The organism is Arthrobacter sp. LFS091 (genome assembly GCF_047977885.1).
Lineage (GTDB): Bacteria > Actinomycetota > Actinomycetes > Actinomycetales > Micrococcaceae > Arthrobacter.
The window spans coordinates 1-57,671 of record NZ_JBFPFP010000012.1 but is presented as its reverse complement, the minus strand read 5'-3'; the positions used below and the strand labels follow the sequence as shown (position 1 = coordinate 57,671).

The 57,671-nt window shown below is 60.0% G+C and carries 50 protein-coding genes and 2 pseudogenes; 30 read left to right on the top strand and 22 right to left on the bottom strand.

What is annotated here, in order from left to right:
• Positions 1–711 precede the first annotated feature (711 nt).
• From ACNQOP_RS19510 to ACNQOP_RS19480, 7 genes are all read left to right on the top strand, one after another.
• Positions 712–2,073 carry a ParB/RepB/Spo0J family partition protein gene (locus ACNQOP_RS19510; protein WP_284987860.1) on the top strand — a complete coding sequence of 454 codons (1,362 nt, stop codon included), beginning with the start codon at positions 712–714 and terminating at the stop codon, positions 2,071–2,073.
• Between the two features lie 278 nt (positions 2,074–2,351).
• Entirely contained in the window at positions 2,352–2,699 is a 348-nt protein-coding gene (locus tag ACNQOP_RS19505; protein ID WP_284987861.1) for a hypothetical protein, read from the top strand.
• Positions 2,700–3,150: 451 nt separating this feature from the next.
• The gene (locus tag ACNQOP_RS19500) at positions 3,151–3,417 is read left to right on the top strand and encodes a glutaredoxin family protein (protein ID WP_284987862.1); all 267 of its coding nucleotides are present in this window, start codon (positions 3,151–3,153) and stop codon (positions 3,415–3,417) included.
• Positions 3,418–3,425: 8 nt separating this feature from the next.
• Positions 3,426–3,746 carry a hypothetical protein gene (locus ACNQOP_RS19495; protein ID WP_284987863.1) on the top strand — a complete coding sequence of 107 codons (321 nt, stop codon included), beginning with the start codon at positions 3,426–3,428 and terminating at the stop codon, positions 3,744–3,746.
• Complete coding sequence (locus ACNQOP_RS19490) at positions 3,743–4,600, top strand: single-stranded DNA-binding protein (protein ID WP_284987864.1); 858 nt, start codon at positions 3,743–3,745, stop codon at positions 4,598–4,600. Before ACNQOP_RS19495 ends, ACNQOP_RS19490 begins: the two co-directional genes overlap by 4 nt.
• 397 nt (positions 4,601–4,997) lie before the next feature.
• On the top strand, positions 4,998–5,252 hold the full coding sequence (locus ACNQOP_RS19485) for a ParB family protein (protein WP_284987865.1): 255 nt from the start codon (positions 4,998–5,000) through the stop codon (positions 5,250–5,252).
• A complete protein-coding gene (locus ACNQOP_RS19480; RefSeq protein WP_284987866.1) occupies positions 5,253–5,618 on the top strand; it encodes a transcriptional regulator in 366 nt (121 codons plus the stop codon).
• Between the two features lie 457 nt (positions 5,619–6,075).
• Here the strand turns inward: ACNQOP_RS19480 and ACNQOP_RS19475 are convergent, their stop codons facing one another.
• Positions 6,076–6,378 (bottom strand): hypothetical protein, encoded by a 303-nt coding sequence (locus ACNQOP_RS19475; RefSeq protein ID WP_284987867.1) that lies wholly within the window; start codon positions 6,376–6,378, stop codon positions 6,076–6,078.
• Between the two features lie 223 nt (positions 6,379–6,601).
• Between ACNQOP_RS19475 and ACNQOP_RS19470 the strand changes: the two genes are divergently transcribed.
• The 3 genes from ACNQOP_RS19470 to ACNQOP_RS19460 are packed head-to-tail and all read left to right on the top strand — an operon-like array spanning position 6,602 to position 9,889.
• Positions 6,602–6,994, top strand: a complete 393-nt coding sequence (locus ACNQOP_RS19470; protein ID WP_284987868.1) for a plasmid mobilization protein — start codon at positions 6,602–6,604, stop codon at positions 6,992–6,994.
• A 2-nt stretch (positions 6,995–6,996) separates the two neighbouring features.
• Positions 6,997–8,634, top strand: a complete 1,638-nt coding sequence (locus ACNQOP_RS19465; protein WP_284987869.1) for a relaxase/mobilization nuclease domain-containing protein — start codon at positions 6,997–6,999, stop codon at positions 8,632–8,634.
• A gap of 31 nt (positions 8,635–8,665) precedes the next feature.
• Positions 8,666–9,889: a hypothetical protein gene (locus ACNQOP_RS19460; RefSeq protein WP_284987870.1), complete on the top strand. Its 1,224-nt coding sequence runs from the start codon at positions 8,666–8,668 to the stop codon at positions 9,887–9,889.
• Positions 9,890–10,905: 1,016 nt separating this feature from the next.
• Here ACNQOP_RS19460 and ACNQOP_RS19455 read toward each other — a convergent pair.
• Positions 10,906–12,285 carry a GmrSD restriction endonuclease domain-containing protein gene (locus ACNQOP_RS19455; RefSeq protein ID WP_416405484.1) on the bottom strand — a complete coding sequence of 460 codons (1,380 nt, stop codon included), beginning with the start codon at positions 12,283–12,285 and terminating at the stop codon, positions 10,906–10,908.
• 449 nt (positions 12,286–12,734) lie between these two features.
• Between ACNQOP_RS19455 and ACNQOP_RS19450 the strand changes: the two genes are divergently transcribed.
• Positions 12,735–16,241 (top strand): hypothetical protein, encoded by a 3,507-nt coding sequence (locus ACNQOP_RS19450; protein WP_416405483.1) that lies wholly within the window; start codon positions 12,735–12,737, stop codon positions 16,239–16,241.
• Positions 16,242–16,678: 437 nt separating this feature from the next.
• On the opposite strand, the gene ACNQOP_RS19445 is transcribed toward ACNQOP_RS19450, so the two are convergent.
• From ACNQOP_RS19445 to ACNQOP_RS19420, 6 genes are all read right to left on the bottom strand, one after another.
• Complete coding sequence (locus tag ACNQOP_RS19445) at positions 16,679–17,815, bottom strand: tyrosine-type recombinase/integrase (protein ID WP_284987875.1); 1,137 nt, start codon at positions 17,813–17,815, stop codon at positions 16,679–16,681.
• 113 nt (positions 17,816–17,928) lie between these two features.
• Entirely contained in the window at positions 17,929–18,297 is a 369-nt protein-coding gene (locus tag ACNQOP_RS19440; protein ID WP_284987876.1) for a type II toxin-antitoxin system death-on-curing family toxin, read from the bottom strand.
• Positions 18,294–18,500, bottom strand: a complete 207-nt coding sequence (locus ACNQOP_RS19435) for a ribbon-helix-helix protein, CopG family (protein WP_284987877.1) — start codon at positions 18,498–18,500, stop codon at positions 18,294–18,296. Before ACNQOP_RS19435 ends, ACNQOP_RS19440 begins: the two co-directional genes overlap by 4 nt.
• A 358-nt stretch (positions 18,501–18,858) precedes the next feature.
• Positions 18,859–19,404: an HPP family protein gene (locus ACNQOP_RS19430; protein WP_284987878.1), complete on the bottom strand. Its 546-nt coding sequence runs from the start codon at positions 19,402–19,404 to the stop codon at positions 18,859–18,861.
• Positions 19,405–19,542: 138 nt separating this feature from the next.
• Positions 19,543–20,004 carry a hypothetical protein gene (locus ACNQOP_RS19425; RefSeq protein WP_284987879.1) on the bottom strand — a complete coding sequence of 154 codons (462 nt, stop codon included), beginning with the start codon at positions 20,002–20,004 and terminating at the stop codon, positions 19,543–19,545.
• Positions 20,001–22,490, bottom strand: a complete 2,490-nt coding sequence (locus ACNQOP_RS19420; protein ID WP_284987880.1) for a molybdopterin oxidoreductase family protein — start codon at positions 22,488–22,490, stop codon at positions 20,001–20,003. Before ACNQOP_RS19420 ends, ACNQOP_RS19425 begins: the two co-directional genes overlap by 4 nt.
• 531 nt (positions 22,491–23,021) lie before the next feature.
• Between ACNQOP_RS19420 and ACNQOP_RS19415 the strand changes: the two genes are divergently transcribed.
• From ACNQOP_RS19415 to ACNQOP_RS19405, 3 genes are all read left to right on the top strand, one after another.
• Positions 23,022–24,119, top strand: coding sequence for an ATP-binding protein (locus tag ACNQOP_RS19415; protein ID WP_284987915.1), 1,098 nt, complete (start codon positions 23,022–23,024; stop codon positions 24,117–24,119).
• 381 nt (positions 24,120–24,500) lie between these two features.
• A complete protein-coding gene (locus ACNQOP_RS19410; protein WP_416405482.1) occupies positions 24,501–24,797 on the top strand; it encodes a GAF domain-containing protein in 297 nt (98 codons plus the stop codon).
• Between the two features lie 70 nt (positions 24,798–24,867).
• On the top strand, positions 24,868–25,566 hold the full coding sequence (locus ACNQOP_RS19405) for a sensor histidine kinase (RefSeq protein ID WP_284987883.1): 699 nt from the start codon (positions 24,868–24,870) through the stop codon (positions 25,564–25,566).
• 247 nt (positions 25,567–25,813) lie between these two features.
• On the opposite strand, the gene ACNQOP_RS19400 is transcribed toward ACNQOP_RS19405, so the two are convergent.
• The 5 genes from ACNQOP_RS19400 to ACNQOP_RS19380 form a co-directional block, all read right to left on the bottom strand.
• Positions 25,814–26,923 (bottom strand): ATP-binding protein, encoded by a 1,110-nt coding sequence (locus tag ACNQOP_RS19400; protein WP_284987884.1) that lies wholly within the window; start codon positions 26,921–26,923, stop codon positions 25,814–25,816.
• 2,188 nt (positions 26,924–29,111) lie between these two features.
• Positions 29,112–29,891, bottom strand: a complete 780-nt coding sequence (locus ACNQOP_RS19395; RefSeq protein WP_284987885.1) for an MBL fold metallo-hydrolase — start codon at positions 29,889–29,891, stop codon at positions 29,112–29,114.
• Positions 29,888–31,351: a purine-cytosine permease family protein gene (locus ACNQOP_RS19390; RefSeq protein ID WP_284987886.1), complete on the bottom strand. Its 1,464-nt coding sequence runs from the start codon at positions 31,349–31,351 to the stop codon at positions 29,888–29,890. Before ACNQOP_RS19390 ends, ACNQOP_RS19395 begins: the two co-directional genes overlap by 4 nt.
• A gap of 196 nt (positions 31,352–31,547) precedes the next feature.
• Complete coding sequence (locus tag ACNQOP_RS19385) at positions 31,548–32,192, bottom strand: TetR/AcrR family transcriptional regulator (protein ID WP_284987887.1); 645 nt, start codon at positions 32,190–32,192, stop codon at positions 31,548–31,550.
• Positions 32,193–32,244: 52 nt separating this feature from the next.
• Positions 32,245–32,697 carry an Lrp/AsnC family transcriptional regulator gene (locus tag ACNQOP_RS19380; RefSeq protein WP_284987888.1) on the bottom strand — a complete coding sequence of 151 codons (453 nt, stop codon included), beginning with the start codon at positions 32,695–32,697 and terminating at the stop codon, positions 32,245–32,247.
• A 56-nt stretch (positions 32,698–32,753) separates the two neighbouring features.
• On the opposite strand from ACNQOP_RS19380, the pseudogene ACNQOP_RS19375 reads away from it, so the two are divergent.
• Together ACNQOP_RS19375 and ACNQOP_RS19370 are read left to right on the top strand one after the other, a co-directional pair.
• Positions 32,754–32,936 (top strand): annotated as a pseudogene (locus tag ACNQOP_RS19375) (MBL fold metallo-hydrolase); the annotation flags it as partial.
• Between the two features lie 71 nt (positions 32,937–33,007).
• Complete coding sequence (locus tag ACNQOP_RS19370) at positions 33,008–33,421, top strand: MBL fold metallo-hydrolase (protein WP_416405503.1); 414 nt, start codon at positions 33,008–33,010, stop codon at positions 33,419–33,421.
• A 73-nt stretch (positions 33,422–33,494) separates the two neighbouring features.
• Here ACNQOP_RS19370 and ACNQOP_RS19365 read toward each other — a convergent pair whose 3' ends face one another.
• Entirely contained in the window at positions 33,495–34,142 is a 648-nt protein-coding gene (locus tag ACNQOP_RS19365) for a TetR/AcrR family transcriptional regulator (protein ID WP_284987890.1), read from the bottom strand.
• A gap of 107 nt (positions 34,143–34,249) precedes the next feature.
• Here ACNQOP_RS19365 and ACNQOP_RS19360 point away from each other — a divergent pair, with 107 nt between their 5' ends.
• The 4 genes and pseudogenes from ACNQOP_RS19360 to ACNQOP_RS19345 form a co-directional block, all read left to right on the top strand.
• Positions 34,250–35,710: a purine-cytosine permease family protein gene (locus ACNQOP_RS19360; RefSeq protein ID WP_284987891.1), complete on the top strand. Its 1,461-nt coding sequence runs from the start codon at positions 34,250–34,252 to the stop codon at positions 35,708–35,710.
• On the top strand, positions 35,707–36,933 hold the full coding sequence (locus tag ACNQOP_RS19355) for a serine hydrolase domain-containing protein (RefSeq protein ID WP_284987892.1): 1,227 nt from the start codon (positions 35,707–35,709) through the stop codon (positions 36,931–36,933). Before ACNQOP_RS19360 ends, ACNQOP_RS19355 begins: the two co-directional genes overlap by 4 nt.
• Complete coding sequence (locus ACNQOP_RS19350) at positions 36,930–37,259, top strand: amidohydrolase family protein (RefSeq protein ID WP_416405481.1); 330 nt, start codon at positions 36,930–36,932, stop codon at positions 37,257–37,259. The genes ACNQOP_RS19355 and ACNQOP_RS19350 overlap by 4 nt, the downstream gene beginning before the upstream one ends.
• A pseudogene (locus ACNQOP_RS19345) lies at positions 37,252–37,478 on the top strand (helix-turn-helix domain-containing protein); the annotation flags it as partial. The gene ACNQOP_RS19350 and the pseudogene ACNQOP_RS19345, both read left to right, overlap by 8 nt.
• Positions 37,479–37,822: 344 nt before the next feature.
• On the opposite strand, the gene dmpG reads toward ACNQOP_RS19345, so the two are convergent.
• The 5 genes from dmpG to ACNQOP_RS19320 all read right to left on the bottom strand — a co-directional run bounded on the left by dmpG (position 37,823) and on the right by ACNQOP_RS19320 (position 42,160).
• Complete coding sequence (gene dmpG / locus ACNQOP_RS19340; RefSeq protein ID WP_284987893.1) at positions 37,823–38,854, bottom strand: 4-hydroxy-2-oxovalerate aldolase; 1,032 nt, start codon at positions 38,852–38,854, stop codon at positions 37,823–37,825.
• A gap of 2 nt (positions 38,855–38,856) precedes the next feature.
• Positions 38,857–39,795 (bottom strand): acetaldehyde dehydrogenase (acetylating), encoded by a 939-nt coding sequence (locus ACNQOP_RS19335; protein WP_284987895.1) that lies wholly within the window; start codon positions 39,793–39,795, stop codon positions 38,857–38,859.
• Between the two features lie 8 nt (positions 39,796–39,803).
• Positions 39,804–40,649 (bottom strand): 2-keto-4-pentenoate hydratase, encoded by an 846-nt coding sequence (locus tag ACNQOP_RS19330; protein ID WP_284987896.1) that lies wholly within the window; start codon positions 40,647–40,649, stop codon positions 39,804–39,806.
• A complete protein-coding gene (locus ACNQOP_RS19325; RefSeq protein WP_284987897.1) occupies positions 40,649–41,590 on the bottom strand; it encodes a 3-carboxyethylcatechol 2,3-dioxygenase in 942 nt (313 codons plus the stop codon). Before ACNQOP_RS19325 ends, ACNQOP_RS19330 begins: the two co-directional genes overlap by 1 nt.
• Positions 41,591–41,707: 117 nt before the next feature.
• Positions 41,708–42,160, bottom strand: a complete 453-nt coding sequence (locus tag ACNQOP_RS19320) for a PaaI family thioesterase (RefSeq protein ID WP_284987898.1) — start codon at positions 42,158–42,160, stop codon at positions 41,708–41,710.
• A gap of 584 nt (positions 42,161–42,744) precedes the next feature.
• On the opposite strand from ACNQOP_RS19320, the gene ACNQOP_RS19315 reads away from it, so the two are divergent.
• Genes ACNQOP_RS19315 through ACNQOP_RS19285 form a run of 7 tightly spaced genes read left to right on the top strand, consistent with a single transcriptional unit; the run spans position 42,745 to position 49,241 of the window.
• Positions 42,745–44,118, top strand: coding sequence for an aromatic ring-hydroxylating oxygenase subunit alpha (locus tag ACNQOP_RS19315; RefSeq protein ID WP_284987899.1), 1,374 nt, complete (start codon positions 42,745–42,747; stop codon positions 44,116–44,118).
• Entirely contained in the window at positions 44,115–44,456 is a 342-nt protein-coding gene (locus ACNQOP_RS19310) for a bifunctional 3-phenylpropionate/cinnamic acid dioxygenase ferredoxin subunit (RefSeq protein ID WP_284987900.1), read from the top strand. Before ACNQOP_RS19315 ends, ACNQOP_RS19310 begins: the two co-directional genes overlap by 4 nt.
• Entirely contained in the window at positions 44,456–45,688 is a 1,233-nt protein-coding gene (locus ACNQOP_RS19305) for an NAD(P)/FAD-dependent oxidoreductase (protein ID WP_284987901.1), read from the top strand. Before ACNQOP_RS19310 ends, ACNQOP_RS19305 begins: the two co-directional genes overlap by 1 nt.
• Positions 45,689–45,725: 37 nt before the next feature.
• Complete coding sequence (locus ACNQOP_RS19300) at positions 45,726–46,295, top strand: aromatic-ring-hydroxylating dioxygenase subunit beta (RefSeq protein ID WP_284987903.1); 570 nt, start codon at positions 45,726–45,728, stop codon at positions 46,293–46,295.
• Positions 46,296–46,350: 55 nt separating this feature from the next.
• Positions 46,351–47,202 (top strand): 3-(cis-5,6-dihydroxycyclohexa-1,3-dien-1-yl)propanoate dehydrogenase, encoded by an 852-nt coding sequence (hcaB, locus tag ACNQOP_RS19295; protein WP_284987904.1) that lies wholly within the window; start codon positions 46,351–46,353, stop codon positions 47,200–47,202.
• Positions 47,199–48,773 (top strand): acyl-CoA synthetase, encoded by a 1,575-nt coding sequence (locus ACNQOP_RS19290; RefSeq protein WP_284987905.1) that lies wholly within the window; start codon positions 47,199–47,201, stop codon positions 48,771–48,773. The genes hcaB and ACNQOP_RS19290 overlap by 4 nt, the downstream gene beginning before the upstream one ends.
• 6 nt (positions 48,774–48,779) lie before the next feature.
• Positions 48,780–49,241 (top strand): hypothetical protein, encoded by a 462-nt coding sequence (locus tag ACNQOP_RS19285; RefSeq protein WP_416405479.1) that lies wholly within the window; start codon positions 48,780–48,782, stop codon positions 49,239–49,241.
• 102 nt (positions 49,242–49,343) lie between these two features.
• Here the strand turns inward: ACNQOP_RS19285 and ACNQOP_RS19280 are convergent, their stop codons facing one another.
• Complete coding sequence (locus ACNQOP_RS19280) at positions 49,344–49,715, bottom strand: DDE-type integrase/transposase/recombinase (protein ID WP_284987907.1); 372 nt, start codon at positions 49,713–49,715, stop codon at positions 49,344–49,346.
• Positions 49,716–50,128: 413 nt separating this feature from the next.
• Positions 50,129–50,941 carry an IclR family transcriptional regulator gene (locus tag ACNQOP_RS19275; protein ID WP_284987908.1) on the bottom strand — a complete coding sequence of 271 codons (813 nt, stop codon included), beginning with the start codon at positions 50,939–50,941 and terminating at the stop codon, positions 50,129–50,131.
• A 147-nt stretch (positions 50,942–51,088) separates the two neighbouring features.
• Between ACNQOP_RS19275 and ACNQOP_RS19270 the strand changes: the two genes are divergently transcribed.
• On the top strand, positions 51,089–51,658 hold the full coding sequence (locus ACNQOP_RS19270) for a helix-turn-helix domain-containing protein (protein ID WP_284987909.1): 570 nt from the start codon (positions 51,089–51,091) through the stop codon (positions 51,656–51,658).
• Positions 51,659–51,768: 110 nt separating this feature from the next.
• Here ACNQOP_RS19270 and ACNQOP_RS19265 read toward each other — a convergent pair whose 3' ends face one another.
• Positions 51,769–52,635, bottom strand: coding sequence for an alpha/beta fold hydrolase (locus tag ACNQOP_RS19265; RefSeq protein ID WP_284987910.1), 867 nt, complete (start codon positions 52,633–52,635; stop codon positions 51,769–51,771).
• A gap of 876 nt (positions 52,636–53,511) precedes the next feature.
• Between ACNQOP_RS19265 and ACNQOP_RS19260 the strand changes: the two genes are divergently transcribed.
• Both ACNQOP_RS19260 and ACNQOP_RS19255 read left to right on the top strand, forming a co-directional pair.
• A complete protein-coding gene (locus ACNQOP_RS19260) occupies positions 53,512–56,076 on the top strand; it encodes a flavin-containing monooxygenase (RefSeq protein ID WP_284987911.1) in 2,565 nt (854 codons plus the stop codon).
• A 150-nt stretch (positions 56,077–56,226) separates the two neighbouring features.
• Positions 56,227–57,045 carry an SDR family oxidoreductase gene (locus tag ACNQOP_RS19255; RefSeq protein ID WP_284987912.1) on the top strand — a complete coding sequence of 273 codons (819 nt, stop codon included), beginning with the start codon at positions 56,227–56,229 and terminating at the stop codon, positions 57,043–57,045.
• The last annotated feature ends 626 nt before the right edge of the window (positions 57,046–57,671 follow it).

Genomic DNA, 57,671 nt, shown 5'->3' with positions numbered 1-57,671 from the left:
AGACGCTGCACCCAAAGATTTCCTTTTGCTGAGGGAAAACAGGAAGAGCCGACACCAGTGGGTGCCGGCTCTTCCGCTATATAGAAGGCCATTCGCCTTGGTGGGTGGGCGGTCAGCCGCAGGTGGCCGGCTCTGGTGGGTGGTTGCCGGCGGCGGACCGCCGTTGCCGCATCAGGACACGCCCGATCAACTGGTGTGCGCGGCACGACTTCGCCGGATTGCCGGGGTGGGCGCTATTCGTGGGAATCCTGGAAAGGGTGCTCGCAGGGCGAGCACTGAAGGGCGTCCACTTCGTGGCCGACTGTTGGGTGCTGCCGGTCCGTCGCAGAACTCCTGTCCGTCATCACCTGTTCTGTCCACGACGTTTTGGCTGCTGTCCCAAGGGATTTTACGTTCCCGTTCCAGCCCGTCTAGCCCCTCCGTGAACTCCGGGGCCTGCGGGCCGAAAATTCTTCAGCCGGGATCCTCGCTAGCTCGGACCGCGCAAGATTTTTCGGCCCTTGCCCAAGGGTAGACAGGCTTCCACGGGAACAGCTCGCAAGCTTCGCCAGCAGCCAAAACAACGGCGGGAGAGGCAAGCTGGTTGGCCACTTCCCGAAGCCCTCTCCTACCGCTTGACAAGACATAGAAGCATCGGGAGGGACGGGGAGCTGGCCGGTCACCAAAGGTCGCCCCACCCACTCAACTTCTCGGACAAGAAGGAACAACACCATGAACGCAGCACCCACACTGGAAATGCTCGACCCCACCACCCTGATCGTGGACATCAACGTCCGCAAAGACGCAGCCCTGACCACGGAATTCATCGCCAGCATCAAAGAACACGGAGTCATTGAACCGGTCATCGCCCACCGCAACGAGGACGGCACCGTATCTGTCCGGATGGGCCAGCGCCGCACCCTTGGTGCCGTCGAAGCCCAGTGCCCCCTGATCCCGGTGATGATCACCGCCTCCGCGCAGGACGCCGAGCGGATCGTCTCGCAGGTCGTGGAGAACGTCCAGCGCGCGGCGATGACAGATGCTGATGAAGCCGACGCCTACCACCAGCTGTCCCTTCTGGGCGTCTCGGCGGCAGCGATTGCGAAGAAGACCGGACGGAAAAAGGCCGCCGTTGAGGGCGCGTTGAAAGCCAAGGCATCCGATGCTGGAACCGCCGCCCTGGGCAAGGGGTACACCATCGAGGAAGCCCTCATCATGGCCGAGTTCGAAGGGGACGAGGAAGCGACCGCAGAGCTGGAATCAGTCATTGCGGACGAACCCGACCAGCTGTTCCATGTTGCCCAGCAACTGAGGGACGAACGCGAACGCGTCGCCGCCCTCGCCGCGTACACCGCGGAAGTCGCAGCAACCGGGAAAACCATTGTTGAAAGGCCCGGCTACGACGATAACGACACCGCCGCTGTCACGTCCCTGAAGCGGGCGGATGGGGAACCGGCCACCGAGGACGACGCGAACGCCGTCTACATCCTTCAGGACTACCGTGGCGAGTTCTCCACCGTCCCGGTGATTGTTGGGTGGAAGGAACAAGGCTTCACCGAGCGGTACACCTACCACTCGTCATCGGCCAACAAGGGGCCGATGACCGAGGAACAGAAGGCCGAACGGAAAACCCTGATCGCCAACAACAAGGCCATGGAATCGGCCACGACAGTGCGCCGGGAATTCGTGAAATCCCTGCTGGCGAAGAAGCAGGCACCGAAGGGCTGGCAGTACTTCACTGTCCATGCGATCACGCACCATACCGACGTCGCCCGGAGTTACGACGGAGAAGTTGCCGCCGAAATGGTCAGCGCCAAAACCGACGGAGAAAAGTCATGGGCGTGGAACCCGCTGAAGGACCACGTGGCCAAGTCCACGGCCCGTCCCGAGTTCTCCCTGATCGCATTGGTTTGCGCCGGATATGAAAAGACCATCGCCAAGGACTCGTGGCGGAACCCGTTCCAAAGCCACGTGGACTACCTGAACCAGCTCGTCACATGGGGATACACCCCGTCCGAGGTTGAGCAGATCATCATCGACAGCAGCAAACCAGCCGCGGAAGACTCCGCAGCGGAAAGCACCGAAGCGGCCTGAGAACTCCTTGCCGGGCGGAACCCCCACCGCCCGGCAAGGCCCGCGGCCACTCACCACGAACAGGGCCCGGAACCTCCCCAAACGTCGGGCGGTCCGCCGCCCAGGACGAACCACAGCAGCCAATCACCAGCGGCGGACCGCCATCAAACGCCACCAGGTAAACACCACCAAAAGCCGCGCGTCGCCGACTCCCCGGCTACCCCCGCGACTGACCACCGAAGAATTTTGTCCGAGTACACCGCTAGGCTCATCCCATGGCAGCACAGACAGGAGTCACCATGACTACACAGACAACCCCAGGCGTCACGCTCACTGAGATCTTCCCTGGCCTGCCACCAATCCTGGACCAAGTGATGATTGGCGCGTTGATCTTCGCGACTATCGGTGTGGTCTACCTCTTCATCCAATGGGGAATTGCCCACTCGAAAATGGAGGACATCGATGCCGGCACCATTGCGTTCCATTTCGGTTTCATCACCGCCATCTCCCTGCCCCTGATCCTGCTGAACACAACGGGCAGCGTGGCCGGCCTGATCACCGGCGCAGCGATCGGAGCGGTCATTGCCCTGACCACATACCTCCTCCTACGCAGGTCCCGTGCAACACACTCCCGAAACACGCTCTGACACTGAAGCCCTCAGTCTTGTAGACTGACCAACAGATTTCCTTTTTGCCGAGGGAACAATGCAGGACCGGCCCGCGCCGGTCCTGCATTGTTTAACCATCAAAACCGGGACCCTTTCCCATGGGAGAAGACACCCGCCGCCGGCCCACCGCCGATTCGGGACAGGTCTTTTCAGCCGGGACCACACCATGGGGCACATCCAACCAACCCACGAAGGCACCATCGCCACCGCCCAGGGCAGCTTTTAAAGAAGCCGGGGGAGTGCCGCCGGGCTTCTTCGTGGAACACCAAACCCACCTCTCAAACATGCACAGTTTTATACTAAAGAGATCCAAAAAACCCCTAGAATAAGCGGCAAAAACCTTTTTATTCGAGTGGATAAACGTTAGAATAGTAGTAGCAAGTCACTCAGACGAACCTCACTGAAACTGATACGAAACGCAGGACTGAAAATGACTACTTCACCCACCGATTACACGGTCTACACCAAGCCCCAGTGCCCCAACTGTGAGCGCACCAAGGAGTACTTCGACTCCAAGGGCATCACCTACACTCTCGTGGACATTACCGAGGTGCCGGCAGCGCTGGAATACATCACCGCAGAGCTGGGCTACTCCCAGGCACCGGTCGTGGTGAACAACTCCGATGACCAGGACCACTGGTCCGGGCTGCGCCGGGACAAGCTCGTCCAAGCCGCCATGAACAAGACAAACGCCTAGGAGGCATCATGACCACCGCACCGATCACCGCCGGCACCATCACCGCCATCCTGGACGGGCTCCGCGTCCCGGCCGAACTGCACGCCGACCCGGAACTGCAGGCCGTGGCCTACGGGCTCGCGTTCCTGGACGCACCGGCCACCCTGGCCGAGGAACGTTTCTACGAGTCCGGCACCGTCTTCTACGACACCGACACTGACAGTGACTTTCCCTCACGGTACGAGGTCAAAAACCGGAACCTCATGGTCGAGCAACTCAGCACCCGGGCCAACATCCGCACCGCCGAACTTCTCCGCGGCACTGCGCCCGAAGAGGTGAGCATCCGGTGAGGGAACCGCACCCGGTGGACGGGCTCACGATCAGCCCCCGGACGTACGTGGACCTGGACGAGTTCGGACGCATCGCCAACCCGTCCGGGGAGATCCACGTCGACGCCCCGGACCCCTACGAGCCGTTCTTCATCGACCGCCCCTCAACGGCGGATGACCGTTACCTGGCGGCCATCAACAGGGCCCCGATAGGGGAGCGCGGCCTATGGGACGAACACACCGCAGACCAGTCCCAACCCAACGAACTCACCCACGACGAACCGGGTGGGAACGAACCTCAGAACGAAACCAGCACAGACACCGAGAACACCCGCAGCACACGAGGAAAAGGAACCATTATGGCCGGGGAAACCACCATCACAGTGATCGGAAACCTGACGTCTGATCCAGAGCTTCGCTTCACCCCTTCGGGATCAGCCGTCGCGAATTTCACCATCGCCTCAACGCCCCGGACCTTTGATCGTCAGTCCAACGAGTGGAAGGACGGGGAGACCCTGTTCCTCCGGGCCAGCGTGTGGAGGGAAGCCGCGGAGAACGTCGCAGAGTCGCTGACCAAAGGCACCCGTGTCATCGTTTCGGGCAGGTTGAAGTCGCGTTCGTACGAGACCAAGGAGGGCGAGAAGCGGACCGTGATCGAACTCGAGGTGGACGAGATTGGCCCGTCCCTTCGGTACGCGAACGCGAAGGTCAACCGCACCCAACGCACCAACCACGGTGGGGGAAACGGGGGCGGGTCCGGTAACCAGGGCAACGCCAGCCAGCCCGCCCAGCGGGATGATCCATGGGCGGCAGCGAACACCCAAGCCAACGCCGGCTCCTGGGGCAACGGACCAGACTCCGAACCCCCGTTCTAGAACCTATGGTGTCGGAGCCGGCCGTTAGGATGGCCCCGACGTCACGAAGCGACATAACCGCTGCTACTCGGCTGCCGGGAAACGGTAGGACGAACCCGATGATGAAGAACTGGACTGTGATGAACGAGCAAGAAGATACGACCAGATGGTGGGTAGGGACCCTCGTAGGAATCACAGCGCTATTGTGTGCGCTGGGTTTGGCGCTGCCTTCCATCATGATGGTGATTGGGGGAATGGTTGTCTTTGCTGGAGGCCATCCTGTCCCGGGGCTCATTACGTCGGGGGTTGGAGCGTTAGTGTTCGCCGGTTTGGTTTGGGTCGGGGTGAAGATCACGAAGAGGTTGGCCCAGCGCTGGAATGGCTTCCGGAGAGATGCACGTTAAGGGTGGGCTGAGCCATGAAGTCAGGTGAGAAGAAGGGTCCCTACTTCACTGAAGAGGACCTGAAGCAGATCAGGGCAGCGGTCCAGGCTGTCGGTCCGTTGGAAGGGTACGTGTCCATTTCGGATTTCGTTGAAGCAGCTGCGCGCCGGGAGCTGCGGCGGCTGCAACGCAAGTACAACGAGGGCCGGAAGTGGCCGGGAGTGGAAGCGGGCGAACTCCGTCCTGGGCGGCGGACCCGTGCCGAAACGGCCGCGCGGGAGGACCGGTAAATGATCCGGCCCGAGCCCGACCCTGCCGTGCCTGAGCCGGTGGAACGGGTCCTTATTCAGGACGTCGTGCCGTACGAGATCCCTGATAGTTTCAATGATCTTCAGGGGCCGGCGGATGGGCTGCTGACTTTGCCGCTTCACGTGTACTGGGGACCAGTGACGGTGTGTGATCTGAGTCAGCCAGAGGATGTCATCAAGGCGTACCAGGCGGTGCTGCGCGTGGGAACCCGGAAAGACCAGGCGAACCTTCTCAACGGCGGACTTCTCTGCAGAATCTGGCCCCAGCTGATGCTCCCGGTAAGGTGCCGGAAACTCTGGGAGGGTAGGTTTCCCCACCTCACCGAGGACCCTGGGAAGCAACACTGAGAATTGATGAACACGCAGTCAGGGCCCGTACCAAAAGGTACGGGCCCTGACTGTCTTCCAGCTGTAGTCGCGGGTGTGAGAGGGCGGTGGATCCTTGGAAGAATCTTCCAACACCCTGGTGTGGAACCCCTTGCCGCTTGAGATGCCTCCGGGAGTTCCAGGTTCCTGTTCCCGCCGGCCTGAACCGAACGCAATCCGCCGATGTCGTCAAGGCTGAAAGGAACCCAACCACCAACGACCGGTGCACCGGGTGCGGCGGTCTTGAACCATGGGAAACGTCGCCGCTACTGGCCCACCTGGGAAGGAGGCTGTGCACGACCACCGCTCGCCCTGGTGCGGCATGTCCCAATGGTGACATGGTGGTTGTGTGCAGGCGGTCAGGTGGGTCCTGTCGTCCACATGGGTGCGGGAAAAGCCCGAAGGTTGTAGCTTTTGCCGTGCCCATGTGGACGAGGGGCTACTCGTCTGAAGATGCATGGGCTGTGGCGTTCTCGCGCGCGGGACGTTTACCGCGAGGACGTCCGCCGGCCTTGCGGCCGGGTGTGTCCAGACCGAAGCCGCGAAGGTCGGATTCGGTCCAGTCAGCACGCAGCGCGGCTTGGTAGTCCTTGGCGTACTTTTGCTCGGCTGCAGCTACCAGCTGCTTAGCTTCTTGGAGCTCGACGCTGCTGGCCGCCGCGTTCTTCACGGCGTTGACCTTAGCGTCCCTGGCAGCGTCAATTTTCGCGGCCGCTCTAGCGGTAATGTCGTTGATGTCCATGCGGCCAGTCTAGCCCGCGGCACCGACACACGGACGGACGTTTTGCGAAAGAGACACGGAAGGCGACAAAAACCTAGAAACCAGAGCACGCGGAGCAAGCTATACACTTACACGGGTGTAAGTGGCTTGTCGTCCTCGACACTGGCGGTCGAGTACGGCACACTTGTCAGTGTGGTCCCCGGTTCGGGGTCGCTGCGCTGAGCCTTTGAAGGGAGGGATTGGGATGTCGGAAGAGGAAAACATTCACCGTCCCAATTTGTCCCGCCGTCGTCGCGCCAACACTCCGGCAGGAACGAAGAAGCGCCGTGACGTGTGGGTCACCGTTGAAGAAGAGGCCGCGCTTGTTGCGAGGGCCGAACGGGAGAAAGTGACCGTTCCAAACCTGCTGGTTTCGGCGGCCCTGGCAGAGCGCACCGACTCACCGACTGAGCGCCGTGCCGTCATTGCCGAACTGATGCAGTTGCACAACCTGTTGGCGCGTTCTTCGAACAACATCAACCAGCTTGCACGGCAAGCGAATGCCACGGGCGAGTTTCCTGTTGAGGCCCGGGAAGGGTTGAAGCATCTTCGTTCCGTGGCCATGAGGATTGATCGTGCCATTGAGGGGCTGATGTAAGGATGATTCCGAACATCACACGTGGTTCGCGCATGGGCGGGCTCATGGTTTATCTGGCATCGACCGACTCGGACAAAACCAAGAATGCCCACACCGACCCTCACTTGGTGGCCGGTGACGCAGCGATCATGGCGTGGTACGACGACGGGATACTGGACCGCGATGATGCCCTGGCTATCGCGAAGCATCTGGATCAGCCGCGCAAGGCTTATGGGGTATCGGTTCAGATCAAGGACTTCGCCTGGGACGCGGCCAAGAAGGAACGCGTACACGTTGGATACAAGGACGCCAGTGTCTGGCATTGCTCGCTGAGTCTGCGCGCCGAAGAGGGCGCGCTGACCGACCAGCAGTGGGGCGACATCGCCAATGACTTTGTGGATGCGATGGGCTTCACCGCGGCCAGCGGAAAGGCCCAATGCCGCTGGGCAGCCGTAAACCACGGCACCAGCGAAAACGGTAACCACCACATCCACATCGCCGTCTCACTCGTTCGTGAAGATGGCACCAAGGCATCCACTCACGGGGATTACAAGAAGGCTCAGCAGACCTGCCGTGAACTGGAAGTTAAGTACGGCCTGGAACAACTCTCCAGCGTGTATGCCACCCGTGGTTACGACCGTGCCGAGAAGGCCACGGCCGTGCGGGACGAACGGGAAATGCACCGCTCATCGCTGGCACGAAAAGTCCGCGCCAGCGCCAGCGCATCCGCAACGGAAGGTGAGTTTGTTCGACGGGCCCGTGACACCGGCATGTTGCTTCGTCCTCGCTACGCGAAGAACACCACCGACGTCATTGTTGGCTACTCGGTGGCCGAACGACCCAAGGCCGGGGAGCGTCCCATCTGGTTCGGTGGCGGCACGCTCGCCTCAGACTTGAAGCTTGGGGCTTTGCGTGAAGCGTGGATGGATTCTCCGCACCTTGCCACCGAAGCTGCAGCTGAGTGGAACGCCGCTGCGCGCAACAAGCGCACCGTCTCCAGAACCGGCCCTGAGAAAGCTACCCCCTCACCACAGGTATGGGTGGAGTACACCCGCAACGCAACAGCCCTGGCGGAGCAATTGCGGTCCATTCCGCGTGACGATCACGCCACCTGGGCCAAGGCAGCACGAGAAGTTTCCGGTGCCTTTGCTGCATGGTCACACCGTCTCGAACCCACGCCCGGACCGCTGGCAGCTACGGCTGCGGAACTGTCCCGCAGCGCCCAGCTCCGTGCACCCAGGGAGCACAGCAAGCCGATCGCACTGCCATCCATCGCCGGGACCGCGATGTTGTTCATGGCAGCATCGAGCAAGAACAAAACAGCCGCGCAGACAGCTCTCATGGTGCAACTGATCAACACCGTCTTCGCGGTGTACGAAATGCATCAGCACTCCGGCCGGACCCGGGAAGCCCAGCGCATCCGTTCCGTTGTGGAGAACCAGCTCGCACCGTTCACTGGAACCATGCCCACAGCCGCCACAGCGGAAGCGGGACAGCAGCAAACGACAGAGGCAGCGGTGCCGCCGCGTGCAATTGATATCGCACGCCGAGGCATGGTTCCCATCCGGCCAGGATCCGCGGTGCCGAGCACACCCACCGCCACTCCGGCAAAGACATATCAACCCAGCCGCAGCGACACCGGCCCGGGACTCGACCGATAAGAATCACACCACTAGTGCAAGGGGAACACCAATGAGTGAATCAGACGGAATGGATGACTTGCTGGACGGCGGACTGCGCCAGTCTCTGATGATTGCCTCCCGCATCGCCGAGACCCTCGCCCGTCGACGGCAGGAAGAGCAGCGGCAACAGGAACACCGTGACGTGCAGGCAGCGCACGAAGCAGCCGCACGGTTTGCAGCCGAACGCGGCACCGCCCACGCGGTCCTGTCACAGGTGGACAAGGACCAGTGGTGGGACAACGCCCAACCCTCCGACATCGCCACGGCACATGCCGTCGCCGAGGGATGGAAAGACTACGATCCCACCGCGTTGTCCGCTTCGGAAAAGATCCGGCAGGAAGTCCTCAACCGATACGGCATCGATACCAGTGACGTGGCCGGTGCAGAGCTCGAATCCGGCATCCAAACGGCGGCGTCCGAGCAGGCCCCGGCCGAGCAAGAGCGCGGACAGGACGAAGAGAAAAAAGCCGATGCTGAGCATGAGAAAGCGACGCAACTCATCGCGGCCGCGCGTGCCGAAGAACTCCGTGCACAAGCGGCGAAACTCGCCCCAGAGATGGAGCGCCACCAGGTGCCGGTGGAGTACCTGGCCAACCCCGAACTGACCAAAGCACTCCAGCTTGCCCACAACGCGAAAACACCCAAGGCACGTGAGGTAGCCGACTCCGAAATCAAGGAGCGGATGTTCCTCATCGGCAAGGACGGCGTCAACGGACCCGACATCGATCAGCTCCGTAGAGAAACCACCGCCAACGTCAACGGTGCAGGCGATGAACACTTCAAGGACCCCGCCTTCGTGGACGCCGCTAAAAACCTGCACGAAGCCAGACTGCTGGCTGAGGGCGGGTTCAACGGCGACAAATGGTCCACCCAGGAACAGCGCTACGAACGCGCCGAAAAGGAACTCTTCGACCGCATCGAACGACTCGGCCGGGACATCGAGAACCGCGTCACCGGCACCGGCGACAGCAACCGCCTGAAAGACCAAGCCCACAAAGCAGAGACCGCATCGGCTGCCGGCTACGGCTCATCCGAACACCACCAGAAATTCGCCGAATTCCTCACCAACACCGGCGCCACCGAACCCCAAATCCGGGGCCGCCTCGCAGCGGCCCGCAGCGAAGGAACACACCCCAACGCCGCCGTCACCACTAGCAAGGCAGCGAAAGCACGCAAGACCGGCCGCGGCGCCGCGTCAGGTGCAGAACGAAGCAAGAACGGCCCCAGCCGCTGACCCAACAGACCCATTCCGGCGCAGCAGAATACGGGCCATTTCCATGGCCGCCCGAAAGGATCAGGCAGTCAGCGTCACGCGGCGGAAGCGCTCGGTGATTCCACGCCTACGGAAACGGATGGTCTGCTTTCCAGCGAAACCCCAGCTGAGCCCGACAGAATAAGGGGCGAACCTTCGATCAACCGCTATTTGACCGGAGCTTCGCCCCTTATTCGATCGGTCACGGCAGCCGATGGGTGATACGGTCCAGCGGTGACGGTGACGTCAGTGGCTTAGTCGTCCCTGAAAGCGATAGCAGCGAGTGCCCAAACAAGGACCGCGATAACGAGAAACACCCCGAGGATGGCGCCTCCGCCACCGCTCAAAAAACCGATCAACGCGAAGACGACCATTGCAGCCATGACACCGGTTCGTGGGGATGACTTGCCCGAGCCCTTCGCGGGCGTGGAGGAACGGCTGAACGTCGGGGGAATCTGACGGCATTTACGGCAGTTGGCCGCAGTTCGGGGACTGCGGTGTCGAACGCCGCAGGTGCCGTAGACAGCGGAGGTACCGGTGCGTGATGGACGTCGGTGGGATCCAAAAATAGCCTTCTCGGCCGCGTAACCGGCAGCGCTGACGGGATGAGCCACCTTGCGCGCTGTACTCACGGTACGGCGAACGCTACGCGGAACCGTGGCGCGGTAGACGGCACGCTTGGCAGTTCTAACGGGGTGAACTGCTCTGCGAACCTTACGCGGGACGAGGCGGCGGGTAATGAAGCCCATAGGCGACCCTTTCTGACTACCTGAAATGTATCAAAGCGTTCCATCGAACATGGAGCCCCTGTATGTCGCCCCACATCTTTCGGATGCGGTGGCGGACACCCCTATTGGGCGCCCGCCACCTTGACGTCCCGTTTTCAGACAAGCGCTACTTTCGCTGGGACGTGCCCTGTCGAACGGCAGCGTGAACTGCAGATCGATTTCCGAGGACGATGAACGGCAGTTGAACGCCGTCCCGGGTGCGCGTCGGCGCTACTTGTACCAGACGGCCACGCCGCCGTGGTGCGAGCAGGTGCCGCGGTGGGTCGCTGAGTAGGAAAGCGTCCCGTCGTTGCACAGGGCCGTGGCCCCTCCACCCGGGGCCGGCGCGGGTGCTGCGGGTGCTGCCGGCGCGGGAGCGACGGGTGCTGGCGCCACGGGTGCAGGAACGACGGGTGCTGGCGCGACGGGTGCGGGAACGACAGCTTGCGCCGGCGCGGGATCTGCCGGCGTCGGGACCGCCGCCTGGGCCGGGGCAGGTTCAACGGCTGCTGGTGTTGAGGCAACGGGGGCAGGGGTTGCTGGGGCTTTCTCGTTTGTGGGTGCGGGCTGGTCCTTGCAGTCGCCCAGCACGTTTGCCATGGCGTCGTGTTCGGCCTGGGTGACCCACAGGTTGTAGGTGGCCTTGACGGAGATCTGCCGGGCCACGTAGTCGCAGCGGAAGCTCTTGTTGGGCGGCAACCATGTCGCTGCGTCCCCGTCACCCTTCTGGGTGTTGGTCGGACCGTCGGTGGCCTGCAGGTTCAGCGGGTCGTTTGCGAAGGCGGTGCGCTGTTCGAGTGTCAGCTGCTGGGCGCCTTTTTGCCAGGCATCGCTGAGGGCAACGATGTGGTCGATTTGAACGGCCGTGCTGGTGGTTGATCCGCGAACGAAGCTGATGCTCTTCGCGGTGTACGGGTCGGCGAGGGAACCGGATTGGACCTTGCAGTGGACGCTGTTCGTGAACGTGACCTGTGTTAGGTCGCGTTTGAGGGCGTCGTTACGGGTATCGCATCCGTTCCGGTCCACATCAGCCCATGCCTGGCCGAACTGGTCGCGGTCGTAGCCGGTCTTCGGTGCCCTGCCTTTGATGGGAAGGGTTGCCAGCAGGTCCAGTGCTTTGGTCGCGTAAGCGGGCTGTGAACGGGGTGCCGTGTAAGTGGCTGTCTTCGCGAGCTCGGTTGTGGTCTCAGGGTCCAGTGGCGCGCCCGTGTCCGATGGAGTTGGAGTGGGCGTGGCTGTGGGGCTCGCGCTGGTTGCGACGAGTTTCTGCGCTTCCGCAGCGGTTTGTGAGGCTTCGAGTGGTTCTTTCGGTTTCGGTGGCGTGATGGCTGCGCCGACGAACATGAGAACGAGAGCGGCTGCGAGAAGGAAGGCACCGGCCTTGCGGCCGCCGCGTAGCATCGCCCAGGAACGGCGGCCGGTGGCTACGACATACAGTCCTGTCGCCAGGCCAAAGAGCGCCAGCACAATCAAGCCGCCGCCGAAGCCGGATGAGAACGCCCCACTGACGGCGAAGACCAGGGCAAGGATGCCCACGATGATGGTGGACTTGGGCAGCCGCAATGAACCTGTTCCGGGCGGTATGTGGTTGGACAAAAGAAGGATCCCCATTTCGATATCGGATAGCGTCCATCGCTGCCCGCGCTGGATGCTGTGTCCGCATCCAATGGGGATCCTAGTATTTGAATTACAAGTTTGTTATTTGCGGCGCGACTATGACACGCCTGATCGCAGACCGAAAGTCACACGGGACTTCGGGTGATGCACCTCCAATCCCGAAACAGAGCGCTCAAACGTGTTCTGCAGCACTCGGCAGGATGTCCTGGTCTGAAGCTGCCGAGCCTTAGGAGATAGTTCCGCCGTGGCCGCCTGCGCACGGAAGTGGGACGCGCTGTCGGTGAAACTGTTCTCATGGCGCGCCAGCCGGGGCTGTGAGTTTGCTATTAACTTCAGATTTTGGGCCACTCTAATCCCTCATCATCATGGTGTGGCTTACGAGTGCCTGCGCGGTTGCCATTAGATTTGGCTCTCGAGGTACAGGCCTATTCCGGAGATGAGAGATGTTCGACGACCGCCGACAACGCGTGTTTGACTTCCTAAAGGATCGAAGCCCGACATTGGCGGGTATGTACCGAACGGCGGTGGACGTTCTGGCCGCGCCACCGGCGGACGCAGGCGAGAACGCCCGGATCTCTGTCATCTGCCACTGCATGCGCGAGTTGATGAATGGTCTACCTTCAGTTTTATCGGAGGATTTGATCCCCCGGCCCAATCCTTCATCGCAAGCTCTCCTGCAGAAGCTTCCCTTGTTGTTGTCGCAGGAATCTGGAATCAATTTGGAATTAGACCAAGACTTGGTGCCGGTACCAAAGGCGCTTGCCCACGCACTGTCTGATGTCATCAGTACCGTCGCGAGGGAGCAGAGCAGAAATCGACAGAATGCTGCGGCTCTATTGACCGGCTCTCCGTCTGCAAGCCACCCAATCATTGAGCAGTGGGCCAGGGCTCATGAGTTTTTTCTTAGATGGACTCATCTCGACAGAAATGGCGGCCGGAGCGCGGCCCTTCCGCCGGACCAGGAGCTGGTAGGCCATCTTGTAGTCGTGGAGGACGTTATTGAGGTTCGGGCGGGCTTGTTCTTTGAAAACCTCCATGCCTTGGAAGATCTTCTCGGGGAAATTAATGAAGTGATTGACGGGCGGGGTGTGCTATCGGAGTTCCGGCAGCCAACCCCTGCCCAACTAAAAGAAGTTCTACGTCGAATCCCTACGTTTTCTCTGCGGCGAGCTTTCTTCGAGGGGCTCAATAACCCTCACTGGGTTGTGCCCCTGGCGAACGAGGGTATGTTCACCGACCCACCAGAGCAAGAAATAACAGGTGAGGGACTCGTCCGCGACCGCTATTGGCCGGAGATTGATTACCTGACACGGGTGGCGCCTGCTGTTCCATCTGATGTTGTAGATGTCTTGCTAAAGCTCAGTGGAAGCACTAACGCCTGGGTGTACGCGTCAGCATTTAGGATTGGGGCTTCCATCCGAGCTTCTGAAGCGGCGAGGCTTAAGCCTCTGATCATGGGGTGGAAGGACGCAGGAATTGGCTTGCGTTCGAATCCCCATGAAATGGTGGGCTTTGCGGCCAACCTGCTCAAAGGCGGTCAACGCAAGGCAGGGATCGCAGTAGCCAACCTCTTATTCCGCCCCCGAAGAGCTGAGGGGAGTCATAGACCGGAGGTTGCCCTTGATGAGTACTGGTACGAGGAGTGCCTGCCCACCATCTTCGAAGCTCTCGGCGACGATGCGCTCAAAATCGCAGTACCGTGGCTTGAGGAATACGAACATGCCGCAGGCCGGCTAACTGAAGACTTCGAGATGACGCACATCTCACGGCCGTCGATTCGTAGAAGCACGGATCGGTTGTCCTCCGTGGAACATGCGCTCGTTGACCAAATTCGCGACGCTGCAGTCACGGCCATGGATACAGACCCAAACGCAACGAAATTGATGCTGTCCAAGTCACCTATGCTCCTAACCCGCAGAATAACGCTGTACGCTGTCACGGAGGCACTAAAAATTGCTGCTGAGTCCGATAACGGCGTTGATCCAAACCATCTGGATACAGCGAGGGAGTTCCTCGCCGCCGACGAATTCAGGGACGACACCTGTCGAATCGAATTCGGTGAGTTAGCGCGGGAAGCGGCCAAGCATTCTCCTTCTGCACTTGCACCTCTTGTGGCCTTCATTGAGACGGGGCCGCAAATGAAATTTGAGGAAATACGCGCCCGGATAGCGGGTTTCTACACAGGCGAATCGCCCGAGCAAATTGAGGGTCGCATACAGGATCTCATCGCGACCTGGAAGCATCGTTGGCTCTCTGCAATTGGCCGTGATGCTCTCCCCATAGAGCTGTTGCCTCTACTGGTAGAACTTGATGATCAATGGGGCGCTATCGAATCCCCGCTAGCGGAGGCGGACAGCGCAACAGTTTGGAGTGGGCCCAACAGTCCCCTCTCACAAGACGAGATGTCAGTTATGGATGCGGAAGAGCTGGTGGCTCATTTGGCAACTTGGCATGCGTCCAATGCATCGGGTCCCGCACCCTCTCACGAGGGCCAGGGCAGTGAGCTGTCGGCGCTACTCACGATGGCCCCACGTTTACTAGATGGTGTTGGTGGATTGGCCGAGAGACTCCGGCCCACCTACGTTCGGGCGATTCTCCGAGGATGGGAAGCAGCCCTAAAAGCAGGCCTACAACTCGATTGGGTGTCAGTCGCCAACCTGATCGAGCAGGTGCTCACTCACGAAGACGCGTCCAAGTTTCCACAAGAAGGCAACGATTTTGATGACGATAGTGACTTCCGAGGCGCTAAGAAGTCTGCTGTGCGGCTTCTCGAGGAGCTCGTTAAGAAGAAGGAGGCGCCAGCCGTCCCAGAAGCTGCGCTTCAAAAGTTCGCTTCACTCCTGATGAGTGAAGCGGAGGATGCGACAGCTTGGGCTGAATACGAATCGTATGAGGGCGAGACGGACGCGCTAACGTTGTCCCTTAACTTCCGATGGCCGATTAGGGTTCACGGTCTGCTGAATCTGATAGCGCATGGCGAAGACGTTCCGTGGTTTCGAGGCGCCTTGACTGCTTTCGAGAAAACCCTTGCGGTGCACGATGTCCACGGCGCCTCGCGGGCTATTTTAGGTGAAGGGCTTGGACGTTTGCTCTTGGCAGCACCCGACTGGATCCAAACGAGATCTTCAGACTTGTTCGGAACCGCTGATGGACTGACACGCAACCAGCAAATCGCCTTAACAACAGCACTATCAGTCCATGGATATCACCAAAAGCTATACACCCTCCTAGAGCATTCCATGATCGGAGCCATACGAACACAAGTACCTCTGGCCGCTGGGTGGAAGTCGGGAACGGACCCTTTGCAGCGAGTGGGGGAGTGGGTCATCTCTGCCGTGATCCTCGGGCACCAAACCCTGGAAAATCCGGTAGCTGAAGCCTTTTTCACCCGCGTGACGCCCAAGTTGCGAGGACAGGCATTGGGGCGCATCGCTTGGTCGATGACAGACGTTGATTCTCTAGACGAAAGAATCAGGGATCGCCTGGCCGCAATTTGGGATTCACGGGTGGAACACGTCCGGGCCAATCCGGAAGACAGCTTGGAACTGAATGAGTTTCACTGGTTCGTTCGGAGCAACCAGTACGAGGCAATGTGGTGGCTACCTCGACTGAAGGAAGCCTTGGAATTGAGTCCGGAACTGGCAAAGGAACGCTTCATGATTAGTAAACAGATCGCGAGTTCAGCGAAACTTGATCCCCGTGGAGCCTTCGAGACAACAAAATTGCTCCTGGCCAAGAAGTCTCAAGCAGGTCTCCCAGTCTGGGATCTGTCACGCAACGCTGTCCCAATGGTCATTGCAAAGGCACGCCAGCTCGGAGACCCCGATCTTGAGCGCCAAGCAGTCCTGTTGATGAACGCGTTGGGCGAGGACGGCTACGCGGAACTTGAGAATGAAGTCATCAAGGTCATGACGGGTGAAATCACCCAAGATGACTTGGATGATCTGTAGAGGGACCGATTTCGGCGATGTTTGGATTTCCCAGACAAGTTACTGTCCGAACGGATCGACTTGATGTGTTGGTACGCCGACACGGAAGTCGTCAAAGGGAGAAGCAGAACGGCTCAATGCAGTCCGCGCTCATGAGAACGTTGTGGACTTTGTGGACTTCCTGGACTTCGTGGAGGAGCCCAAACCCAAATGGAAAGCTTCGCTCGACTGACGGAAAGCGTGGAAAACGACCTAATTTCAATGTCGGACCCGCGCAGTATGCTTCGCTTAGTTACCGCCACCAGCAAACGAGCGGGACCGTTTGTTATGCGGAGGTTGCGCTGCCGACGGGGGAGCGAGGCCCAAGGTTCGTTGGGAGGACTGTTCACGTGAGGGAGTGTCCATCTGTACGAGGGACTTCGCAGGGACGTTTTTGCCTAGCCATTTCACCCGGACCTTCAACTGTCATTGCGAAAGATGATTCCTTGAATTGAGCGCTCGGTGGCGTCTGCGCCGTCCTGAAGGGCTTGTGGCATGAGGTGCCCGTAGACCTGTTCGGTTGTTCGCACGGAGGCATGGCCAAGCCGGCGCGAGATTGAGAACAGGGGCATTGCTCCGTCTTGGATGAGCCAGGAGGCGTGGGTGTGTCGCAGGTCGTGGATTCGTGGTGACTTGGTTAGTCCGTTGCTCTGGGCGGTTTGGACGGCTGGGACCCAGTGATGTTGCCAGAACGGTTTGTGGGCGATGCGTGTGCTTTGGGTGGCGGTGAAAAGTAGATCATTGTCAGCCCTGCCGAGCATCAGGGGGTGAAGTAGGTTTGCGAGGGTCTTGTTGATCCCAATCGTGCGTTTGCCCGCCCCGGTCTTGGTGGGGCCTATGTAATAGCTTGACTGGGCATCGCGTCTCCATGCCTTGTTGATTCTCGCTGTCTGCACACGGGAGGCCAGATCGATATCGGCGACTTGGATGGCGGTTGCTTCGCCAAATCTGGTGCCTGTCATGACGAGGAACTGCACAAAAGTTTTGTAGCGCTCGTCCATGCCGTCGAGGAGCAATCGGAATTCTGCTGGGGTGAGGAAATTTGCCTCGTCTTCTGCGCGTTCAAGGGTGGGCAGCTGTATGCCGCGGCATGGGTTGCGGGGTATGTACTGGAGTAGTTCGGCGGTTTTCATGGCCGCTGATAACAGCCCGTGCATGTTGTGGACACTCTTTGGGGCGACGCCCTCTGCTGTGAGGCTCTTGATCCACTGCATAATGTCGCGGTAGCCAAAATCGTGGATTGCTATGGGGCCTATGGCGTTGCGGATGTGCAGATCGAGTATCCGCTGGTAAGTTGCAACCGTCCCGGGGGAGGGTCGAACCAGGAGATCGATGTGTTCCTGGACAACCTCTGCAACAGTAGGGGTTCCGGGCCGGGCCTTAAGTAACTCTGGGTCCGGAGGCCGGCCGTACTTTTGGAGATGCTCAGTCAGACGGTTGGCCTCAATCTCGGTCCGCACGGTCAGGCGGCGTTGGCGCCGCGTCCCGAGTTCACGCCAACGCACCGAGTATGCGATCGACCAATCCCAGCGGATGCGTGTGCTGATGCTGACCACGAGGACAGGCTACGCCCGGCTGTTCAGGCTTCCAAGGCTTCCGCAACCGAAGGAACGTCTTCACACCACTTGGTGTGGCGCTGGCCGATCCCGCGTGGCGAATCGAGGCAAGATCAGCGTGGCACCAGATGCCGGGAAATCTCGGCGGCAGACTCCCGCAGTTCGATGGTGCCTGCGGCGACACCAACGACAAGTTCGAAGCCCTTGTCTGTGGTGAAGTCGTGCCTGTAGCCGTTGACCCACAGCAGCAGCACCATGAGCGTCCACGCAGTCCGTTTGTTTCCGTCGATAAGTGGATGGAACCTGGCGACGGATTCAAGCAGCGCAGCGGCCTTCAAGGCAAGATCTGGATAAGCTTCCGCGCCCATGACGGTTGTGGCCGGCCTGGCCAGCGCCGAGGCCAGCAGGCCGACGTCGCGGATGTGGAAGCCGTACCTGTCAACGACTTGAAGGGCGTCTTCTATGTCCAGGTATGCTGTCACGCATCCTCAAGCCGGGTCAGCAGTTCAGCGTCGTGGCTCATGACGAAATCAAGGCCTTCGCTGATTTCACGTCGGCGGGTATGGCGCTGCAGGACCAGCTCTGCGCCTTGGAGCAGGAGCGCGGACTTGGAGGTGTGTTCCTCGGCGGCCAACCTTTCCAGCTTGCGGTCAAGCTCTTCAGGGACGCGCAGATTCATTGCCATGGCCCAATGGTACCAAAACGGTACCTCCTGGGAATGCCGTTGGGATTATCGCGTCAAGCGCGAGACGGCGGAAACCCGGCGCCACGCTTCCCAGGCCCGGTCACCCCTTTGCTTCAAGAGGAGCCGGCGGTGGGTGGAGGAGGCGTGATCGTGCATCAGATGCAACAATCACTACTTTACTTTACATAAGGTTCGTTATCGGCAGGCGCACGTGGAGCAAGGGCACCCACCTGCCGGCCGAGTTGAATTCTCATTGTCGTGAGCTTGCCCTAAGAGCGAACCCTTGAGGGTGGCACACAAAAGAGTGCCAAGGGGACTGGAACGCAGCCTTGTAGATGCGGCATCGAAGGTGTCCGGGCTATTCCTGCCCTGGGATGGGCGCCGGTTTCGTTCCCAGGAGTGTGTTCAGGCCCCAGCCGAGGATGGTGATGAAGATGATTGCTGCGGCCATGGAGACCAGCTGTGCGGGGTTCGTCAGTATGCCGAGGCTGACGATAAGGGTTGTTGCGCCAGCCGGTGGATGGGGCTTGCGGACCCACGTCAATACCAGGGTGGTCAAGGCCACCGAGAGGGCCCCGGCCAGGAGGTGTGGTGGGGTCAGGCCAGCGGCGGGAACCGATGGGTCGTCCTGCAACCCGAAGCCGTAGAGGCACGCGGTGCCGGCCAGAAGCCCGACTCCGTGCCCTATGAGTGCGTTGGATGGCCGGGAGGAATCCTCCTGCGGGGATTCGAAGAACAACATTACCGTTGGACCCAGGCTGGGGAACAGCCACGGGCTATGCAAAGCCAGCCCGACGGCGCCGCTGGCTGAGAGAACAACCAGTGACAGTATCGCTGCGTACAGGGCTGGACCTGGACGCCCGCCCGATTCTGTCAGCCGGGCGTGGATCGATTGCTTCGACATAAGGTCTCCTGCCGATCGTCAGAGTCCTGTTGGGTGCAGGCAAGGAACCGACCGTGTCCGGTATAGTTCCGGGGATGTAAGCCTCCATGGCCGCTAGCGATTGATGACCTGCACGAGGGTCCACGGCGATCAAGGACTTTATTTTGCTGCGATGAGGGCTTGCGGGGCTGCTTGTTTCATCCGTGTTTGCAGCCATTTGAGCTGGGTACTGGTTTGGCCGTCGCAGTCGTTGACGATACCGAGAAGTTCTTTGTCCCTTAGCCCTTGGGCTGCTTGCTTGATCATTGTCCAGGTGATATCGACCAGACTTGCGAGGAGGTAGAGGTCCTGCAGGTCCCGTAGGAGACCTACCGGGCCTGACCGGGAGTTCTGTAGACCGTCAGCGTGGAGCCTTTCGGGCTCGTCCTCATCGTCGACTTCCCCGTACCGTTCGATGATGGGTTGAAGCGCTTGTTGGTGTTGATCGCATTGGTCCGCGAGGGCCTGGCAGAGGAATTGAACGTCGGGTTCATGCCCGTGCCCTTCAGAGACCTGACGGAATGATTGGGCGAGGGTGCCTTCGGCTTTGTACAGCAGGCCGAGATAGACCGGGAGTTTCATGGCTGTTCCTCCTTAGTGGCTACTGCGGGCGCCGCGGCAGGGGCGATCCTTTCGGTGGATTGTGCTGCCGGTCCGCCGGCTGTGGGGAGCAGGTGTCTGCGTGCCTTTCCGCGTGTGGCGGGGCGGGAGGCTGTCGTGGTGGGTGCCGGTGACGGGCCGGTACCTTCGGCGATTTTCGTGACCCGGACTGCTGCGTTCTTCAGAACGGGTTGTTTGGAGACCGGGTCCCATTCGGTGAGGGTGAGTTCGTTCGCTGCCCGGGGACTGGTGCCTTGTGCACCGTCTTGGTCCCAGTACCCGTAGTGGAAGGGGGCGAAAATGGTGCCGTCGCGGATATCGCTGACCCGTACCGGTGCGGTGATGTGTCCTCGCCGGGATTCCACGCGCACGATGTTGCCTTCGGTCACCCCGTAGCTTTCGGCGTCCTTCACTGACATTTCGACCCATGCATCTCGTGCTGCGTGGTTGAGTTGGGGGGACCTGCCGGTCTTGGTGCGGGTGTGGAAGTGATAGACGGTGCGCCCGGTCGTGTATAAGAGGGGGAATTCCTCATCCGGTGTTTCATGGGCGGGATGGTAGGGGGCGGTTTTGAAAATGGCCCGTCCTGCCGGGTTCATTGCTTTGTAGGCTTCGGGGCCTACCGTTGCCCCGGTGAGCAGGTCGTGGCCGTAGGTTTCGCAATACTCGGGGTCTGTGGGGAACACGCCGTCATGGTAGAGGCGCACCGTACCGTCGGGGTGGTTCTCGTTGCATGGCCAGGGCACGCCGCTGCCGCCGCGGAGCTTGTCGTAGGTGAGGCCCGTGTAATCACAGGGTCGCCCGCGGGTGCATTCCTTCCACGCGTTGAATGCGTCCTCGGGTTGGTTCCAGTCCAGCAGGGGTGATCCGTCGAGTTGTTGGAAGCCCATCCGCGCGGAGTAGTCCAGGAAGGTGCGAAGGTCGCTGCGGGCTTCCCCGGGCGGTTCAACGGCCTTTTCAGACAGGTGGACGGTGCGGTTCACGTTGGTGAACGTGCCGGTTTTCTCTCCCCACGCCGCGGCGGGCAGGACGACGTCGGCGAACTGGGCCGTCTCTGTCAGGTACAGGTCCTGCACTACCAGGAACAGGGAGTCACTGGCCAGAATGTCGCGGATTCGGGGTAGTTGTGGCATCGACACGGCGGGGTTCGTGGCAGAGATCCAGAGGAATTCGATGGATCCCTGTTCGACGTATCGGAAGATCTGCATCGCATGGGTGGGCGGGGCCCAATGCGGGATGATCGCCGGGTCCACGTTCCACAGCTCCGCGAGTTCCTGGACGTGGTCAGGGTTTTCCCAGTTCCGGAAGCCGGACAAATCGCCGTCGGCACCGCATTCTCGGTTGTTCTGGGCTGTCGGTTGCCCGTTCATCTGCAGGATGCCGCATCCTGGTTTGCCGATCATGCCGCGGAGCAGGTGCAGGTTGTTGACTGCGCATGATGCCGCCGTCGCCTGGGACGACTGATAAAACCCTTGCAACACCGTTGAGAGAACCCGCTCCGAGGTTCCGAAGATTTCCGCGGCGCGACGCACATCCTCAGCTTCCACGCCGCAGGTGTCCGCCACCGCTTCCGGGGTCCACGGCTCGACCGTGGACCTCAGCTCATCAACATTCATCGTGTGGCGGTCAATGTAGTCCTGATCAATCCAGCCATTGACGAACAACTCGCGGACCAGGCCGTGCATCAGGGCCAGATTGGTCCCGGGCCGGACCGGCAAATGTACTTCTGCGTGCCGGGCAACCTCGGTCTCCCGCGGGTCAACGCACACGATCCTGGGCCGGTCCGGACCGGCGATCCGGTCCAGCACCCGCGACCAAAGAACCGTTTGGGTTTCGGCCATGTTGTGCCCGAACAAGAACATCGCATCGCACTCGTCAATATCCACGTAGCTGCCGGGCTGGCCATCGGAGCCAAACGACTCCTTCATCGCCGCTGCCGCCGTCGCCGTACACAGACGCGTGTTCCCGTCCATGTGCGGAGTGCCGATACCGGCCTTTCCCACGATCGCCTGGGCGTAATACTCCTCAAGGAACAACTGTCCACTGGTGTAAAACCCGTGCGACAACGGGCCCTTCGTGTCCAGAAGGCTCCGGCTTCGTGAGACGATGCGTTCCATGGCCGTGTCCCAGTCGGTCTCGACCAGTTCGCCGTTCTCCCGCACCAGAGGACGGGTCAGCCGGTCCTTGTTCTGCACTCCCTGCCAGCTCGCGAAAAGCCCTTTGGGTCCTAGCCGGCCGTGATTGACGATGTCCGCGGCGCGGCCGCGGACCCCGACCATCACCCCGTCCCTGACGCCGATGTCGATGCCGCACCCGTTGCTACACAGCACACACGCGGACTGGACCCATACCTGCACATCCGATTCCGCGACTCCCTGGGCCAGAACCTGGTCTACCCGCACCGGCCACCGCTCACCCCGGCCGAACGGCGTTCGGGTTCCCCAAATCTGGGCTATACGATCAACCATGACCATCCTCCATCGCACAAGGGCCCAAGCCACAGCGTTCCGGCTGCAAGGAGTGAGCCAACCCCGGGTGAGTGGTTGCCGCGGGCTACCACCACTGATGTCAAACTAGACCTACCCACACGGCTCCGTCCATAACGTCACCAGAGGCAAATTCCGTTCCGCGACAGTGGCTCGGGGAAACTGGCTAATGAGGTGGTGCGAGCGTTTTGTCGGAAGTCACCGACGTGCCTGGGTCTCCGCTACCGAGACAGACCAGTCCTTTGCGGTCGCGGCCGTACTGGCGTCACCCTCGGCAACCTCCGCGGCACTTGGCTCGCCACGTACATCGGTGAAGGCAGGGTCATGAGGGCAGCCCTTGAGGACAGCTGTCGGCGGTAGGTCCAGGCTCCGCGAAGTTGTCTCCTCAAGGTGCGGAAACGACGAAGGTCCCTGAGCATGAACCATCTGATGCCGAGCGAGGCTGCCGACAACGGCTTTGGAGGAGTTAGACTCACAAGGACTCACAAGACTCACAAGGACTCACAGATGGCGATGATGAACCCGTTCCGCCCAACAGCCGGCGCCACTCCCCCTGAACTCATCGGACGTCAAGGAACGCTCGATGAATTTGAATATGGATTGCAGATTGGATCCGGGGCACCCGGGCTGTTGACCATCATCACCGGGGCGCGGGGCATCGGCAAGACTGCCTTGCTCAGCGTGGCCCAAGACAAGGCAACACAACAAGGGTGGGTTGTGGTTGCTGAAACCGCGACCTCCGGGTTCGTTGGCCGGATCGGCGAGACCATGCGGCTGCACTTGGACGAACTCGGATCCGGCCCGTCGGGGCGAAAGATCACGGCCCTTGGCGTGGCAGGTTTTACCCTCACCACCCAGTTGCCGCCGGAGCGTCAGGTTGATTGGAGGCGGCTGGGAAACCAACTGCTCAACCTTCTCGCGGAGAAAAAGACCGGGCTGCTGTTCACCGTTGACGAGATTCATTCCGCCGATCGCACAGAGCTGTCCCAGCTCGCTGCCGACGTCCAGCATTTCATCCGCGAGGGGCTTCCGATAGGACTGATCTTCGCCGGGCTGCCGGCCGCGGTCTCGGACTTGCTCAACGAGGGAGTGGCAACTTTCTTGCGCCGGGCTGAGCGCATCGACCTGCACGCCGCCACGATCACCGAAGTTGAACGCTCTTATGCCAGCACCTTCCATGACGCCGGCATCAGGGTCCCCGATGACCTGGTCCGGTACGCGGCGAAGGCGACCGGAGGGTACCCTTTCCTGATCCAGCTCATCGGCTACCAACTCTGGCGACAAGCCGAAATCAACAACAGGGCACTTGAAAAGACGAACGTCAGCCAAGCCATCGACGCCGCTACCCGCCGCCACGAGGCGACAGTCATCGAAGCAGCGCTCTCCACCGCATCAGACAAAGACAAAGACTTCCTCCGCGCCATGGCTGAAGACGAGGGCCCCGTCATCGCCGGCGACATAGGAAAACGACTCAACGCCAAGAGCAACGTCGTCGCCAACTACCGCGCCCGTCTCATCGCAGCGGGACTCATCGAAGCCCCCGCTTACGGCAAAGTCGACTTCGCCATCCCCGGCTTGCGCGAGTACCTGCGCAAAACAAGCATTCAGTAGCCAGCCCGCCACCCAAGCCCAAAGCACGGTCTAGCGGACGCCTATCTGCTCCGCCGCGGCATGCTTGTAGTCGGCAATTGGAGGCGTGTGGAAGGGGCTGCAGGACGCGACGGCTTTGTGACGAGGAGGTGTGTCCTTCTTCTGACAGGATGGCTGGATGAAGGAAGCCCAGATACCAGTAGTTAGCGCTGTGTGCATGACGGATAACAATTCCTCGCTGCGGATGAGGCGGTCGTGACAGCGGGTGAGCTTGCTAGGGATCGGGTGCTGGCCCAGAGGGGTTTGCCGGTTGCCGTACCGGGACGTGAGGTAACTGTTCCGGTGCCCTCGGAGCGGCTGCAGAATCTGGTGGAGTTAGCCCGTACAGTGTGCGGTCAGCCGGTGACCGCGATTAACATCATCACGGAAGACCTGCAGTACCAGGTGGCCAGCGCCGGGTTGGAACCTTATCTGTATAGCCGCGAGGATTCGATGTGCGCCGTTGGTTTCTTGGACGGGACCTCCACTGTGGTGGAGGATGCGTCGCTCGATCCCCGGTATAGCACTAATCCGTTTGTCGATGGACGCCGCGGTGCGTTCAGGTTCTACGCGCCCGTGCCGCTGGTCAGCCACGATGGGTTTGTCCTCGGTACCCTCTGCGCAGGAGCAAGAGAAACCGGCACGCTCAGCGACCGGTAACGCCAGGGTCTGGAGATCCTTGCAGCAGAAGTTGTTGAGGCCCTCGCGTTGGAGCACCGGGCGAAAGAACTTGCCAGCGCTGACCGAGGCGCAGCGGAGCAACACCCTGCTTGCCGAGTTCGCCGGCCGTATCAGCCACGACCTGCGCAACCCCCTAACCTCCATCCTCGGTTACGTTGAACTCAGCCAGACGGCAGCCCTGGAAACTCCTGATGTGGCGATAACCCGGTACCTGGATGTAGTGACCGGTTCCGGGCAGAGGATGCTAGACATGGTCGAAGACGTCCTCGCCTACGCCACCATCGGCGGAGATGTCCGGCCCGGCCGGCTCTCCCTCTGCGCCCTGGTTGACGACGTCGTCAAAGACCTTGACGCGAGCCTTGAGGCAAGCAGAGCTTCGGTGGACTGCGACGAACTAAGCTTCAACGCCGATCCCGTCCAAATGAGAGTGCTGCTCCAGAACCTGATACATAACGCGGTAGCGTATGCCCGGCCCGGCGTCCCCCCGGCCATCCGCGTCACAGGTGAACGGTCTGACGAGGGTGTAGTCCTGCGAGTGATTGACAACGGGAAAGGAATCCGTGAGCCGGATCGGAAGCGCGTTCTGGATCCCCTGGTCCGCCTGCACCGGAAAGGCGACCCGCCAGGAACCGGGCTAGGCTTGGCGACCTGTGCACGGGTGGTGGCCGCCGCCGGTGGCCGGCCGGAGATCGGTTCTGCGACCGGGCACGGGACGGGAATTACCATCTGCCTCGGCAGCGGCAGCTGACCCCGAACTCCTTCTGCCTCGCTGGCCCTTGCGTCAGTTAGCGAGGTCACTCCTAGCGAACTTCAAAAACGGGATGTAGCGTTTGGATAAGGAACTCCGGCCTACCGCTCTTGGCCGGAGTTCCGATGCCCGGACAAAGCAGTAAAACTCGTAGGCTGACGGAACGTCCGTTATGCGGCTCAGCGTCACGTCCCGGGGGAGTCGGGTGTGGGCAGTCCCGCATCGCCGAAAGAGGTTTACTGTGGCGTTAGGTGTCGGGGTTCTTGCGAAGGTACTCTCGGAGGCCGGGAATGGCGTAGTCAACTCTGCCGTGTCCGGTTGATTCAATGAGCCCTGCGTCGAGGAGGCGGTTCCTGTATTTCGCAACGAGGGTTGGTCGGGATCCTGTGCGCTCTATGATGTTGGCCGCCGTTGAAGGGCCGTCATCGATGGACATGGCATGGAGGAACTCCCGGTCCTTGGCCGAGGCGGCCGCCAAGGCTGCTTCAATGACGACGCGTTCGTTGCGTCGGATGCCGGCAGTTATGGCTCTGTCGACCGCATCGGCTGAGAGCTGTCCATTGTTCTTCTCGGCTTCTCGCCAGAGGAAGTAGCCGATGAGTTGGATCAGGAAGGGGTATCCGCCTGTGGCTGCTGCTGCCGCACGGACCAGTCCAGGTGCGATGTTGATGTCTGCAGCGGCGAACGTGTCGGTGTAGGACTTCTCGACGTCGAGGATGGCCGCGGCGTGCAGGTCGATTTTGTCGGCCCTGCGAAGGAATGTCGCAACACCTTCGTTGAGTAGGTCCGATACTGCTGAGGGCAGTCCCGCGAAGATCAACGCGATGGGCAGCCGGTCCTGGATGAAGTGTTGTACGTTGGCGGCCAGTTGGGCGAGCTCGGCGCGGTCTGCGGCGTGGATCTCATCAACCGTGATCAGCAGACCCGTTCCGCGTTCATCAAGGAGGGTGAGAAGGGCTTCTCCCAGTTCTCGCCAGTCGACCTGGCGTTCGGGCGTCAGCTGGGAGGTGACGCTGAAACCTGCGATTGACACCCCGGTGATCCGACGGCGGGATTCAGGGTTGTCGGCCAGTTCCTGGGTCAGCCGGCGCATCTTTTCCCCGATGCGACCCATGAACGTGCCGGTGGCAGTCTCAGCAATGACAGCCCACCCGTGTTCGCGTGCGACGTCGTGGGCCGCCCCCAGCATGACCGTCTTCCCGATACCCCGGGCGCCAGTGAAGATGGACAGCAAACCCGGCGCACCCGAACCTAGCTCCAGGCCATATTCGAACTCGTCAAGAAGCCCGGAACGGCCGATGACTTCCGGAGGGGTGGCCCCGGCGGTGGGCCTGAAGGGGTTCTCGGGCGTGGGCACTTAGCTCTCTCCAGGATCAGGTGAATCTAGGTGAATTTGGTGAATTCAGGCAAAGGGGTGAATTTGGTGAATACCCACATGCTAGCGCACCTACCGCCCCTGAACGGAACTAACAACGCGTTGGCTTGAGGGTTTGAAGCGGCAATCCGCCGAGAGTTTATCCGGTCATGTCCTGGCCGTCCTGCTCGTGCCGACGGGCTGCCCCTGACGAGGCGGCGCGGTCTGGTTGATGACGGGGGAATTGGCCTTTGCCGCACCAAAATCGCGGGCTCTTTTGTGCGGACATTTCCGTCAACACGACATAACATCGGTTATCGGTGCGCGCCCCGAAATGGACTGGGGGAGGAACCCGTCATCGAAACAGGAACCATCCTCAGCTACGCGACTGAATACATTGCGGCTACGGGAGCGGCGTTCATCCTGTTCTTGCCTGTCATCGTGTTGCTCGTCGTCCTGCTCATCGCCGGCGATGTACTGCGACTGTTGCTGCTGCCCTTCATCGCCCTATTCAACAACCTCCGACGGCGGCAGGAACCCAATCTGGATCCGTCCTGGCTCTGGACCGGCAACGCTAACCACCCCCGCTATTACCGGTTCCGCCCACACGCCACAGGTCCGCCTTCAGAACGGTATGCGACATCGGGACGCCTCCTCGGATGTGAGGCGTCGCTGCGGGGTTCTGGCGCCGACAGCCGCGGGCCGCCGGCTTGGCAGCCCGCGGCGTCAGATTCGGGTTTTAGTCGTCGGGGTGTTGGGTGAGCCAGCTGGGAAGCTGATCGTGTCAGTGGTGCCGTTTTCTGGGGTTCCGGACAGTGTGAACTCGCCGCCGCGAGCTCTGGCGATGGTGCAATTTGGCGAAACCGGATCGTCGCCGTTCCGGTGCAAGGCGTATGAGTGGTTTGAGGAGATTGGCCTGGCCTTTGATGCGGCAAAAGAATTTGCTTTCTGATCTCTGGTTATTTGCTTTCGGTTTCTACGGATTTGAGGTTCTTGTGTCAACGAATATGGCAGCGGACTTTGCTGGACGCGCTTAGCCTCGGAGCAAATTCAACCACCCAGGACGTACTCTACGTGTATAGGGAAATGACAGATCCAGGGACAATCAAAGTGCCCGATCGTCGCAAGGCGACTGGCATTTTCCGATGTCAGCACTGCGAAATCCACTGACACCGGACACGTTTCTCACCCAACCTGTCATCCCGATCTTGCCCTTTCGGTGACTGGAGAAGGTCTGAAGCCAGGCATGCTGCAATCACTTCGCCAATTTGCGGAAATGGCGATTTGAATGAGAAAAATCCGACAGATTCCTCTCATCCAACTTGTCAGTTCCCACGTCGACGCCGATATCTATATTGAAAACGGACAGCAGGATCTAGAAAAGCTCCACTTTCCCTAAGGGGAAGAGCATTCTCTGTTTAGACCGCCGCCAATGCTCCCGATCAACAATTTGATCAAGGCTTAGGCGTTGAGCCTAAATACTTCTATTTCGTCTCCTTCAAATATTAGCCGTCGCTCCTGTCCATCGGGCCGCATCCAGAAGAAGCGGGCGTCGTCCGCTATTCCGTTTACTGTCGCCAGCTCAGTAGGGCGGCCCGGTCGCCTGAGAGCGACACGATCACCGTTCTCTAGGTCAACCCAGTCTTCATAGGTGAGCGGTTCAAGTTGTCGCTTTGCCGATCTATGCATCAGGACCCTCTCCCGGCGGTTGGTGCTGTTGGCGAATGAGCCCGAACGGGACTGCTTGGTGGATTTGCACGGTGTATATACCAGGGCGGGTGCGCGTCACGAGGATTCCAACGGGCTGAGCAATGGCCGCGTCTTTGATGTTCTCCACTGCTCCATTGAGAGCATCGTCCAGCTGGGATGAGTTCTGAACTTCTACCTCAACTCTGTCTAATGACGTATGAAGTGGGGCAAGAACTGTCATAGGTACTAACATCCTTCTCACACGAGAAAGTGGCACTCAACCGGGGTTGGATTTGTCCTTGGACTACAAGCTAGGCTCAGCTGCCCTTCCCGGGTTAATCGATGGGTCGCAATCAATGGCTTTCTACCGATCTGAAGTGGGGGAATTTCCGGATGGGATCTGGTCCGGCCGTCAAGACGCTGGGGAGTATCGCCAGATACTTGACTGACGTTCATATAGAGAACTGCCCTATCCGATGGAGAAAGAAACATACCCCCGCTATTAAGGGTGATGGATGCTCAGGTGTGGTGCCCTGTCTTGAAGATAGATATGAATGAGTTCCCGCATTCTAACGGCGCCGAAGCTTGCCCCATGTCCGGGATGCACAACGTGCACGGGCAGGGAGTTGAGGCGGATCATGCTGCTAATGTAATCCTCGATATTCGATTCGTGGAGTTCATCGAGCAAGATGTCGTCGTACAGGACATCACCGCTGAAGAGAACTCCGCTGGCTTCATCGAAGAGGCAAATGCTGCCTGGGGTGTGGCCGGGCAGATGAAGGACCCGAAACTGCCGATCCCCGAGGTCGATGAGGTCACCCTCCGTGAGAGGGTGAGTGATCGGGGCGGGCTTGATGGCGTAGCTGTCGGGATCGTACCCGTCGAATGGCAGCGCGGCGAGCAGGTATTCGTCGGCGTCTGGCCAGTCCAGTCCCAATTGTTTGGCAAGTACCGGGCCGCGAAGTGAACCGACGATTCCCTGGCCCATAGATTCTGCTGGGTGAGCGCGGCGGTCCTTGAATTCGTGGGCGGCCCCGGCATGGTCAAGGTGGGCGTGGCTTACTACGAGGATGGGGTTGTTGGCGAAGAGTTCAGGAAGGGCTTGCTGCAGAGATGCAACCCCGAGGCCTGCGTCTATGACAAGGTCGCGATCCCGGCCCCGGACGTGCCAGATGTTGGCTTGAAGGAGTTCATGGACGTGGGGTTCATCGATACGGGTGATCGTCTCCGATACGTGCTCGGTGCGATACCAGGCTTGGGCGACTTCCAGGTTCCAGCTCACAGGACCACCTGTTCGCCATTGGGATCGGTCACGAGGTTCTGTCGTTCGTGCAATACCCGGCGGGCCTGAGGGCCTTCAACAGCTGCGTAAATGCCACCGCCAAGAATAGCTCCGACAAAGATGGAGATGTTCATTCCGCCCAGCGCGTTGGTGATCGGTCCGGTGTAGAAGGTAGTGCTGAGGCAAAGAAAGGTACCGAAACTGCCAATAAGCAGCGCGCCACACCCGCCAAGGTTGAAACCGCCATGGAACCAGTATTTGCTGCGTGAGCTTGTGTCCTGCAGGGCTGGTCCGTCATATCGGTTCCGGCGCAGGAATGTATCCACTGCGTAGATTGCCATGGCCGGGGCCAAGAGGGCCAGCGTTGCTTCGAGCATCCCGGAAACCGCGTCGAGGAAGTTCACTACGAGCACCGCGTAAAGGGTGGTTCCGACGGCAACAACTGCATCGAAAATGACTGTTACCGATCGCTTCCACGGGACGCCGGTGGCGAGCAGCGCCAAGCCTGTGCTGTACGCGGTGAGGGCGTTGTTGGCGACGGAGCCTATGACGATGACGAGGAGGAACACCGAGTAGAACCAGGGAGGCAGAATTTGGGCCATCGCTACTTCCGGGGTGCTCATATCGATGACGGTGCCTGCCAGGACACCCAGGATCGCGATTCCCGAGGACGGAATAAATCCCCCCAAGGCCGTCCACAGCGCCGTGGCACGTGAACTTGTCGCTGCCGGCAAGTAACGCGAGTAATCAGCGCCGACCTGCCAGGACAACGGTCCCGAGGCGATAATGGCAAAACCCCCCGCAGCCACGACCCACAGCGGCACGCCCGAAAGTACACCGGCTTCAGGGACGTAGTTGAAGTTGGCGCGGCTCACGACGAAGAAAGCCAAAAGCGCCAAAGCGGCGAGCAGGGTCCAACTGAACCAGGGGCCAAGCTTGAGGATGGTGGCGTGGCCGAAGACGCCGATAGTGAAGGTGATAGCCGCCAGCACCACAACAATCAATATCTTGATCAGCACTGGTGCGTCTCCCATGAACTGCTCAACCAGCGCGAACCCGGCCATCGCGCCGACCGATAGGTTGATCGCCTCATAGAGCACTCCGACAAGCCACCCCACCACAAACTGGACAACCCTATTGCCATTAACACCGAAAAATGCCCGGGCGATGACTTCGCTGGGACTTCCGGACGCCGGTCCGCTGATGGACAGATAGCCCACCCCTAGCCAGGCGATGTTCCCGGCGAGAATCACCAGTATCGCCTGCCAAACATTAAGCCCCAGAAGGACCATGAGGCCTCCAAGGACAAAGTAGAGGTACGTGATGTTTGATCCGGCCCAGACAGCAAAGAGTGAGCGCGGTGACCCGCGGCGTTCGCCCTCTGGCACGTAGTCCGTTCCGTGGGTTTCGATCTGGCCTGCACGGTTGCCGGCCGCTACTGCTTGAATTTGTGCGGACATCCCTTGCTCCCTTGCAAGTCTTGTAAGAGTCAAAGGAACAGTAGCCAGCTATTGACCCATAGGTCAATAGCGATAGTATTCACGAAAGTACTATGAAGTACCCAATTGCAGGTGCCGGCTCTGACCGTGAAGAACCATAGTTAGATACCGGAAGGATGTGTGCAGCGGATGGCTCTGATGTCCACTTTTGCTTGCTTTAGGAAGTAAAAGTGCCCGGACGGACACCCAGCTCGCGCTCGGCTGTCGCGAAGAGCATTTCCTGTACCGCGGGGTAGTCAAGGGAGGACTCTGAGAGAGCTGTCCGGATGGCGGAGGCCGCCACTTGGCCGTCCAACAATGCCAGGATGCGAATAGCTGCCCGCGCTGGGGCGTCGACTTTGAATTCTCCCGCGTCAACGCCTACGGTTATTGCCGCTTCGAGCGTCTCGACGTCGCGCTCCATCTGGTTGATCACTGCCTGGCGCAGCATCGGCCGGTCGGCCGCCTGCCTCCATGCGTCCAACCAGAGGAGTCCCATCTCGTCCCTGGTCGAATCGGTGTAGGCGCGGAGGACCGTCAGAACCTGCGCCGTGCAGGTTGGTTGCTGTTCCATTGCGCGGTTCAATGTAATGCGCTCCGCCTCTGCGAGTTGCGTGAACGCCGCAGTGATCAGTGCGTCGACAGTGCTGAAGTAGTGCATGACGAGCCCGGACCTCACTCCAATGCGTTCGGCGACCCGCCGGGCTGTCACACGTCCCAGCCCCTCTTTCAGTCCCAAGGCGGCCGCGGCCTTGACGATCTCCCTCCTGCGGTCCTCCGGGTCCTTGCGACGGGCTATTGGGGCGGGTGCTGCCTGGCTCATGGGTCCACTCTATTGGCACTGCCGCGGTCCATCTTTGCTGCCGCCTGCAGAGTCAATGTTCCTCCTTGAGGACTCTCAAATGGATCCAGGATTCCACGTTCCGAACCTCAGGCAAGGCCCGGATCTGGTCGGCCGCACGGCGCACCGAGTTCCCGTCAGCACCGTGAACGGTGGCAATGACGTCGTGCTGGCCGATGCTTGAGGCCAGGAAGGTGCATCCCGGAATCCTTTCCGACGATTCCGTGAGACGTGTGGCCGGACCGGTAATCCTGAGGCCCAGACCCAACCTGACCACGCGCTCCTGGGATGCCGGGCGCAAACTGAGCCCTATCCTGACAATTCCCCTGGCGAGGATACGCATGACCCCTGTCCTTGCGGTTCCCGTGGACACCCCCGTCGTTGCCGCCATGGTCGTGTAGGTAGCCCTGGCGTCTTGGCGGAGAAGATCGATGAGGGCCAAGTCGAGCTTGTCAATAACCAGATTGGCGATTTCAGCGGGACGCATGATGTCGACGAGCAGTTCGGTGTAGATGCCGGATCACCGAGCCACACGTTCACCCCATGCTCCAATCAAACATTTGGTGGATTAAGGGGGATGAACACGACGTTGTTATCGACGCAGGTCTCGGTATAACGCCCCTGCGGCCACAATTACCCGAAATGTTTGACCAAAACCCACAACTCATCGTTACACACACGCATTTGGACCACATCGGCGGGGCACACGAATTTGAGGACATCGCCGTCCATGTCGCGGAAGCGACAACGCTAACGGCGCCAGGCCCAACTTCCCTGAGGACACGCGTCCTCTCGACATTCTCGGGATCGAAGTCCGTCCCGAGGAAGATGCCTCGATGCTACGGAAACTCCCCAACCCTATCTACGACATCGACAGCTACTCAGTCGAACCAGCCTTACCGACCAAATTGTTGCAAGATGGCGACATCCTGAACACTTTGCAGTTCCCCTTGGAAATTATGGCCACCCCAGGCCACTCGCCCGGCAGCATCTGCCTCTATGACCCAACCCGCAAATGGCTCTTTACCGGCGATACCGTTTACGAAGGAGCACTGCTAGATACCATCAGAGGCGCCAGTCGCTCGGATTACAGGGCAACGATGGAGCGGCTGTTACAACTGGAAGTCGAAACGGTATTTCCAGGGCATGGACCGGAGATGAGCCCGGATTCACTAAGGTCTATCGCGGAACAATACCTGGAGAGAACCTAAGCCGAGCACTACCCCGCTTCCGAAGCATTTGCAAAATGGGCTGTCCGCGGGCACGCTCCCGGTGCGCGGTGCTCTACTGCGGACGTTCCAGCTGTCGATTCACCGTAGAGCGGAGCTCGCCTCCGGGGACTCCCAGTGACCACTCCGCGACGTCAGTGACAAAGCGGGTAAAGGCTTCGTAGTCGAAGGCGCCTAGGTTGTTGGCATAAGCACCAACTCCGTCGATAGCGACAAGGATGCGGATGCTCGCACCGAAGGGATCATCCACTATGAAATTCCCAACGGCGGCCCCCTCTTCGATGAGCGTTGTAAGCCGCATTCGGTCCAGGTATTCCTGAGCCTGCAGGGCCTCGGCCAAAGCGGGGCTGAATCGGCAGAGGTGGCGAGCGTTCAGCCACAGGCGTGAGAGCTCGAAGGCTTGATTGCTTTCGATACGCGATATTAAGTGCGCCATGCGGGAGAGCGGGTCTCCCCGCTCGGGAAAAAGTTCCTCCCGCTCTACTGACACGGCTTCGACGAAGGCGGCGATTACCAAGTCTTCTGCGACGGGGTAGTAATGGCTGATCAGGCCGGGTCGTACGCCCAGCCGGGCGGCTACTGCACGCAAAGTGATCCCTTCGAGGCCCTCGTATAAGGCAATGGAGGCGGCCTCGTGGACGATCTCCGCGCGGCGTACTTCTGGAAGCTTTCGAGTGCGCTGGGCCGAGGAGCTTGACATCATGGGATTCAGTCTATTGGATAAGTGACCAATATCGCATTGGTCAAACGACCAACAGCGCTGATGATTGCGGCCGCATCGTCGTGTCACAACTTCTTGAGAGGAACAGCATGTCCCAGCCCATTAGGACTGATTTAGTCAGTCACCACGATGCATTGAACCGGCCGGAGACTCGGGGCATTGAACTTATTGGCTCAGCTGAACGCCGCGGACGGGCCCGAGACCTCTTCTCGGTCTGGGCAGCGCCGAACGTCAGTCTCCTGAGCTTCACCATGGGTGCGACCATGATCCTGCTTGGAATGGAGCTTTGGCAGGCCTTCCTGGTCATTGTTGCCAGCGGCATTCCATGGATCCTCACGGGCCTGGTGGCCATCAGCGGCCCAGCAGCAGGGACTTCCGGTTCGGTTATCACCCGAGCGATCTATGGGATCCGTGGAAACAGGGTTGTTGTCGCGTTTTGCGGCTGGTTTCTCTCTTCCGTCTTCCTGGCGCTCAATTGGCTTGCATCGTCATTCATGGGCGCAGAACTCCTGACACAGCTTGGCTTCACGGATCCAGTCCTGGGACCGGTGCTCGTCACTATCATCGTGGCTGCAGTTACCGTCCTGGTGGCGGTTTTCGGCCATGGCCTGATCATCCGCAGCTACGCCGTGGTCTCCGTAATTCTGCTTGTGATTTTCCTCCTGGCAACTGCTTTCATTCTGCCTCACGCCGACTGGAGCTACACCCCATCCGAGCCACTGCAGGGCATCCCGCTGTGGGCAGCGATAAGCATTGGCTTCACTATCCTTGCTTCCACTCCCCTTTCGTTTTCCAACAGCCCTGACATGGCACGCTATTTGCCGCGCTCGACCAAGCCATCCCACATCATCGCGGCAACCGCGCTGGGCGGAATTCTCCCGGCCACGTTCTTTACAGCGGTCGGTGCCCTGCTGGCCACTGGCGTGGACGCGGCAGCGATGGATCTGGGTATCGAGTCGGCGCTCCTGGCCCTGCTGCCGTCCTGGCTCGGACCGATTTTCGTGGTGGGCGTCATTATTAACACCATCGCGCTCAATGGCATGACCACCTACACAGCGAGCATGGCATTTCAGTCGATTGGAATCCCCATCCGACGCATCCCGGCAGCGGTGGTCGTGGGTGTAATTGGCACCGCTCTAACCATTTACCTGGTGATGTCAACGAGCCTGCTGGAAGCCGTTAACCTGATGCTGCAGTTATTGGTCCTGATTTCCGGGCCTACCATGGCCATCTTTGCCACTGATGTCATCCTCCGCCGTAACCGCTACGCCGGACATGAACTGTTTGACCAACGAGCAGGGGCGCCGTTCTGGTACACGGGCGGCTGGAATCTTCCTGGCATATTTGCCGTCGTTCTCGGAGGCACCGCAGCTTCATTGTTTGTGACTAGCAGCCTCTACACCGGTCCTTTGGCGACGGCCATGGGCAACGTTGACCTTTCGGTGCCGGTTTCCTTGGTTGTCACCTCGGTGACATATGTCCTGGGCACGCGCTCGGCGTTCGCTAGCCGGTGCACAGAAGGTGCCGTCCAGAAAGGGGTGGCCGCGTGACCAATGCCGTTGCCGTCGCAGCCACTGGACCGCACCCGGCCCGCTACCCGGGGGCGCAGGCAGGCCAACCAACACTGGACACCTGGCAGGAGGCTCCCAACAACAGGTGGGCGTTCTCCCATCTGGGCGAAATCCTCCCTACGGCGACGATCGCCCGCAGCCATCCGGCATCGCCCGAATCTCCAACCGTCCGACTCAACCACCTGGCGTCCGTGATGCCCGATCTGCAGCAGCGCCTTGAAGAGTCCTACACCGATGCTCTCCTTGTCCTGCAACGCGGGAAGGTAATCGCCGAGTACTACCGTCCTGGCTTCGGTCCTGACGACCGGCATTTGCTGATGAGCGTGTCCAAATCCTTGTGTGGCCTGCTTGTTGGAGCGCTTATTGATGCGGGCAGCATAAAACCTTCAGCCAAGGTTGTGGACTATGTTCCCGAACTTTCCACTTCCGTCTTCGACGGCCCAACTGTCCAGGATGTGCTGGACATGTCCATCAGCATCATCTACAACGAAGACTACGAAGATCCAGCCTCCGAAGTTCAGGCGCACGACCGCTCCTCCGGGTGGCGCGGTTCGCGTGCAGAGGATCCGGATGACACATACGCGTTTTTGACCACGCTTACGGGCGGCGGTGAGCTGGGCAAGTTCCAGTACTGTTCAGCGAACACTGACGTCCTTGCCTGGATCATCGAACGGGTATCGGGGCTTCGTTACTCCGAAGCGCTATCGAAGTACCTCTGGTCCAAGATCGATGCCGATCATGATGCCACTATCACCGTCGATTCCTCGGGCTTCGGCTTCGCAAACGGCGGGATTTCATGTACGGCACGCGACCTGGCCCGTGTGGGCCAGTTGTTGCTGGAGGACGGCGAAGGGCCAGGCGGCAAGGTCGTTTCGAAGCACTGGATCGAGGCGATCTTTGCAGGCGGAGACCGGAACGCGATGGTCGGAGCCTCTTTTATTGCTACCCATCCGCACGGTTCGTATACCAGACAGTGGTGGTGCACAGGGCACGAGCGCGGCATCGTGACCGGTATCGGAATCCATGGGCAGTACCTCTGGGTTGATCCGAGTGCCGACTCTGTCACTGTGAAGTTGTCCAGCTGGCCAGAGCCTGACAACGACCAACGCCATGAGCGGGACAACAAACTGCTGCTGGACGTGGGGTACGCCCTAGACGAGGCGGGGAACGAGCAAACGAACAGCAAGGAACACACCGCGTGAGCACGCAGCTATACATCAACGCCCGCATCTTCAGCTCCGACACCCGGCGGTGGGCGGAGGCCCTGCTTGTCCAGGGCGAACGGATCCTTTACGTGGGGGACGCTTTCACTGCACAGCGGCTGCGCCCAAATGCCGAAATCATTGACCTTGAGAACCGGCTCGTAGTGCCCGGTTTCGTCGACGGTCACGCACACGTGATCGGCACCGGCAAAGCCCTGGGGCAAGTCAGTCTCGGGGGTGCAGGAACCGTCGATCAAATCCAGCAACGAGTCAAGGCACGGGACATCGAACAGCCGGAGTCCGCCAGAATCTTGGTGTTTCGCTGAATTCGAACGCTCACTCATCAGGGAACGCCAGCGGGAAGGTATCGCCTGGCCAAGTAGCGCGGCGCCTACAAAGGACGTAAAAAGACCCTCACACCAGAACGGGCCGCCGAACTGTTCCAGCGCGCCGTCAGCGGTGTACCGAAAGCCCTACTTGCGCGTAACTATGGAATCAGCAGGGAAACCGTCTACCAGAACCTGCGCCACGCCAAGCAGGAGTGACCCGCTCCCCTACCGGCCTCGGCCGTAGCTTTACGGAATCACGGTTATCGGCGTTCAAACCACGGGAGTGGAAGTAGCCCCGGGAACCGCCGCCTCGTGATCAGAGTCCAAGCGTTTTGTAGCTCAGCATTGCGATCGAAGATGCGGGTGGGTCGCTGTCTGGGATTATCTTTGGTCAGCATCTTGGACGCTTCGTCGCTGAAATGCAGTCAGTCGAGTAACGCTAGGCCGAATTCAGCGACGACGGTTCGCAGTTCGCTGAGGTAGCGCTCTGCTTGGGCCCGCGGCCGAGGCAACACCATCCCGTAAAAAATTGCTATCGAGCCAGCCACTCGTTTACGGGACTAGGCGACCCTGGCGCCGGATGCAAGCTGTACGGCGACGTCGACGATCATGTCTTCCTGGCCGCCGACGTAGCCGGCTTTGCCAATTTCTTCAAGGATTTGCCAGGCGGGGACGCCGTATCGTTCCGCGGCGCGTTCGGCGTGGATGAGGAAGGATGAGTAGACGCCGGCATAGCCCTGCATGATGGACGCGCGGTCCATGATGGGCATGCGGATGATGATGGGCTTGACCACATCTTCGGCTGCAGACATCACGCCGTGGACGTCTACCCCGGTGTGGATATCGAGCCGTTCGAAGGCTGCGGCGAGGACTTCCGTGGGTGAGTTTCCTGCGCCGGCACCGAGGGCGAGCAAAGTGCCGTCGATCTGTTTAGCTCCCGCGCGGGCGGCGTAGACGGAGTTTGCAACGCCGAAGCTGAGGTTCTGGTGGCCGTGGAAGCCTACCTGGGCGTCGTTTCCGAGTTCGGCGACAAGTGCCGAGACGCGGGCAGAGACATCTTCAAGGATCAGGGCTCCGGCCGAGTCCACGACGTAGACGCACTGGCAGCCTGCATCAGCCATGATCCGGGCCTGCTTCGCCAGGTTCTCCGGGGTAGTGCGGTGGGAGAGCATCAAGAAGCCCACGGTTTCCATGCCCAGCTTGCGGGCGTGCTGGAAGTGCTGTATAGAGACGTCAGCCTCGGTGCTGTGGGTTGCGATGCGAGCAACGGAAGCGCCGGCATCATGAGCGAGGTTAAGGTCGTGGATGGTGCCCAGGCCCGGGAGCATGAGCACCGCGATTTTAGCATTCCGGGCTTCATCAACGGCGGTGCGCACCAGGTCCAGCTCCGGTGTGAGGGAGAAACCGTAGTTGAAGGAAGAACCGCCCAGGCCGTCGCCGTGCGTAACCTCGATGATTTCGACTTTGGCGTCATCAAGGGCACGGACCACTGAACGGACGTGCTGCTCGGTGAATCTGTGGCTCATCGCGTGCGAGCCGTCCCGAAGGGTGGTGTCCGTCAGCCGGACGCTCAGGTTCTGGGTCACGGTCATGGTTATGCTCCTACAGGTGTTGAAGAAATGGTTGCGTCCATGCGCTCAGCCAGCAGGTCAGCTGTGCGGGTGGCCGCAGCAGTAATGATGTCCAGGTTGCCGGCGTATTCGGGCAGGTAGTCAGCGGCACCCTTGACCTGAACCCAGACACCCACCCTGCCGTTCCCGTTCCAGTCATCGCGCGCCGAGTCGAACTGCGGCTCAACACGAAGCGCGTAGCCGGGAACGTAGTCTTGGATTTCAGCGACTGCACTGTCAATGGCTGCACGGATCTTGTCCTGCAGCTCCCCAGGTTCGGCGGCTTCAGCCGGGATCGCGGCGTAGATGGTGTTGCGCATGATCATGGGCGGTTCGACCGGGTTGATGATGATGATGGCCTTGCCTTTCTTGGCGCCACCAACTTCCTGAAGTGCCTTGGCGGTGGTTTCGGTGAACTCGTCTACGTTTGCCCGAGTTCCGGGACCGGCCGACTTGGAGGCAATGGAGGCAACGATTTCTGCGTACTCGACGGGGACCACGGAGGACACGGCGGCAACGATCGGTGTGGTCGCCTGGCCCGCGCACGTGATCATGTTGACGTTCAGGACATCTTCGAGCGAGTCCAGGTTCACCATCGGGCACAGGTACGGTCCCACGGCGGCAGGGGTGAGATCGATCGCGTGAATTCCCGCGGCTTTGTATTTGGGGGCATTGGCTTCGTGGGCTTTGGCTGAGGTGCACTCGAAGACGAAGTCAGGAAGTTCGTCCCGGGCCAGCAGCCAGTCCACACCCTCTGCGGATGTGGTGATGCCCAGCCGATCGGCCCGGGCCAGCCCGTCTGAGGCCGGGTCGACGCCGATCATGTACTTGACCTCGAGGTTCTTGCTGCGGCGCATAATTTTGAACATCAGGTCGGTGCCAATGTTTCCCGAGCCGACAATGGCGGCTGTTTTCTTTGCCATAGGGGTCCTTAGTCTGTGAAGTGAATGGTCAGTGAGCCGAGTGGTCCGAAGTCCGCTACGGCCGTACTGCCCGCAGTGACGGGCTCAGCCTTGGTGAATGAGCCCGGGAGGATCAATTGACCGGCTTCAAGGGCAACGCCCTCGTCGGCAAGGACGTTGGCCAGCCAGGCAAGCGGAGCAACCGGGTTACCCATGACGTCCGCCCCGTTTCCGGAGCCGGTCACAACGCCGTCGATCACGAGCGAGCACAGAGTGTCAAGCAGCGCCGAGGGATCAAGGTCGAGCGGTTTTGCACCGACAGCGATCGCGCCGCAGGAGGCGTTGTCTGCCACGGTGTCCACCAGCTTGATATCCCAATCGGTGATGCGTGAATCGATAATCTCGATGGCCGGGTAGATGGCATCGATGGCAGCGGCAGCCTGCTCAACGGTAACGCCGGGGCCCTGTAGCTTTTCTTTGAGGACGAAACCGAATTCCGGTTCCACCTTGGGCTGAATAAAAGCGGATGCAGGAATGTTCGCGCCATCGCCATAGACCATGTCCTCGAAGAAGAATCCAAAGTCGGGCGAATCGACACCCAACTGTTTCTGCATGGCCAGGGAGGTCAGCCCAACCTTTCGGCCGGCCAGCACGCGTCCGCCTGCAGTGTGATGGTCCAACTGGACGGTTTGCACGTGATAGGCATCCGCCAGTGTCATTCCTTCCAGCCGGTTTCGCAGGGGGGCTATCGGGGTGAGGGATTCGGTCGCTTCCAGCAGGTCCTGCCCAAAGTGGGCCAGCTGCTCCCTTCTGGTCCGGACCGGATCGGTGGCAGGAGCGTTCGTATCGCTGAGGGGGGCGGATTGGTTTGTCATTAGCGCAGCACCGCTGTCGTAACGCCGAAGCCCGCGATGTATTCCTTAACGGGTTTGTAGAACTCGTAGGTGACCTCGTATTCGCCGCAGGCCCGCAGGGCTGAGTAGGCCGCTACCCAGGTGCGGACTTCGTGGGAGGAATGCCCTGCCACGCGGTTCATCTCATGCGGGTCATAGGCGTCGAAGCCGGAGACTTCGCCGGAACGGCAAACGTCAAGGAACGCACGGTCCCATTCGGGGTTCAGATCCATGATGTCGGCTTCACCACGGGCGAAGGCTTTCGCTGTGGCAATCGTGCGTTCCTGACGCGCCGCGCGGGCTTCCGGAGTGGGGTGACGGCCGTTGGTGAGGAGGTGGCGCTGTTCCGCGGTGGCGGTGGCGATCTGGGGAACAGGCGGGTCATGGGAAAGCCCACCCGAACCAATGAACAGGATTTTCTTATCGGAGTTTTTGAAGTACTCGCCGACCGCGGTGCCGAACTGGCGCACGCGGCGGACCTTGGAGAAAGGCGGCGCGACAGAGTTGATAAAGATCGGAATCAGGGGTTTAGCGGCAGCATCGCCGTCGTACAGGATCTCCATGGGTTGGACTGCGCCGTGGTCGACTTCCATCTGGCGGGAGATGGCCGTATCGACGTCCTGGTCGATAACGTATTGGGCGAGGTCTTCAGCGACCTCTGTGGGGACGACCAGTTTGCCTGAAAAGGAATCGTAGTCGCCCGTTCCGTGGGCTTCGTAGCCGATGCAGAACGGGGGCATTAGGTCGTAGAAAAATCCATTGTAGTGGTCGGGGCCGAAGTTAACAACGAGGTCAGGGTCGAAATCCTTTACGAAAGCGCGCGCTTGGTTGAAGGCTGATTCGACTTCTGCTTTGACGTCCGCTGGCGGGTTGGCGTATTCGAGCAGAGGGGTATGTGACATGCACACCAGGGCATGGGTCATGACGAAACTCCTTTGGATGCGTGTAGTCGTCCGAATTGATTAAGTCCCATTGCACTCCTGCGCTTAGTGGTTCGTCTGGCAAGCGTTCCGCAGGGCGGGACGGAAGATCACGAGTAGCTATTTGTTGCCCAGCGTGCGGTCTTTGATGGCGTAGGTGAATGTGGAGTGCAGAAGCTGCTTGCCATCAGCGTCACTGACCGACACTTCAGCTACGGCTACGGTGTTGCCGCCGCGCAGGATGCGGGCTGTGGCGATCGCGGGGGATGCCTTGGAATTAGACATGAAATTCATGTTCGACTGCACGGCAAGCGGGAACTGGCCGCTGCCGGCGTAGTTCTGCATGGCAAGCAAGGTACCGGTGATGTCCGCGGCGCCAAAGAGCGCTGCTGCGGAAAACATGCCTGAGACCTGGGCAAGTGAGTCTTGGAGTGGCATGGACATGCTGATGGTGGAATCTGTCACAGCGTGCGGCTCGATGCCCAACGTAGTGGCAATGTCATCGAATCCGCGCTTTGCAGTGAACTTGTCGACGAACGCGGTGAATTCCTCAAGGGAGGCGGGGTGAGCCATCTGGTCGCTCCTAAAAGTTGGGGAAGGGTTTGAAATCAGGCTAGCGACGCCAGCGGCCGTCCTGTGAGGGCGGGTGCCGGTAGACGGAACACAAATGCCCTTAGATGCCCGGGCCTGGTCGGTGGTGTCGTGGTGGGGCCGCATTCTAACCCGGTAGCGCGTCTGTAGCCCGATGACCACTAGGGCCGCGGACAGCAAACATCGGATGTGCCCGCCTCACCAAAGAAAAGCGGTGTCGGGTCCGGCGAGGAGGCATAGGGCCAAGGTGGCGATCGATCCGGCTGGACCGCCTGGCTGCGATGGAACCCACGGAGCCCCGTTTTTCCTTGACGTGTTCTGCAGCAATAAGGGTTGCCCCTGGCCCGCTCGCGGCCAACGGCAAGCACCTGGATGTTACGGGGGTGAACAGGGATGAGCACCAGAGGTGCGGAACAACTCGTCCCGGTGAAAATGTCGAGAAAGTTCCGATGATTGACAGTCCGGCCCGTTCCGATGTTCGGCACGCCGGGTAGATATGCCCTGCGGCAACGGTGTCCTATTGATCCAAGAACCTCGCCGCCCCTAATTGAACGAAGGGTCCCCGCATGACCACCACGGAGTCCTGTCCCTCGAACGCCAATCCCGCCATCGGCAAAATGGCTCGTCCGGGGACCATGACGACCAACATGGACGTCTCCACACTGATCGATGGAGAGGGCGGCTTGATTGACCGATCCATTTACTCGCACCCGGGCATTTACCAGCAGGAACTGCGTCGGGTTTTTGCCCGGACCTGGCTTTTCCTGGCGCACACGAGTCAGTTCAGCAAGCCCGGGGACTTTTTCACGACGTTTATGGGGGAAGACCCTGTCATCGTCACCATGGATAAGAGCCGGAATATCCGGGCATACTTGAACGCCTGCCGGCACCGTGGCGTGCGTCTTTGCCGCGCCGACGCGGGGGCAACGAAGATGTTTACCTGTTCGTACCACGGCTGGTCCTTTGACCTGGCCGGCGCCCTGCAGTCCGTGCCGAATGAAAAGGCCTACCCCGAAGACTTTGAACGGAAGGACTGGGGCCTCATCGAGGTTCCCAATCTGGCCTTCTACAAAGGATTGGTTTTCGGCAACTGGGACCCCAACGCAGAACCGCTGGAGGAGACCCTCGGAGACATGCGCTACTACATGGACGCGATGCTGGACCGTGATCCCGAGGGCACGGAAGTCATCGGCGGCGTCATGAAGTGGGAATTGGAAGGCAACTGGAAGCTCGCAGCGGAGCAGTTCGCCACCGACTGGTACCACGTCAACATGTCCCACGCATCCGCTCTTATGGTCATGTCCCCGACCGGCCGTGGTCCCAAGCCGGACATCGCGGAGACGCCCGGGCGCCAGTACCTCTCCCCAAACGGTCATGGTGCAGGCTTCCCCACGCATCCCAAATCACGCTTCGATGCCAAGGCAGTTCACGAGTACTACGACTATCCCGCCCTGCGTGAGCGGCTGGGAGACGCGTCCGTTGAAGGACCAATGACCACCGGCCATGCCACCGTTTTCCCGTCGTTTTCTTACCTTCCGGTCAATGGTTCCATCCGCGTCTGGCACCCCAAGGGCCCTAACAAAATAGAGGTATGGGCCTGGATCCTTGTGGATAAGTCCATGCCCGACGATGTCAAGGACGCCCAACGGCTCTACAACCTGCGAACCTTCGGACCGTCCGGGATTTTCGAAGCCGATGATGGCGAAAACTGGTCCGAGATCCAGGCCATCGCCGGCGGCTTCGTGACCAACAAGGTCCCCCTGAACTTCCAAATGGGCATTGGAAGCGAGTGCGAAGACGGAACCTACCCCGGCCAGACCAGCGAACTATACTCGGACGCGGCCGGCCGGGCGTTCTACCGCCACTGGGTCGCTTTGATGAACGAACCGGCATGGCACGAAAACACAACGCGGAACAACATTTCAGGAGATACCCAGTGAGCGATTCCATCAGCATCGGGGCCGTCGATGACATAGATGAGGGCGAAGCCAAGGTAATTCCCGCAGCCCAAAACGGCACGGAGGAGGACATCGCGGTCTTCCACGCCGAGGATGGCAACTTCTACGCCCTGAACGATAACTGCACCCATGAAACCGCTTCTCTTGCGGACGGGTGGATTGAGGGGACTGAGGTGGAATGCCCTGTCCATTCCGCTAAGTTTTGCCTCAAAACCGGGGCTGCGCTGTGCATGCCCGCAACAATCGCCGCTCGGACCCACCGAATCGAGGTCCACGGCGGAAATGTTCTGCTCTACCCGAACGTCAGCGCGGACGCCTGATGGCACAAGATATCGTGGGCGCCCCTGTGGAATCCGTGACCATTGTTGGAGGCGGCATGTCAGGCTTCACAGCGGCGAAGGAGCTTCGCGGGCGAGGGTTTGCCGGCAATCTGACCATTATCGACCCCGCCGGGCTTCCTTACGACCGCCCACCGTTGAGCAAGGACTACTTGCTGGGTTCCCGAGACGCTCAGGACATACAGCTGGCGCACGCGGACTGGTTTGCAGAGCACCAGGTGGACGTGGTTACAGGCCACGCTGCGGCCCTGAGGCCGGATGAGGCGACCGTGGTTCTGGAGGACGGGAGCGAGATCACCAGCAGCCGGGTTGTTCTTGCCACCGGAGGCGCTGCCAGGCGCTTGGGCATACCGGGCGGGGACTTGGAGACTCTGCTGGAACTAAGGACGCGCGAGGATGCCGACCGCCTGCGCTCAGTACTGAAGCCCGGGGCCCGACTGGCGATCATAGGGGCTGGCCTGATAGGCGCCGAAGTTGCGTCCTCCGCACTGCCGTTCGGTGTTGAAGTTGTCCTTATCGATCCCGTGGACCCGCCACTCGTCCCGGCGGTCGGCCATGAATTGGCACGACTGCTGCACGACATGCACCCGGAGCGCGGTGTAAGTGTCGTAACAGGGGTCCCTACCGCAATTACGCGGGACAGCGCCGGGCACCACGTGGCCATGGAGTCAGGCGAAAGGATCGATGCCGACGCGGTGCTGGTCGGCATCGGCATCATTCCCGAAACAGGGCTGGCCGAAGAAGCCGGGCTCGAGACGGACAATGGCGTCATTGTTGACGAGTCCCAGCGCACCGCCCATCCGAACGTTTACGCAGTCGGTGACAGTTCGCGTATCCGCCGCTCGGATGGCACGTTGCTTCGCCGTGCGGAGCATTGGGAGCACGCCCTCAACACGGGCGCCACGGCCGCTGCCGCGCTGCTGGGGCAGGACCTGCCCAAGCACGGCGCGAGCTGGTTTTGGTCCGACCGTCACGGCGTGCACATCGAGGGCGTCGGCAATATGACAGGCGAGGGCACCACAGTAGTGAGGGAAAAGGATGGAAAGCCCTCCGTGTTCTTCCGGCTCGATCCCGACGGCTATTTGGCCGGCTGCGCAGCCATCGACGGAGGCATGTCCGTTCGGGCCGCACGGCGCCTCATCGACCGCAGGATTCTCGTGGACCCCCAGAAATTAGCTGACCCTGCCGTCGACCTAAAAAAGCTCACGAAGTAGCAGCACCCGCTCCAATGCAGGAAGCGAGACAGGAACCATGACAGAACATGTTGTAGCCGCGGCTGCCGCCACGGCCGTAGACGAAATCCAGGGCAGGCTGGCCGATGCCGAGATTGCCTACCGCGTTCAACAGTTTTACTTCTACGAGGCTGAACTTCTCGACGACGGCCGGTTTGCGGACTGGCTGGAAATCTTCGATGAGGACCTTACATATTGGGCGCCATTGCGGACAAACCGGCTTCGCCGTCAGGCTGCCCTGTCCATTGGAGCCCGCGGGGAAGCCGCATATTTTGATGAAACCAAGGACTCCTTGGCCTGGCGCATCCGGCGATACGACTCCGGCATGGCCTGGGCCGAGGACCCGCCCTCCCGGACACGACACCTCGTGTCCAACGTGACCGTCCGTCACAGCGGACCGGACCAGCTCACCGTCCGTTCAGCGTTCCTGGTATACCGCAACCGGCTCCAGACGGAAACGGACATCTACGCCGGCGGCCGCACGGACGTCATCAGGGTCAAAGCAGACGGCAGCCTTCGCGTGGCCCAACGCGAATTACTCTTTGACGCCAACGTCCTCCAAGCGAAAAATCTCACCACATTCTTCTAACCAACCCATTCTGGGCAGCCCTTAGCTGGCTGCCCCACATGACAGTGAGGTAAACATGAGCGGAAATGCCTCCGCGGGATGGCTCAACGGTGACGTCGCCCTTATTACAGGCGGCGGATCCGGCATCGGCCGGGCCGTGGCCGAACGTTTTCTGGCCGAAGGCGCGTCTGTTGCCCTGTTCGGCCGGGATTATGACAAGCTGAAAGTCGTAGCTGAAGAATCAGGCGCCGGAGACAGGGTTCTCCCAGTAGCCGGCGACGTCCGAGATCCCGATTCACTTCATTTGGCGGTGCAGGAAACCGTCGATAATTTTGGCAAGCTTGACGTCCTGGTTCCTAACGCAGGCATCTGGGACTACAACAGATCCATTACGAGGCTCAGCGGCACAGAAGTGTCCGAGGCATTCGATGAACTGTTCGCCATCAACGTCAAAGGCTATCTTCTGACCGTCGAAGCGGCCTGGCGCGAACTGGTCAAGTCCCGCGGATCGATTGTGATGACCTTGTCTAACGCGTCCTTCCACTCAGCTGGTGGCGGTCCCATCTACACCGCGTCCAAGTTCGCCTGCCGTGGCTTGGTGACACAACTCGCATACGAGCTGGCGCCAAAAGTCAGGGTCAACGGCGTAGCTGTAGGGGGAATGAACACTGACCTCCGCGGGCCGGAGGCGATCGGCCTGAATGAGCGCTCCATCGCCGATTCTTTCGCCCGCTCAGAAGTCACCGGCAACAACCCCCTGATTCCGTTGCACGACGCATCGGTCGATCCCCGTGACTTCACCGGATCCTACGTCCTGCTGGGGTCACGCCTTAATTCCAGTAACATCACCGGCGCCATCATCCCGGCCGACGGTGGCATCGCCGTCAGGGGCTTCGGAGCCACGGCTGCAGGAGGAGACACCCTGTGACGAACGAAGTAGACATCAATCCAGTCACCGGCGTCCTCCGGCAGGCCCGCTATTTCCCTGGTCAGACTGCCCTGATATACGAAGATGAGAGCTTCGATTATGCGGCTTTGGCCGCCTCGATCGAAGAACAGGCCCGAGCCTTGGTCGGCCGCGGCGTCAGGCGCGGTGACCGCGTCGCATACCTCGGGCTGAACAGTAGTACCTTCTTGGTAACCATGATGGCGGCCTGGTGGGTGGGCGCCATTTTTGAGCCCTTCAACTTCCGTTTGGCACCGCGCGAAGTCGAACGTCTTATAGCCAAATCGACCCCGCGACTTCTCATCGTTGAGCCCGCACACCAAGAAGTCATCGACCGAGCAGACGGAATCGACCGCAGCGCCCTCGAACTTGTTCTTGTGGATAACGACGCCGCTGCCCCATTGCACGGGGAGGTCCCGAACAATTGGACTCCGCTGAGTGCCTTGTTGGCTTCTGGAGCGGCAGTGGAACCAGTCACCCCAGCCCCGGCGCATGAAGATGACCTTGCCATCCTTATGTTCACTTCAGGCACCACTGGTGAACCTAAAGGCGTCCAACTGACCTTCGGAAACATCTGGTGGAACTCGGTGAACGTAGACTCACTCGTCGACACTCGGAGGGGGGATGCCAATCTGGTGGTTGCGCCGCTGTTCCACATCGGCGCTCTGAATGCTCTGACCATTCGGCTGATGGTCCGCGGCGGACTAACGGTGGTCCGCCGGACCTTCGACCCGAGACGGACACTCAAAGACATCGAGGCGTACGGCATCTCACAGGCCTTCTTGGTGCCTGCCCAACTCTCGGCGATGCACCAGACGGACGAATTCGAGCTGCACGACATCTCCAGCCTGCGTGCACTGATATGCGCGGGCGCCCCTGTTCCGCCTGTTCTACTGAAACAGTACGAGTCAAAGGGCGTAGCTGTGCAGCAGGCTTGGGGCCTGACGGAAACATCCCCCTTCGCCACTTATCTGCCTGCCGAATTGACATACCGCAAGGCCGGTTCATGCGGTATCCCCATGCCATACTCCGATGTTCGTATCGTTGATCCCTTTTCCCTTCAGGACGTCAGTGACCCGGGTGAGACGGGAGAATTGTGGGTTCGGGGCCCCAACGTTACGCCCGGGTACTGGAACAACCCTGAAGCTACAGCGTCAGCCTTTCACCAGGGCTGGTTCCGCACGGGTGACATTGGATACGTCGACGAGGAAGGGTACTTCTTCATCGTCGACCGGCTTAAGGACATGATCATCACCGGCGGCGAGAACGTCTATCCCGCCGAGGTGGAGCGTGCCTTGATGGAATACCCCGGCGTCCTGGACGTGGCAGTCGTCGGAGTCGACGATTCCCAATGGGGCGAGTGTGTAGTTGCAGTGATGAGTTGCAAGGATGGCCTTGTGCCCACCGTAGAAGAAGTGCGGGAGTTCACCAGCAACTACCTCGCCCGCTACAAGCTCCCGAAGCGGCTGGTCCTCACCGGGTCCGTCCCCCGCAACGGCTCGGGCAAGCTGGACAGACACAGCATCAGGCAGCTCGTCAAGGACGAAGGGTAAACGGAAATGTCCACAGACGAAGTCGACATGCTGAAGTGGCCCGAGCCACTGCCGTCGTCCTGGCAGTGCGTCCGGACCGACGCGCCCGAGGGCCGTGAATCCACCTACCAGGTGACAAAGTACAATAAGCTGGCGGGCGAGGTGCGCGTGGTCTTTACTGTCGCACATCCAATCGGGGCAGCATACCCTGCAGGAGCGCGGGACCGGCTCCTCATACCTGACGCAGAGACAAGCGCCGCAGCCCTTCAGCTGGTTTCCGAGCAAGTCATGGCGAGTGATCCCGCCTGCCGGCGCCTGGTCCTGGCGGTTAGGGCGGGGGATGTTCCCGGAATTGCCCGCGGTGAAAGGGCCGGCTTCCGGTACGTTCTGGACGTTGATCTTCCGGACGGTTCCGTATCGTTGCTCGCTGCCGAGCCGGACGCGGTCTTGGAAAGTTCCCGGCATCTGGACGATATTCCCACCTCGTAGACACGTCCCTGGTCAGTGGCCCTTAGGGGTACTACCCCGGTTGCTTGTGGCGCGGCTGGCGGGTGAGGCTCCTTTGAGTGCAGCGTGAGGCCCGGCCTGATTTTAGTGCTCGATGAAGTCCTGGTAGAACGCTGGATCTTCAACCCCGTTGGCAGAGAACGCGGCGATCGCGTTGCGCATGAAGGCGGCGGCGGTTTCTTTGGTCTCGTCAGGCAGGATCTCTGAGTAGACGTAGCGGGAGTGGTCATCGACAGCATGGTGAATAGACGTGAAACCCCGAAGCAGCCCCCGGTTCCTGCGGGCGCCTTCAACCAGATTCCGCGCTCGTTTGTTCGCATCCCCGGCTACTCTTCCCAGGCTGCGGTGGCCTCCACCGTACGGGGTCCTGCCCCGTTTCTTCACCTCAACGTGGATCACTTCACCGGGCCAGGCCGATCCATAGCGGCGGACTCGTTCCTGCCGGACCCTTGCCACGGTTGCAGGATCGTGAAGCGCAGCCGCGGGCAGTGGTAGCAGTGGAGGATGCGATGGACTGTGGAGATGTTCAAGTGCAGGTGGTATGCAATTTTTGCCGGCCCCAAGCGCCTGGGGGTTCGCAGCCCATCGACCGGTTGTTCTGTCCGTAGGGCACTGCAGTGTGAGCATCTCAACTGCCGGCTGGGCAGGTAATGCATCTCAGCAGCTCCGAGCTCGACGTTACGCTTGAACCACCGGGCCAAACATTGAGCGAGCTTCAACCGCCCGGCAGGGGCAAGGATCGCGTTGAAGTGGGACACGAGGGCCTCCTGGTATCTGTGTTTCTCTCGAGGCTCCACACAACACCCGGAGGTCCTCTCTTCACTATGTCAATTCCCACCCCGTGTCACCAACGTACCGGGACAGTACACCTAGGCGCCCCGGACCAAGCGGAGCTGGTGCTGACGCTGTGCATTTGCTGCGGCGACAGCACGGCCCGCGGCGTAGCAGACCTTCCGCAGTGCACTAGCCTGTGATTCCGGGGCAAACTTTCCGGCCGGTCCCGAAACCGACATCGCGGCCACGGGCCGGCCATCGGACCCCATGATGGGTGCTGCAATACAGTTGAGCCCTGTGAGAATTTCCTCGCGGTCGAACGCCAGATTAGCCTTCCTGATTGTGGCGAGTTCGGCCCGGAAGGCATCCGGATCAGTGATCGTCGCAGGAGTCCACGCTGCCATTTCCGACCCCAGGACCTGTTCTGTAGCGTCCGGGTTATGAGACAGCAGAACCTTCCCCACTGCTGTGCAATACGCGGGAGCCCGGCCGCCGATGCGTGAGGGACTCCGGACCTGAAGGTGACCATAGAGCTTGTTCAGATAGACCACGTCCGTGCCTACAAGCACCGCGAGGTGGACAGTTTGGCGACTCATCTCGTAAAGATCTGCCAAGTAGGGTGTCAGTGCATCCCGGATCCGGCCGTGGGCAGCGGTCTCATTGCTGGCTCCGAGAGCATGGATGAGTTTGCCGAGCCGGTAGGCGTTTCCGGCCCTCTCGACGGCACCGCTGCGCTGCAGCATGGCCAGCACCCGGAATGCTGTCGACTTGGACATGTCCGACCGGCGTGCAAGCTCACTGACACCGACGCCGGTTAGTGCATCATTCCCAAACACGCTCAATAGGGCCATGGCCTTATCTACGGCGGCACGATCATCACGAGCTGTGGCAGCAACACTGGATGCCATAGTTTCCTCCAACGCTGGGGCGGCCCGTCCCGGGAGCAGAACCCCTTGAATTGGGCCCGTCCCTCTATAGCCGGCAATTCCAGTGTGCAACTCCCCCCAGGGTATGTCAAACATGACTTTTCGTCATTTATAAGTGACAATAGTGATGTGGCTATCAATGATCTTGTTTCCCGCAACATCCGTCGCTTCCGTGCAGAGCGGAACCTCACCCTTGGGGATCTGGCCCGGAAGGCTTCCCTTTCGAAGCAGACGTTATCCAAGATCGAACAGGGCGAAGGAAACCCCACAGTAGGGACACTGGAGGCCATTGGCGAAGCGTTGGGTCTTAGCTTCCGTAAATTGGTGACCGAGTGGGGAACCAAGACAACTGTCTCCCGCGCCAGTGACGCCGCCTGGGTGCGGACCGCGTTGGGCGAAGAGAGAAGCCTCGACAGGATCTACGGAACCGGCTACGTCCACACGCAGGTCGTCACAGTTGAACGAAGCCATCGCGCAAAGCTTGTTCCGGCCCGAAGCCCGGGAACGCTGTTCCAGGTGTATGTCATCGAAGGGCGGTTGGAGACAGGGCCGGAGAACGAGATGCTGGTACTTAGCACGGGCGACTTCGGCCGGTTCCCTGGGGACGTGGACCACGGATTCCGGAGCCTGGGTGGTCGAGCTGTCTTTCACCTAACAACGACTGCCCCCGAGGTGCCACAATTTACAACCGCCCAGTAGGGCTATGAGTGTTTAGCAGCCCGGCCCTTCCCGTGTCGGCGCATATGCCACCTAATGACGTGTGGCCGCCTCCTCCGGGAGACGGCCACAGCTCATCAGAGGTTTTCTGCTTAGGGGGTTACACCGCGGGCGGCCAAATACTGCTTGATGATCGTGTTGAATTCTTCGGCACGTTCGACCTGTGACCAGTGCCCGCACCGGCTGAAGATGTGCGCGTCGGCGGTGGGGATGACATTCAGCAGCTCCCAGGTACGCGAAACAGGAATGACAACGTCCTGAACACCATGAATGAGCAGGACAGGAATCTCCAGCCTGGAGAGCACATCGAAGTCGAGCGGCAGCTCCTCTCGATCGCGGTCGCGTGCGGCAACCACCTCCGCCAAGCGGTCTGAGGCCGTGTCGTTCATGGCCGCTTGGTAGCGCAATGAGACGAGTTCATCGGTGACCAGAGACGTGTCCACAACGAACAATTCCAAGGTCTTGCGGATGCCGGTTTCCGAAAGGTCTGGCTTGGAGTGGCCAGCCAGAGCGCCCGTCAGCTTGGCGCCGCCGGTACCCATCGAGACGACGCCCAACAGGCGCTCGGGGAAATCGATGGCGAATTGAAGGGCCAGCCACCCACCCAGCGAGTTGCCCACGATCCACGCCTTTTCGATGCCGAGTGCATCAAGGACGCGGACGGCATGGCGCACCCATTCCCGGATGCCATACTGCGTTCCTTCAGCAACCACGGACTGGCCGTAGCCGATGGAGTCAATTGCGATGCACCGCCCTTGTTCCGCGAGCTGCGGAAGGTTGAGCCACCAGTTAGCAGCTGCCGTGACTCCGGTGCCGGACCCGTGAAGAAAAAGGATGGGAGTACCCTCGCCGAGTTCGTGATAGTGGGTAAGCTCGCCGTCAGCGGTCTCGAGCCATTTGTCCTCCAGTCCGAAAAATGCGTCAGTAGTGTAGCTCGGAACTTGCAGCTGTGTGGTCATAATTGAGGCTCCAAAAATGGTCGTCCCGGCGTTCGGGAATGGTGGGGGCAGAACCCTGCATGGGCGTCATTATCAAGCTAGGCCAATCCGCGCGGGGCTGGGAGTCGGCGTTCCGCCATGCGGCACGTCACCTTACGTGCTCAGCAAGTCCGTACCTAACCTATCTGATGGTTTTCCTGTTCCAGTTATTGCTGGGAACGTCCAAGATGGATACGTGGAGGATCGGGTAGTGGGCCCAAAAAGCTTTGGCATCGAACCTTAATTGCTTCGGGGTCGCCCCGGCTACGGCCGCTGAATCTATGCACCAGTAATTGGCCCACCGAAGCGCTCAATGGCTTGCTCCAAAACCTCCGGGGCTCCGTCGTCGGCCTACGAAGCCTTGCCAACTACATCGCTTATCGCTACTCGAGACCGTCGGATTCATACGACAACTACACCCTCAAATGTGATGAGCCAGTTAATTAATTGGGGAACCCGACGGGAACCAGTGTCAGGGCATGACTCAGTGGGGCCATCTGATGCTTCCTGTCGCTTTCGCGAGTTCAACGGCGCCGAGGCGGCAGAGCTCGGGTATACGCCTGCGGCCATGTACTTACTAAAGCCTCCCCTGTTGCGTTGCTATCCCGTCGCCACGAGCACCACCACGGTGCCGTCCCCTTTTAACACGGCCAGATTCTGGGCATTGATGGAAATGACACGTTCCGATTCGCCAAATGGTCAATTGTTTCTGTTCTTGTCAGTCAAACGTCCGAAGACGTCGTGCGTTCCCTCAGTCAATGTAGTCCATGGCGGGGATCACATTCGAGGGTCTTGCCCCTCGTCTCACCAGGTATTCGTGTGAGCACCTCCCAGCCGACGACAGAGAGGATTTAGCAAATGACCAAACATCACGACGTTGTGGTGATCGGAGCCGGATTTTCAGGACTATACAGTGTCCACAAATTGCGCGATGAGTTGGGGCTGGACGTTCAGGGGTTCGAAGCTGCCGGCGGCGTCGGAGGCACCTGGTGGTGGAACCGGTACCCGGGAGCACGCTGTGATTTCGAGTCCGTGCATTATTCTTATTCGTTCTCTGAAGAGCTGCAGCGTGAGTGGAAGTGGACGGAGAAGTTCGCGTCCCAGCCCGAAATCCTCGCGTACCTAGAATGGGTAGCGGACAAGCTAGACGTCCGCCGTAGCTTCCGCTTTGGAACCCGGATCACATCAACAATCTGGGACGAGGATAATTCGCGTTGGCAAGTCGCGGCCGAAGACGGCTCCACATGCACCGCACGGTTCGTCATTTCGGGCGTCGGTGGGCTTTCAGTGCCCAAAGAGCCCGAGTTTGCAGGCGCGGACAGCTTCGAGGGTGAACTGTACTTCACGAGCAGCTGGCCTCATCATGAGGTCAACTTGGCAGGCAAGCGCGTTGCGGTTGTGGGTACAGGCTCGACTGGCATCCAAGTCATTCAGGAAGTCGCACGCCAGGCCGCGCACCTGACAGTCTTCCAGAGGACGGCCAATTTCGCTGCCCCCCTTGGCAACGAAAAACTTGAACCGGAGCGGCAGGAATGGAACGCAAAAAATCACGCAGAGCTCCGCGCAGGTTCGCGGCAGAGCCTTCTGGGCGTTCCTTACGAACCGGCCCGTCAATCGGCCCTCGAGGTATCCGAGGAAGAACGCAAAGCCGTCTATGACAAGAACTGGGCTGAAGGCGGATTCCGCATGCTTGCCTCAACATTCACCGATCTGTATTTCGATGAACGTGCCAACGACACCATTGCCGACTACATCCGGGGTCGCATACGGGAGAGGGTCAACGACCCGGCCACGGCGGAACTGCTGTGCCCGGATGACCACCCGTACGCTACGAAACGGCCCCCTTTTGAAACGGGCTATTACGAAGCCTTTAATCTCCCGCACGTGGATCTTGTCGATTTGCGTTCGGCGCCCATTGAGGAAATCACGCCCAAAGGGATCGCTACCACTGCTGCCCACTACGAGTTTGATCTGATCATCCTCGCCACCGGATTTGACGTATTTACGCGCCCCCAGCTGAACCTCGGATTGATCGGGCGGGAAGGGATTCGCCTTGAGGATAAGTGGGGGGGAAGTCCCGCCACCTATCTCGGTATTAGCACAGCTGGCTTCCCAAACCTCTTCATGATTAACGGACCCCAAAGCGCCGCAGCGCAGTACAACAGCCCTCTGGCGATCGAGGATCATGTCGATTTTGCTACCAAGGCTATATCCCACACTCTAAAATCCGGGGCGAAGACCATCGAGGCATCCGCGGAAGCAGAGCAGACCTGGGATGCGCTGGTTACAGGGATGCTCAACATGACACTTGTGCCTAAGGCGACCAACTCGTGGTTCAACGGCGACAATATTCCAGGTAAGGCACGGGCGGCCTACTACTTTGCGGGCGGGACACCGATGTATCGGGCGATCCTCAATCAGGTCCAGGACCGGACATTCGCCGGTTTCGCATTAGACGGTGGCGCACCGTTGAGGATCCCTCCGCTCGTTCGCCTGCACCCGTCGGCTGTGGCGGTTCTGGCTGGCATGTTGAACCAGGGGGTAAAACCGCTCGAAAATTGCACGCCGGAAGAGATGCGTGCATTGGTCGGTGCTATGACGAAAATGCAGGTTCCCGGCCCTGACCTCCAAGTCATTGAAGTAGAGGATCCGAATGCGCGGATCTATATTCCTGATGGCGATGGTCCGTTCCCTGTGGTGGTGTTTTACCACGGTGGGGGGTGGGTGGCTGGGTCTGTTGAAGTCGCGGACGCTCCTTGTCGACAGCTGGCCGACAAGCTTGGGGCCATCGTCGTCTCTGCTGCGTACCGTCTAGCTCCCGAGCACCCGTTCCCTGCCGCTACTGACGACACGTTCGCGGCACTGCAATGGACTGTCGAAAATATCGGTGCGTTCCGGGGCAATCCGGAACGGATCATGGTCATGGGCGAAAGCGCCGGCGCTACCCTCGCCGCCGTTGCCGCACTCCGTGCACGGGACGCTGGCATCGACCTGCTTGGCCAGGTGCTCGTCAACCCTGCCATTGACCCCGAGGCACAGACCGCTTCCAAGAATGAGTTCTTCGATGGGCCGTTCCTCACAGTTGCTGCGGGTGATGCCATATGGGCGGCCTATCTTTCGGGGGCCGAAATAACGGCCTATGCGGCCCCAGGGCGCGCAGAATCATTCGCAGGACTTGCTCCGGCGATCATTATCACCGTCGAATGTGACCCCACGCGCGACGAGGCGGAAGACTACGGGCGCGCTATGGAAGCTTCCGGCGTACCGGTTGTGACGCACCGTATTCCAGGGCAGATGCACGCAGTTTTCCCACTTACGGCGGTCATCCCGCAGGCAACCGAGATGCAGGACATCGTTGCGAAGTTCCTATCTGACCAGCTTCTGGAGCGCGGTCTCATAACCGCCAACGTCGTCGCCCATTAGACGTTTTCAGCCGACTGGCGTGCCGTAATCGCCGATGTCATTGGGACGCAATTGGGTATCCAACCCACTCGAAAACAAGAGGTCTCGGCCTTCTAAAGACAATTACACAAAGTAGGACCATAACTAGTTCGTATTGATAAGGAGAGAAACATGAGCGGGTTGGAGAACCTGACTGGTCGGGTCGCAGTAGTAACGGGCGGTGCTTCGGGGATCGGCAAGGGCGTGGCCCGACGACTTGTCGCTGCTGGTTGCCAGGTGGTGATCGCTGGCCCCGATGAAGGGCCGCTAGTTGAATCGGCAGAAGAAATCGGAGCATTCTGGTTCCGTGCCGATGTGACTGACGAAGCTTCCATTCGCGCTCTTGCGGATTATGTCATAGACACCTGTGGGCGGGTGGACATCCTGATTAACAATGCGGGGGTCGGGCCAATGGCTCCTATCGATGAGTTGACTATTGAAGACTTCCGGTGGGTGTTGGAGGTTAACCTCTTCGGCGTAATTTTAGGAACCAAAATTTTCCTTCCTTTACTGAAGGCAAACTTGGATGGCGGTCACCTAGTCAACGTGTCGTCTATGGCGGGGATCATTACGGGCCCTTGGATGGGTGCCTATGCGCCCTCCAAATTCGCCGTCTTGGCACTCACTGAAGTGCTGGCGGGCGAGCTGGCCGAAGAGGGGTCAGCCGTTGGAGCATCTGTACTGGTTCCCGCCCAAGTCAATACTGATATCAACAAGAACGCAGTAAATCGTCCCGGCAACAAAGACCCGGAGGCGGAAAGCAACAATGAAAAGCGCCTTCCTCCCCTCCGGCGGCTTGAACCCGAGGACGTCGGTGACATGGTGGTGGACGCCATTCGCAGTGGCTCGCTGTACATCGTTACCCATCCCGAAACCCTTCCTATGGTCCAGGCGAGACACCGGTCTATCGAGGCAGCCTTTTCATCCTTACCGAGCGTTCATGCTGTTTGATGTCCTGGTTTAGTTGACCAAGTACAACCCTGGCAAAGTAACCTCCGCGACGAAATAATGTCCGTCGGGCGTCGAAAGCGGCAAAAGACAGCTACTACCTAAAAGCCGTTCGAATTGGCAAACGTAAAGTCACCGGAAGACCAAGACGCATTCACCAGAACGACAGCAATGAACAAATTTGATTGTGCTCTCGGATCCCGACGCTTTTAGGTTGTCGTTTAACCGGGGATTTACTCGATCAAGCCCTCAACAGAGCTGAAGCCGCCCTAATGCCATACGGATGCCGGCAGTAGGCCGGACATTACATCAACAAGCTCGCCATGAATCCGTCCGCTTTCGAGCAACGTACGGTCGAAGTTTAACAGAATCATATTGAAAAACTTTCAATATGAGTCCAATAATTCTTTCCGTGAAACAAAACTCAAATTCTACCTTGATCAATAAGCAGCGATGTAACCCTTCCCGTAAGAGCCTGCTTTTACCGGCGGCCGGGCAAGCATGGCTGAAACGTTCAGAGACAAAGGAGTCATCATGACAGTAGAAACCCAGGCCACCGCCGCCGCTTCAGGTGCCGGCGCCACCGCAAGGTTCCGCGAGAACAAGCACTTCGCCGCGGCCACCAGCCA

Excerpts from the sequence above, each read along its gene's own strand:
- ACNQOP_RS19470 (WP_284987868.1), top strand. The coding sequence starts at position 6,602 with ATGTCGGAAGAGGAAAACATTCACCGTCCCAATTTGTCCCGCCGTCGT.
- ACNQOP_RS19360 (WP_284987891.1), top strand. The coding sequence starts at position 34,250 with ATGTCCCAGCCCATTAGGACTGATTTAGTCAGTCACCACGATGCATTG.
- ACNQOP_RS19305 (WP_284987901.1), top strand. The coding sequence starts at position 44,456 with ATGGCACAAGATATCGTGGGCGCCCCTGTGGAATCCGTGACCATTGTT.
- ACNQOP_RS19300 (WP_284987903.1), top strand. The coding sequence starts at position 45,726 with ATGACAGAACATGTTGTAGCCGCGGCTGCCGCCACGGCCGTAGACGAA.
- ACNQOP_RS19430 (WP_284987878.1), bottom strand. The coding sequence starts at position 19,404 with ATGTCGAAGCAATCGATCCACGCCCGGCTGACAGAATCGGGCGGGCGT.
- ACNQOP_RS19455 (WP_416405484.1), bottom strand. The coding sequence starts at position 12,285 with ATGGGGATCCTTCTTTTGTCCAACCACATACCGCCCGGAACAGGTTCA.
- ACNQOP_RS19365 (WP_284987890.1), bottom strand. The coding sequence starts at position 34,142 with ATGATGTCAAGCTCCTCGGCCCAGCGCACTCGAAAGCTTCCAGAAGTA.
- ACNQOP_RS19450 (WP_416405483.1), top strand. The coding sequence starts at position 12,735 with ATGTTCGACGACCGCCGACAACGCGTGTTTGACTTCCTAAAGGATCGA.
- ACNQOP_RS19320 (WP_284987898.1), bottom strand. The coding sequence starts at position 42,160 with ATGGCTCACCCCGCCTCCCTTGAGGAATTCACCGCGTTCGTCGACAAG.
- ACNQOP_RS19510 (WP_284987860.1), top strand. The coding sequence starts at position 712 with ATGAACGCAGCACCCACACTGGAAATGCTCGACCCCACCACCCTGATC.
- ACNQOP_RS19420 (WP_284987880.1), bottom strand. The coding sequence starts at position 22,490 with ATGGTTGATCGTATAGCCCAGATTTGGGGAACCCGAACGCCGTTCGGC.
- ACNQOP_RS19390 (WP_284987886.1), bottom strand. The coding sequence starts at position 31,351 with ATGTCCGCACAAATTCAAGCAGTAGCGGCCGGCAACCGTGCAGGCCAG.
- ACNQOP_RS19325 (WP_284987897.1), bottom strand. The coding sequence starts at position 41,590 with ATGACCCATGCCCTGGTGTGCATGTCACATACCCCTCTGCTCGAATAC.
- hcaB (WP_284987904.1), top strand. The coding sequence starts at position 46,351 with ATGAGCGGAAATGCCTCCGCGGGATGGCTCAACGGTGACGTCGCCCTT.
- ACNQOP_RS19275 (WP_284987908.1), bottom strand. The coding sequence starts at position 50,941 with ATGGCATCCAGTGTTGCTGCCACAGCTCGTGATGATCGTGCCGCCGTA.
- ACNQOP_RS19425 (WP_284987879.1), bottom strand. The coding sequence starts at position 20,004 with ATGAAACTCCCGGTCTATCTCGGCCTGCTGTACAAAGCCGAAGGCACC.
- ACNQOP_RS19265 (WP_284987910.1), bottom strand. The coding sequence starts at position 52,635 with ATGACCACACAGCTGCAAGTTCCGAGCTACACTACTGACGCATTTTTC.
- ACNQOP_RS19385 (WP_284987887.1), bottom strand. The coding sequence starts at position 32,192 with ATGAGCCAGGCAGCACCCGCCCCAATAGCCCGTCGCAAGGACCCGGAG.
- ACNQOP_RS19500 (WP_284987862.1), top strand. The coding sequence starts at position 3,151 with ATGACTACTTCACCCACCGATTACACGGTCTACACCAAGCCCCAGTGC.
- dmpG (WP_284987893.1), bottom strand. The coding sequence starts at position 38,854 with ATGACCGTGACCCAGAACCTGAGCGTCCGGCTGACGGACACCACCCTT.
- ACNQOP_RS19285 (WP_416405479.1), top strand. The coding sequence starts at position 48,780 with ATGTCCACAGACGAAGTCGACATGCTGAAGTGGCCCGAGCCACTGCCG.
- ACNQOP_RS19255 (WP_284987912.1), top strand. The coding sequence starts at position 56,227 with ATGAGCGGGTTGGAGAACCTGACTGGTCGGGTCGCAGTAGTAACGGGC.
- ACNQOP_RS19315 (WP_284987899.1), top strand. The coding sequence starts at position 42,745 with ATGACCACCACGGAGTCCTGTCCCTCGAACGCCAATCCCGCCATCGGC.
- ACNQOP_RS19260 (WP_284987911.1), top strand. The coding sequence starts at position 53,512 with ATGACCAAACATCACGACGTTGTGGTGATCGGAGCCGGATTTTCAGGA.
- ACNQOP_RS19460 (WP_284987870.1), top strand. The coding sequence starts at position 8,666 with ATGAGTGAATCAGACGGAATGGATGACTTGCTGGACGGCGGACTGCGC.
- ACNQOP_RS19495 (WP_284987863.1), top strand. The coding sequence starts at position 3,426 with ATGACCACCGCACCGATCACCGCCGGCACCATCACCGCCATCCTGGAC.
- ACNQOP_RS19480 (WP_284987866.1), top strand. The coding sequence starts at position 5,253 with ATGATCCGGCCCGAGCCCGACCCTGCCGTGCCTGAGCCGGTGGAACGG.
- ACNQOP_RS19465 (WP_284987869.1), top strand. The coding sequence starts at position 6,997 with ATGATTCCGAACATCACACGTGGTTCGCGCATGGGCGGGCTCATGGTT.
- ACNQOP_RS19475 (WP_284987867.1), bottom strand. The coding sequence starts at position 6,378 with ATGGACATCAACGACATTACCGCTAGAGCGGCCGCGAAAATTGACGCT.
- ACNQOP_RS19335 (WP_284987895.1), bottom strand. The coding sequence starts at position 39,795 with ATGGCAAAGAAAACAGCCGCCATTGTCGGCTCGGGAAACATTGGCACC.
- ACNQOP_RS19505 (WP_284987861.1), top strand. The coding sequence starts at position 2,352 with ATGACTACACAGACAACCCCAGGCGTCACGCTCACTGAGATCTTCCCT.
- ACNQOP_RS19485 (WP_284987865.1), top strand. The coding sequence starts at position 4,998 with ATGAAGTCAGGTGAGAAGAAGGGTCCCTACTTCACTGAAGAGGACCTG.
- ACNQOP_RS19435 (WP_284987877.1), bottom strand. The coding sequence starts at position 18,500 with ATGGCAATGAATCTGCGCGTCCCTGAAGAGCTTGACCGCAAGCTGGAA.
- ACNQOP_RS19330 (WP_284987896.1), bottom strand. The coding sequence starts at position 40,649 with ATGACAAACCAATCCGCCCCCCTCAGCGATACGAACGCTCCTGCCACC.
- ACNQOP_RS19380 (WP_284987888.1), bottom strand. The coding sequence starts at position 32,697 with ATGCGTCCCGCTGAAATCGCCAATCTGGTTATTGACAAGCTCGACTTG.
- ACNQOP_RS19415 (WP_284987915.1), top strand. The coding sequence starts at position 23,022 with ATGATGAACCCGTTCCGCCCAACAGCCGGCGCCACTCCCCCTGAACTC.